At 33.9% G+C, this 56775-nt stretch carries 59 protein-coding genes, 5 tRNA genes and 1 pseudogene (1 of these 65 only partly in view); 32 read left to right on the top strand and 33 right to left on the bottom strand.

Going from position 1 to position 56775, the window contains the following annotated elements; translation table 11 throughout:
• The 3 genes in view from O9307_RS03145 to O9307_RS03135 are tightly spaced (at most 34 nt apart) and all read right to left on the bottom strand, a layout consistent with a single transcriptional unit that may run on beyond the window.
• Positions 1 to 61, bottom strand: partial view of a thioredoxin domain-containing protein gene (locus O9307_RS03145; protein ID WP_298295240.1) — the beginning only. The gene continues 638 nt to the left of window position 1, outside the view; 61 of the gene's 699 nt are visible here — the first part of the coding sequence; the start codon lies at positions 59 to 61; its stop codon lies off the left edge, out of view.
• Between the two features lie 34 nt (positions 62 to 95).
• Positions 96 to 2219 carry a hybrid sensor histidine kinase/response regulator gene (locus O9307_RS03140; protein ID WP_298295238.1) on the bottom strand — a complete coding sequence of 708 codons (2124 nt, stop codon included), beginning with the start codon at positions 2217 to 2219 and terminating at the stop codon, positions 96 to 98.
• A 10-nt stretch (positions 2220 to 2229) separates the two neighbouring features.
• Positions 2230 to 3309, bottom strand: coding sequence for a DNA replication/repair protein RecF (locus O9307_RS03135; protein WP_298295236.1), 1080 nt, complete (start codon positions 3307 to 3309; stop codon positions 2230 to 2232).
• Positions 3310 to 3510: 201 nt separating this feature from the next.
• On the opposite strand from O9307_RS03135, the gene O9307_RS03130 reads away from it, so the two are divergent.
• The 6 genes from O9307_RS03130 to O9307_RS03105 all read left to right on the top strand — a co-directional run bounded on the left by O9307_RS03130 (position 3511) and on the right by O9307_RS03105 (position 9988).
• Positions 3511 to 4284, top strand: coding sequence for a tetratricopeptide repeat protein (locus tag O9307_RS03130; protein ID WP_298295234.1), 774 nt, complete (start codon positions 3511 to 3513; stop codon positions 4282 to 4284).
• Positions 4285 to 4602: 318 nt separating this feature from the next.
• Positions 4603 to 5175 (top strand): 6,7-dimethyl-8-ribityllumazine synthase, encoded by a 573-nt coding sequence (gene ribH / locus O9307_RS03125; RefSeq protein ID WP_298295232.1) that lies wholly within the window; start codon positions 4603 to 4605, stop codon positions 5173 to 5175.
• A gap of 173 nt (positions 5176 to 5348) precedes the next feature.
• Complete coding sequence (mutL, locus tag O9307_RS03120) at positions 5349 to 7214, top strand: DNA mismatch repair endonuclease MutL (RefSeq protein ID WP_298295230.1); 1866 nt, start codon at positions 5349 to 5351, stop codon at positions 7212 to 7214.
• The gene (locus tag O9307_RS03115; RefSeq protein ID WP_298295228.1) at positions 7211 to 7969 is read left to right on the top strand and encodes a rhomboid family intramembrane serine protease; all 759 of its coding nucleotides are present in this window, start codon (positions 7211 to 7213) and stop codon (positions 7967 to 7969) included. Before mutL ends, O9307_RS03115 begins: the two co-directional genes overlap by 4 nt.
• A 57-nt stretch (positions 7970 to 8026) precedes the next feature.
• Positions 8027 to 8893: a rhomboid family intramembrane serine protease gene (locus tag O9307_RS03110; protein WP_298295226.1), complete on the top strand. Its 867-nt coding sequence runs from the start codon at positions 8027 to 8029 to the stop codon at positions 8891 to 8893.
• Between the two features lie 51 nt (positions 8894 to 8944).
• Positions 8945 to 9988 carry an endonuclease/exonuclease/phosphatase family protein gene (locus O9307_RS03105; RefSeq protein ID WP_298295224.1) on the top strand — a complete coding sequence of 348 codons (1044 nt, stop codon included), beginning with the start codon at positions 8945 to 8947 and terminating at the stop codon, positions 9986 to 9988.
• Between the two features lie 135 nt (positions 9989 to 10123).
• Here the strand turns inward: O9307_RS03105 and O9307_RS03100 are convergent, their stop codons facing one another.
• The 6 genes from O9307_RS03100 to O9307_RS03075 form a co-directional block, all read right to left on the bottom strand.
• On the bottom strand, positions 10124 to 10747 hold the full coding sequence (locus O9307_RS03100; RefSeq protein ID WP_298295223.1) for a WbqC family protein: 624 nt from the start codon (positions 10745 to 10747) through the stop codon (positions 10124 to 10126).
• A 78-nt stretch (positions 10748 to 10825) separates the two neighbouring features.
• A complete protein-coding gene (gene lepB, locus O9307_RS03095; protein WP_298295221.1) occupies positions 10826 to 12382 on the bottom strand; it encodes a signal peptidase I in 1557 nt (518 codons plus the stop codon).
• Between the two features lie 35 nt (positions 12383 to 12417).
• Complete coding sequence (gene dapB, locus O9307_RS03090) at positions 12418 to 13122, bottom strand: 4-hydroxy-tetrahydrodipicolinate reductase (RefSeq protein WP_298295220.1); 705 nt, start codon at positions 13120 to 13122, stop codon at positions 12418 to 12420.
• 26 nt (positions 13123 to 13148) lie between these two features.
• Positions 13149 to 13709, bottom strand: a complete 561-nt coding sequence (locus O9307_RS03085; protein ID WP_298295217.1) for a DUF5683 domain-containing protein — start codon at positions 13707 to 13709, stop codon at positions 13149 to 13151.
• Positions 13709 to 14608, bottom strand: a complete 900-nt coding sequence (locus O9307_RS03080) for a ParB/RepB/Spo0J family partition protein (protein WP_298295215.1) — start codon at positions 14606 to 14608, stop codon at positions 13709 to 13711. The genes O9307_RS03085 and O9307_RS03080 overlap by 1 nt, the downstream gene beginning before the upstream one ends.
• A 5-nt stretch (positions 14609 to 14613) precedes the next feature.
• On the bottom strand, positions 14614 to 15381 hold the full coding sequence (locus O9307_RS03075) for an AAA family ATPase (protein WP_064714378.1): 768 nt from the start codon (positions 15379 to 15381) through the stop codon (positions 14614 to 14616).
• A gap of 237 nt (positions 15382 to 15618) precedes the next feature.
• Here O9307_RS03075 and O9307_RS03070 point away from each other — a divergent pair.
• The 3 genes from O9307_RS03070 to O9307_RS03060 all read left to right on the top strand — a co-directional run bounded on the left by O9307_RS03070 (position 15619) and on the right by O9307_RS03060 (position 16348).
• Positions 15619 to 15693 (top strand) — tRNA-Pro (locus tag O9307_RS03070).
• 40 nt (positions 15694 to 15733) lie between these two features.
• Positions 15734 to 15979, top strand: coding sequence for a GIY-YIG nuclease family protein (locus O9307_RS03065; RefSeq protein WP_298295213.1), 246 nt, complete (start codon positions 15734 to 15736; stop codon positions 15977 to 15979).
• A 123-nt stretch (positions 15980 to 16102) separates the two neighbouring features.
• On the top strand, positions 16103 to 16348 hold the full coding sequence (locus tag O9307_RS03060; RefSeq protein ID WP_298295211.1) for a GIY-YIG nuclease family protein: 246 nt from the start codon (positions 16103 to 16105) through the stop codon (positions 16346 to 16348).
• A gap of 253 nt (positions 16349 to 16601) precedes the next feature.
• Here O9307_RS03060 and O9307_RS03055 read toward each other — a convergent pair.
• The 3 genes from O9307_RS03055 to O9307_RS03045 form a co-directional block, all read right to left on the bottom strand.
• Positions 16602 to 16684, bottom strand: a tRNA-Leu gene (locus O9307_RS03055).
• A 42-nt stretch (positions 16685 to 16726) separates the two neighbouring features.
• Positions 16727 to 16799: transfer RNA gene (locus tag O9307_RS03050), tRNA-Lys, on the bottom strand.
• Between the two features lie 38 nt (positions 16800 to 16837).
• Positions 16838 to 16910, bottom strand: a tRNA-Lys gene (locus tag O9307_RS03045).
• Positions 16911 to 17036: 126 nt separating this feature from the next.
• Here O9307_RS03045 and O9307_RS03040 point away from each other — a divergent pair.
• On the top strand, positions 17037 to 17555 hold the full coding sequence (locus O9307_RS03040; protein ID WP_298295209.1) for a shikimate kinase: 519 nt from the start codon (positions 17037 to 17039) through the stop codon (positions 17553 to 17555).
• On the opposite strand, the gene O9307_RS03035 is transcribed toward O9307_RS03040, so the two are convergent.
• Together O9307_RS03035 and O9307_RS03030 are read right to left on the bottom strand one after the other, a co-directional pair.
• Positions 17547 to 18047, bottom strand: coding sequence for a phosphoribosyltransferase domain-containing protein (locus O9307_RS03035; RefSeq protein WP_298295207.1), 501 nt, complete (start codon positions 18045 to 18047; stop codon positions 17547 to 17549). The genes O9307_RS03040 and O9307_RS03035 overlap by 9 nt on opposite strands.
• Before the next feature lie 76 nt (positions 18048 to 18123).
• On the bottom strand, positions 18124 to 18522 hold the full coding sequence (locus O9307_RS03030) for a S4 domain-containing protein (RefSeq protein ID WP_298295205.1): 399 nt from the start codon (positions 18520 to 18522) through the stop codon (positions 18124 to 18126).
• 78 nt (positions 18523 to 18600) lie between these two features.
• Between O9307_RS03030 and O9307_RS03025 the strand changes: the two genes are divergently transcribed.
• Complete coding sequence (locus O9307_RS03025; protein ID WP_298295203.1) at positions 18601 to 19581, top strand: FKBP-type peptidylprolyl isomerase; 981 nt, start codon at positions 18601 to 18603, stop codon at positions 19579 to 19581.
• 382 nt (positions 19582 to 19963) lie between these two features.
• On the opposite strand, the gene O9307_RS03020 is transcribed toward O9307_RS03025, so the two are convergent.
• From O9307_RS03020 to O9307_RS03000, 5 genes and pseudogenes are all read right to left on the bottom strand, one after another.
• A complete protein-coding gene (locus O9307_RS03020; RefSeq protein ID WP_159682438.1) occupies positions 19964 to 20917 on the bottom strand; it encodes a transketolase C-terminal domain-containing protein in 954 nt (317 codons plus the stop codon).
• Entirely contained in the window at positions 20918 to 21538 is a 621-nt protein-coding gene (locus O9307_RS03015; protein WP_298295197.1) for a hypothetical protein, read from the bottom strand.
• Position 21539: 1 nt separating this feature from the next.
• Positions 21540 to 22388, bottom strand: coding sequence for a transketolase (locus O9307_RS03010; protein ID WP_298295196.1), 849 nt, complete (start codon positions 22386 to 22388; stop codon positions 21540 to 21542).
• A 288-nt stretch (positions 22389 to 22676) separates the two neighbouring features.
• Positions 22677 to 22990 (bottom strand): annotated as a pseudogene (locus tag O9307_RS03005) (rhodanese-like domain-containing protein).
• 1 nt (position 22991) lies between these two features.
• The gene (locus tag O9307_RS03000; RefSeq protein ID WP_298295194.1) at positions 22992 to 23285 is read right to left on the bottom strand and encodes a rhodanese-like domain-containing protein; all 294 of its coding nucleotides are present in this window, start codon (positions 23283 to 23285) and stop codon (positions 22992 to 22994) included.
• A gap of 234 nt (positions 23286 to 23519) precedes the next feature.
• On the opposite strand from O9307_RS03000, the gene tgt reads away from it, so the two are divergent.
• The 3 genes from tgt (at position 23520) to O9307_RS02985 (ending at position 26709) form a co-directional block, all read left to right on the top strand.
• On the top strand, positions 23520 to 24650 hold the full coding sequence (tgt, locus tag O9307_RS02995; RefSeq protein WP_298295192.1) for a tRNA guanosine(34) transglycosylase Tgt: 1131 nt from the start codon (positions 23520 to 23522) through the stop codon (positions 24648 to 24650).
• A 96-nt stretch (positions 24651 to 24746) separates the two neighbouring features.
• Positions 24747 to 25838 carry an LptF/LptG family permease gene (locus tag O9307_RS02990; RefSeq protein ID WP_298295190.1) on the top strand — a complete coding sequence of 364 codons (1092 nt, stop codon included), beginning with the start codon at positions 24747 to 24749 and terminating at the stop codon, positions 25836 to 25838.
• Positions 25825 to 26709 (top strand): DMT family transporter, encoded by an 885-nt coding sequence (locus O9307_RS02985; RefSeq protein WP_298295188.1) that lies wholly within the window; start codon positions 25825 to 25827, stop codon positions 26707 to 26709. The genes O9307_RS02990 and O9307_RS02985 overlap by 14 nt, the downstream gene beginning before the upstream one ends.
• A gap of 94 nt (positions 26710 to 26803) precedes the next feature.
• Here the strand turns inward: O9307_RS02985 and O9307_RS02980 are convergent, their stop codons facing one another.
• Genes O9307_RS02980 through O9307_RS02970 form a run of 3 tightly spaced genes read right to left on the bottom strand, consistent with a single transcriptional unit; the run spans position 26804 to position 29831 of the window.
• Positions 26804 to 27880 (bottom strand): iron-containing alcohol dehydrogenase family protein, encoded by a 1077-nt coding sequence (locus tag O9307_RS02980; protein ID WP_298295186.1) that lies wholly within the window; start codon positions 27878 to 27880, stop codon positions 26804 to 26806.
• 7 nt (positions 27881 to 27887) lie between these two features.
• Positions 27888 to 28622 carry a 3-deoxy-manno-octulosonate cytidylyltransferase gene (kdsB, locus tag O9307_RS02975; RefSeq protein WP_298295184.1) on the bottom strand — a complete coding sequence of 245 codons (735 nt, stop codon included), beginning with the start codon at positions 28620 to 28622 and terminating at the stop codon, positions 27888 to 27890.
• A 12-nt stretch (positions 28623 to 28634) separates the two neighbouring features.
• Complete coding sequence (locus O9307_RS02970) at positions 28635 to 29831, bottom strand: DegT/DnrJ/EryC1/StrS family aminotransferase (protein WP_298295183.1); 1197 nt, start codon at positions 29829 to 29831, stop codon at positions 28635 to 28637.
• A gap of 575 nt (positions 29832 to 30406) precedes the next feature.
• Here O9307_RS02970 and O9307_RS02965 point away from each other — a divergent pair.
• The 11 genes from O9307_RS02965 (at position 30407) to trxB (ending at position 42152) form a co-directional block, all read left to right on the top strand.
• The gene (locus O9307_RS02965; RefSeq protein ID WP_298295181.1) at positions 30407 to 32338 is read left to right on the top strand and encodes an alkaline phosphatase family protein; all 1932 of its coding nucleotides are present in this window, start codon (positions 30407 to 30409) and stop codon (positions 32336 to 32338) included.
• Between the two features lie 20 nt (positions 32339 to 32358).
• Positions 32359 to 32958 carry a dual specificity protein phosphatase family protein gene (locus O9307_RS02960; RefSeq protein ID WP_298295179.1) on the top strand — a complete coding sequence of 200 codons (600 nt, stop codon included), beginning with the start codon at positions 32359 to 32361 and terminating at the stop codon, positions 32956 to 32958.
• Positions 32959 to 33095: 137 nt separating this feature from the next.
• A complete protein-coding gene (locus O9307_RS02955) occupies positions 33096 to 34049 on the top strand; it encodes an acetyl-CoA carboxylase carboxyltransferase subunit alpha (protein ID WP_298295177.1) in 954 nt (317 codons plus the stop codon).
• Positions 34050 to 34190: 141 nt separating this feature from the next.
• Positions 34191 to 35729: a replicative DNA helicase gene (dnaB, locus tag O9307_RS02950; protein ID WP_064714393.1), complete on the top strand. Its 1539-nt coding sequence runs from the start codon at positions 34191 to 34193 to the stop codon at positions 35727 to 35729.
• Positions 35730 to 35849: 120 nt separating this feature from the next.
• Positions 35850 to 36224 carry a hypothetical protein gene (locus tag O9307_RS02945; RefSeq protein ID WP_298295173.1) on the top strand — a complete coding sequence of 125 codons (375 nt, stop codon included), beginning with the start codon at positions 35850 to 35852 and terminating at the stop codon, positions 36222 to 36224.
• Between the two features lie 143 nt (positions 36225 to 36367).
• Positions 36368 to 36871 (top strand): hypothetical protein, encoded by a 504-nt coding sequence (locus tag O9307_RS02940; protein WP_298295171.1) that lies wholly within the window; start codon positions 36368 to 36370, stop codon positions 36869 to 36871.
• 47 nt (positions 36872 to 36918) lie between these two features.
• The gene (locus O9307_RS02935; RefSeq protein WP_298295169.1) at positions 36919 to 37689 is read left to right on the top strand and encodes a hypothetical protein; all 771 of its coding nucleotides are present in this window, start codon (positions 36919 to 36921) and stop codon (positions 37687 to 37689) included.
• Positions 37690 to 37889: 200 nt separating this feature from the next.
• Positions 37890 to 38681 carry an ATP-binding protein gene (locus tag O9307_RS02930; protein ID WP_298295167.1) on the top strand — a complete coding sequence of 264 codons (792 nt, stop codon included), beginning with the start codon at positions 37890 to 37892 and terminating at the stop codon, positions 38679 to 38681.
• A gap of 2 nt (positions 38682 to 38683) precedes the next feature.
• The gene (locus O9307_RS02925; RefSeq protein ID WP_298295165.1) at positions 38684 to 39346 is read left to right on the top strand and encodes a response regulator transcription factor; all 663 of its coding nucleotides are present in this window, start codon (positions 38684 to 38686) and stop codon (positions 39344 to 39346) included.
• Positions 39347 to 39738: 392 nt separating this feature from the next.
• Positions 39739 to 41001 carry an asparagine synthetase B gene (locus O9307_RS02920; RefSeq protein WP_298295164.1) on the top strand — a complete coding sequence of 421 codons (1263 nt, stop codon included), beginning with the start codon at positions 39739 to 39741 and terminating at the stop codon, positions 40999 to 41001.
• Between the two features lie 203 nt (positions 41002 to 41204).
• Positions 41205 to 42152: a thioredoxin-disulfide reductase gene (gene trxB, locus O9307_RS02915; protein WP_298295162.1), complete on the top strand. Its 948-nt coding sequence runs from the start codon at positions 41205 to 41207 to the stop codon at positions 42150 to 42152.
• Positions 42153 to 42357: 205 nt separating this feature from the next.
• Here the strand turns inward: trxB and O9307_RS02910 are convergent, their stop codons facing one another.
• From O9307_RS02910 to O9307_RS02895, 4 genes are all read right to left on the bottom strand, one after another.
• Positions 42358 to 43098: a head GIN domain-containing protein gene (locus O9307_RS02910; RefSeq protein ID WP_298295159.1), complete on the bottom strand. Its 741-nt coding sequence runs from the start codon at positions 43096 to 43098 to the stop codon at positions 42358 to 42360.
• A gap of 2 nt (positions 43099 to 43100) precedes the next feature.
• Entirely contained in the window at positions 43101 to 44825 is a 1725-nt protein-coding gene (locus tag O9307_RS02905; protein ID WP_298295157.1) for a PspC domain-containing protein, read from the bottom strand.
• 2 nt (positions 44826 to 44827) lie between these two features.
• Complete coding sequence (locus tag O9307_RS02900) at positions 44828 to 45160, bottom strand: PadR family transcriptional regulator (protein WP_078212445.1); 333 nt, start codon at positions 45158 to 45160, stop codon at positions 44828 to 44830.
• A 122-nt stretch (positions 45161 to 45282) separates the two neighbouring features.
• Positions 45283 to 45738, bottom strand: coding sequence for a DUF4870 domain-containing protein (locus O9307_RS02895; protein ID WP_078212444.1), 456 nt, complete (start codon positions 45736 to 45738; stop codon positions 45283 to 45285).
• A 255-nt stretch (positions 45739 to 45993) separates the two neighbouring features.
• Here O9307_RS02895 and O9307_RS02890 point away from each other — a divergent pair, with 255 nt between their 5' ends.
• On the top strand, positions 45994 to 46446 hold the full coding sequence (locus O9307_RS02890) for a DUF4442 domain-containing protein (RefSeq protein WP_298295153.1): 453 nt from the start codon (positions 45994 to 45996) through the stop codon (positions 46444 to 46446).
• A 53-nt stretch (positions 46447 to 46499) separates the two neighbouring features.
• Here the strand turns inward: O9307_RS02890 and O9307_RS02885 are convergent, their stop codons facing one another.
• Positions 46500 to 46682 carry a hypothetical protein gene (locus tag O9307_RS02885; RefSeq protein ID WP_298295151.1) on the bottom strand — a complete coding sequence of 61 codons (183 nt, stop codon included), beginning with the start codon at positions 46680 to 46682 and terminating at the stop codon, positions 46500 to 46502.
• Between the two features lie 202 nt (positions 46683 to 46884).
• Positions 46885 to 46958: transfer RNA gene (locus tag O9307_RS02880), tRNA-Met, on the bottom strand.
• Positions 46959 to 47109: 151 nt separating this feature from the next.
• On the opposite strand from O9307_RS02880, the gene O9307_RS02875 reads away from it, so the two are divergent.
• Together O9307_RS02875 and O9307_RS02870 are read left to right on the top strand one after the other, a co-directional pair.
• A complete protein-coding gene (locus tag O9307_RS02875; RefSeq protein WP_298295149.1) occupies positions 47110 to 47502 on the top strand; it encodes an START-like domain-containing protein in 393 nt (130 codons plus the stop codon).
• Positions 47503 to 47557: 55 nt separating this feature from the next.
• Entirely contained in the window at positions 47558 to 48397 is an 840-nt protein-coding gene (locus tag O9307_RS02870; RefSeq protein WP_298295147.1) for an aminotransferase class IV, read from the top strand.
• Here the strand turns inward: O9307_RS02870 and O9307_RS02865 are convergent.
• The 5 genes from O9307_RS02865 to O9307_RS02845 form a co-directional block, all read right to left on the bottom strand.
• Entirely contained in the window at positions 48394 to 48954 is a 561-nt protein-coding gene (locus O9307_RS02865) for a YqgE/AlgH family protein (RefSeq protein ID WP_064714442.1), read from the bottom strand. The two genes, O9307_RS02870 and O9307_RS02865, sit on opposite strands and share 4 nt — an antisense overlap.
• Positions 48955 to 49074: 120 nt before the next feature.
• The gene (locus O9307_RS02860; protein WP_064714443.1) at positions 49075 to 49347 is read right to left on the bottom strand and encodes an HU family DNA-binding protein; all 273 of its coding nucleotides are present in this window, start codon (positions 49345 to 49347) and stop codon (positions 49075 to 49077) included.
• Positions 49348 to 49522: 175 nt separating this feature from the next.
• A complete protein-coding gene (gene fmt, locus O9307_RS02855; RefSeq protein ID WP_298295142.1) occupies positions 49523 to 50470 on the bottom strand; it encodes a methionyl-tRNA formyltransferase in 948 nt (315 codons plus the stop codon).
• Position 50471: 1 nt separating this feature from the next.
• Positions 50472 to 52364 carry an ATP-dependent DNA helicase RecQ gene (locus O9307_RS02850; protein WP_298295140.1) on the bottom strand — a complete coding sequence of 631 codons (1893 nt, stop codon included), beginning with the start codon at positions 52362 to 52364 and terminating at the stop codon, positions 50472 to 50474.
• A 46-nt stretch (positions 52365 to 52410) separates the two neighbouring features.
• Positions 52411 to 52953, bottom strand: a complete 543-nt coding sequence (locus tag O9307_RS02845) for an ATP-binding protein (protein WP_298295138.1) — start codon at positions 52951 to 52953, stop codon at positions 52411 to 52413.
• A gap of 298 nt (positions 52954 to 53251) precedes the next feature.
• On the opposite strand from O9307_RS02845, the gene O9307_RS02840 reads away from it, so the two are divergent.
• The 4 genes from O9307_RS02840 (at position 53252) to O9307_RS02825 (ending at position 56577) form a co-directional block, all read left to right on the top strand.
• Positions 53252 to 53548, top strand: a complete 297-nt coding sequence (locus O9307_RS02840; protein WP_298295274.1) for a DUF493 family protein — start codon at positions 53252 to 53254, stop codon at positions 53546 to 53548.
• 2 nt (positions 53549 to 53550) lie between these two features.
• A complete protein-coding gene (locus O9307_RS02835; RefSeq protein WP_298295136.1) occupies positions 53551 to 54270 on the top strand; it encodes a DUF4290 domain-containing protein in 720 nt (239 codons plus the stop codon).
• A 44-nt stretch (positions 54271 to 54314) separates the two neighbouring features.
• The gene (gene murA / locus O9307_RS02830; protein WP_298295134.1) at positions 54315 to 55625 is read left to right on the top strand and encodes a UDP-N-acetylglucosamine 1-carboxyvinyltransferase; all 1311 of its coding nucleotides are present in this window, start codon (positions 54315 to 54317) and stop codon (positions 55623 to 55625) included.
• 85 nt (positions 55626 to 55710) lie between these two features.
• A complete protein-coding gene (locus O9307_RS02825; RefSeq protein WP_298295132.1) occupies positions 55711 to 56577 on the top strand; it encodes a cation diffusion facilitator family transporter in 867 nt (288 codons plus the stop codon).
• The last annotated feature ends 198 nt before the right edge of the window (positions 56578 to 56775 follow it).

Raw genomic sequence — 56775 nt, 5'->3', positions numbered from 1 at the left:
GTGCTTGGCACGAACTAAGAATTATGCTTAGGTATATAAAAGTTATAAAAAAGGGCTTCATTTTTTTTAATTTTTAAGGTAAATAAAATTACGGTTTATTTTTGGAGTTGGTTATATAGTTTTTGATAAAGTTCCTCTTTATTTATGGGTTTTATTAGAATTTCATCAAAGCCAAAACTTTTAATCTCTACAGTGTCAAGATAGGTGTCTCCTGATAAAGCAATTATTGGTTTGTTTTTGTTTTCATTTGTTAACGCTTTAATCTCTTTTGCTAAATCTATACCAGAGTAATCAAAAATCTGAATGTCAGTCAGTATTAGGTCTACAATGTTATTTTTTAGATATTCTTTTGCTTCAGGTCCTCGCCCAAAAGTTACTATTTCAAAGCCTGTATTGGTCATTAATTTTTTTGCAATTTGAATAATCACAGGGTCGTCATCAACAATTACGGCTTTAATAGTGCTGTTTTTGGTTTGATTTTTCAATTTTGTCTCAAATGTTTCTTGAGTTTCGTTTGGTTTATCAAGAAAGAGCGTAAATGAAATTTCTGTTCCAATGCCTATTTTACTTTTGATATCAATATTTCCATTGTATAAGCCGACAATACTCTTGCAAAGATTGAGTCCTAATCCTGCGCCATAGCTCATTTGTTTTTGATGACTTTTACTTTGGTAAAATTTATTAAACACTTTTTTCAAGTCCTCTTCTGGAATCCCAATACCTGTGTCTATGACTGAAACATTAAGTTGGTAGTTATTTATTTGTTTTTTTAAATCAACATTTACGGTTATTGTTCCTTTGTTGGTGAACTTTATTGCATTGATGATAGTGTTGTAAAAAAGCTGATGAATTTTTATATTATCTGCCCAAACCAGCGTATCGACATTTTTGTTGATATTACTAATAATTGTGATGTTTTTAGTTTCAGAAATGGTTTGTAGTGTATCTAATAAAGGGATTATTTCTTTTTTTAAATTCACATTAGTATTGAATAATTTAAGAGTAGCGTTTTCGTTTTTTAAGAAATCTAAAATCTGATTTACAGTATTTTGTAGTGAATTTGAGGTAAAATACAGTGAATTAATATCCTTTGTTAACTCGGTATTTGAGTTTTGCGTTTTAATTTTTTCAGAGTATTTCGAAATAATGTTTAAAGGCGCTCTCATTTCATGTGATAACATTCCGATGAGTTGGTTTTTTATATCAAGATTTTTCTCTGCAGTAGCTTTTGCTTTTTCCAATTTACTTTCATTTATATAAGTATAAATGGTGTAAAGAATCAAAATCACAGTTGCGCCACTCATTAAAATAAGTAGATAAAAGATGCTTTTTTTATGCCTAATGTTTTCGTTACTATAGTCTTGAATTGCTTGATTGAATTTATTTCGGCTAGCTTCTTGAGCCGATTTTGAATAAGCCAGTATGAGTTTTTGGCTTTTATTTTGAATGTTTTTATTTATGAGTAATAATTCTTGGTCTTTGTTCTTTAATGAATTGTAAGTGGCTTTTATTCTATTGAAATTGTTTAAATAGTATTTCTCTGTAAGTACAAAAGTATTTCGGAGTTGCTCTTCAAAAGTGCCTGATTTTTCCTTGTTATTAAAAACCATTTTTATAATGGATTGCACTTCTTGTTTGTCTACATCTGACTTTCCTTTTAGAGCATTTCCAATTCTTCCAAAAAAGGATTTTTTCTTGGTTTCGGTTACTTTTTTAATGGTGTCATAAGTGATTGAACTTAAGATTTTTTCGTAATTGAATTTTTTTATGGATAAATCTGGGTTGATATTACTTTTATCTTTATCATATTTTTGATTGATGAGTATTTCTAATTGATTTTTCAAAGAAACCACTTCTAATTCAATTTGTTTTTTATTGTTGATCACCACCGAAAAATCTTTGTTAGTTCTATTTAAATAGTTTAAGCTATCCAAATAGACAGTCATGCTATCCAATGAAAGTTGGTATTTTTTCAAAGAAATAGGTTTGTGATATTGTATGTATTCATTAAAATGGTTACCCGCTTCAAGATAATTTTTTGTAGCTAGGTTTGAAAAAACCAAAGATTTATTTGGTTTTAATAAAGAATAGGCATTTTGGTTGATGTTGTCTTGTAAGTAGTTATCAGAACTCCATATTTTGTAGATGAAATACTGGGTTAATAGGGTTAATAGAAAAAGAAGAAGTAAGCCTATTTTTTTTATTGTAATGTTATTCATGTGTTTTTAATTATAATTTAATTACTGAATAGCTTTGGTAGGTGGACTGAATAATCGCTTCGGTCCGCTCAGGATGCGTGTCCGAAATAAAGAGTTGTCCAAACGAATCGTCTTTTACCATTTCAACAATTTTAGCTACCCGAAATTCATCTAGCTTATCAAAAATATCATCAAAAAGCAGGATGGGTTTTACCCCGCTTTGTTGCTTTAAAAAATCAAATTGGGCGAGTTTTAGCGCAATCAAAAATGATTTTTGTTGCCCTTGCGATCCGAATTTTTTGATAGGAAACGAATCAATTTCAAACGACAAATCATCTTTGTGAATGCCAACACTGGTGTATTGCAACGCTCGGTCTTTGGTTAAATTTTCATTTAGTAAGTTCATCAGCGAGTTCTCATAAAGATGACTCTCGTAAACCAATTGCACTTTCTCTGCATTTCCAGTAATCGCTTGATGGTGTTTGTTGAAGATCGGTAAAAAAGCAGCAATAAACGCTTTTCTTTTTTCGAAAAGCAACGAAGCAAAACCATCCAGTTGTTCGTTATAAATAGACAATGTATCGTTGTCAAAAACATGATTCAAAGCAAAATACTTCAACAAGGCGTTGCGTTGATTGATGGTTTTTTGATACTGAATCAATAGTTGCAAGTAGTTGGCGTCCAGTTGCGAAATCACACTGTCCATAAATTTTCTTCGGGTTTCACTTCCTTCAATAATAAGGTCACGATCGGCAGGCGAAATAATCACTAACGGTATGAAACCAATATGTTCCGAGAATTTATCGTAAGCTTTGCCATTCCTTTTTAAGATTTTTTTCTGTCCTTTTTTGATGCTGCAAACGATTTGCTCTGTGCGATCATTTTTTTCAAATAAGGCATCAATTACAAAAAAATCCTCGCCATGTTTGATGTTCTGTATAGCCAGCGGATTGAAATAACTTTTGCCGTAAGCCAAATGATAGATAGCGTCAAGGACATTTGTTTTTCCAATTCCGTTTTTGCCAACAAAGCAATTAATCTTGTGATCAAACTCAAAATTAGCTTCGGCAAAATTTTTATAATTGAATAAAGAAATTTTTTTTAGATACATGTGTTAAGTGTCTCGTTTTTTGGCATAAATTTCCATTATGAGGGCGAGTTTTTGAGGGTGCAAATTTATCTAAAATTATTGAGATAAAACGCTTTTCGATAATTGAAACAATAAAATGTAAGATACTGAATATAAAATTCATTTTTTTTGTGTGGGTTTCAATAAAAATTTTATTTTTGCGGCACACTAAATTAATTTTAAATGGCTACTTACAGTAAACGAGGATATAAAACACCAAAAGAGAAAGAAGTTAAAGAACCTATCGAAGAAGTTCAAGTTAATGAAAAAGACAGCGCCACTGCTGAGGTTTTCTCTAAGTTAGATGAAACCGCTTCAAAAACGGAAGATTTTGTAGCTAAAAATCAAAAAATCATTATTGGTATCGTAGCAGGTATTGCTTTGATAACTGTAGGATATTTAGCCTATCAAAAATTTATTGCTACTCCAAAACAAGAAGAGGCTGCCAACGAAATGTTCGTAGCGCAACAAAACTTCCAAAAAGCAACCGATGGTATAGCTAGTGATTCTTTATATAAACTATCATTAAACGGGTCTGAAGGTAAATTCGGATTTATCAAAATCGCTGACGAATATTCAGGAACAGATGCAGGAAACTTAGCCAATTACTATGCAGGTATGGCCTACCTAAATACAGGAAAATATGCTGAGGCAATTTCTTATTTAGAGAAATTCAAATCAGAAGATATTCTTTTGGGTGCGTTGGCCAAAGGGGCAATTGGTGATGCGTATGCACAAACCAACAAGCCACAAGAAGCACTTGATTTTTATGTAAAAGCTGCTGAATCGAACAAAAACGATTTCACTACACCACGTTTCTTGATGAAAGCGGGTAAAACAGCTTTAAACTTAGGCAAAAAAGAAGAAGCTTTGAAATATTTTACAGATATCAAAGAAAATTATGACGCCACTCCAGAAGCCGCTTCTGTAGATGGTTTGATAGGACTAGCGCAATAAAAAGCTCATTTTTCCAAAAAAATTGAGGTTAGAAACCAAAGGAATTCGAATTAATTTTTGAATACTTTCATTTCTAACCTCTTTTTTTATGCCTATATTTACTACTGCTTTTTAGGAGCAGAAAAATGGGGCTTCTTTGTAAACATCGTCCCGCTGTCCTTCCTATCTTTTTTTAAACCTGTCTGGTTTTAAAAACCAGACAGGTTTAAAAAAAGGATATTCCCTCCCATCGGGGCTAGGAGTAATGTTTTTGCTTTTTTGGAAACATTTTAAAAGGCAATAAAATAGACAAGAGTTTAATTTAAATAATAAAATACAATGGCAACCGTAAATAAAAATTTATCGGATTATAATAAAAACGAAGTTCCAGACGCCAAAGATTTCCGTTTCGGAATTGTAGTAGCAGAATGGAATGAGAATATAACAGAAGGGCTTTTTAATGGCGCTTACCAAGCCTTGATAGAAAATCAAGTGCCCGCTCAACAAATTATCCGTTGGAACGTTCCGGGTAGTTTTGAGCTAATTTATGGCGCAAAAAAAATGTTGCAAACGCAAAACGTAGATGCGGTTATCGTAATTGGATGCGTTATTCAAGGCGATACCAAACATTTCGATTTTGTTTGCGAAGGCGTTACACAAGGCATCAAAGACCTAAACGTACAAACCGATATTCCAGTTATCTTTTGCGTGCTAACCGATAATACGATGCAACAATCTATAGATAGAAGCGGAGGAATTCACGGTAATAAAGGAACCGAAGCCGCTATCGCTGCTATTAAAATGGCATACATTCGTCATCAAGCTACGCTAACGCACCAATTTCAGCATCAAAATTTTTTAGGAGCTGGTGCTTTGCAAATTGAAGACAAGCCATTACAGCTTGAAGAATAGCGTTATAATTTCTTAATTTATACAACCTATACTTCGAATTTTAAAGTATAGGTTTTTTGTTTTTTTTATGAGTGCGACCCTAGCAAAACCCAATAGTTTTTGCTTAAATTTGTCCTCCTCGTTTTTTGATTTTTTTAATCATAAATCCTTAATCTCTAAATCTAATTTTTTTAATGTCGAGTATTATTCAATTGCTGCCAGATCACGTCGCTAACCAAATTGCTGCTGGAGAAGTAGTGCAAAGACCTGCATCTGTAGTCAAAGAATTGCTAGAGAATGCAGTCGATGCCAAAGCAACCGATATTAAATTAATCATAAAAGATGCAGGAAAATCTTTAGTTCAAGTCATTGATAATGGCGTTGGAATGAGTGTGACGGACGCGCGTTTGTGTTTTGAACGCCACGCTACTTCCAAAATTCGTTTGGCCGAAGATTTATTTTCATTAAATACCAAAGGGTTTCGTGGAGAAGCATTGGCTTCTATCGCTGCGATTGCCCACGTAGAAATGAAAACCAATCAGGACCAAGACGAATTGGGTACTCACATTATTATCGAAGGAAGTAAATTTGTTTCCCAAGAAGTAGCTGTTTTGCCTAAAGGAACTTCTTTTGCGGTAAAAAATCTTTTCTTTAATATTCCTGCCCGACGTAATTTCCTAAAATCGGATACAGTTGAATTTCGTCACGTGGTCGATGAGTTTCAACGTGTGGTTATGGCGCATCCCAAAATACATTTCACTTTTTATCACAACGGAAATGAAATGTTCAATTTGCCTCCAGCCACTTTGCGTCAACGAATAGTTGGAATTTTTGCTGGTAAAACCAATGAAAAGTTAGTTCCAGTTAGTGAAGAAACGGAGATAGTAAGCATTCAAGGTTTTGTTAGTAAACCCGAATTTGCCAAAAAGAGTAGAGGAGAGCAGTTTTTCTTTGTCAATGACCGATTCATAAAAAGTGGCTATTTGCATCACGCAGTGATGGCGGCTTTTGATGGTATTTTGAAAGATGGTTTGCAACCTAGTTACTTTTTGTACCTCACCGTTGAACCCAATACTATTGATATCAATATTCATCCTACAAAAACTGAAATTAAATTTGACGATGAACACGCTTTGTATGCTATTCTAAGAGCTTCAATCAAGCACAGTCTTGGGCAATTTAATGTAGCTCCTGTATTGGATTTTGATAGAGACGCCAATTTGGATACGCCTTACCATTACAAAGATTTAGAAGGTTCTTTTCCAACTATTGAGGTGGATGGGAATTTCAACCCTTTTGCCGAAGCGGCTCCAACACCTCAAAAATCCTATTCAAGTTATAAGAAACCAGTAGCTACGGCAAGTTGGGAAAGTTTGTATGTTGGGCTAGAACCAGAGATAGAACGTGACCCAGAACCAGAGCAATTTTCTAGTATGGCTTTTGAAACAGATGCGATTTCTTCCTCATTGTTTTCGGATAATGAAATAGAACAAGCGGTTCAAAAAACATATCAAATACATAAAAAATATATTGTTTCGCCGATAAAGTCAGGAATGGTTATAGTCGACCAACAGCGCGCTCATCAAAGAGTTTTGTACGAGCAATTTCTCGCTAATATGACCATGCACCAAGCGGCTAGTCAGCAGTTGTTGTTTCCCTTGAATTTGTTCTTTTCTACAGATGAAATGGCGTTGATTACGGAGTTGCAAAGTACATTGACTGCTACAGGCTTTGTTTTTGATACTTCGGCTACAGACCATGTGGTGATTTCGGGTATTCCTGTTACGATTTCCGAAAGTGAAGTGGCTTTGGTTATCGAACAATTATTAGCCGATTTACACGATGGGATTCCAGAAAACAGTTTTAGTCAAAGCGATACTATTGCCAAATCAATGGCCAAAAGTTTAGCAGTAAAAACAGGTACCTATTTAACCGAAAAAGAGCAAGAAAATGTGGTAAATGGACTTTTTGCTTGCAAAGAACCCAATATTTCTCCTTTTAATAAACCTACTTTCATTACCATGCGTGTGGAAGATTTAGATAAAAAATTTGCTGTATGATGAATATCACACCTACCGTTAAGCAATTGTTGATTATTAACGTGCTGTTTTATATTGGTTCTATGATTGTGGGCGAACCCGCATATCGCTTATTGTCTATGTATTATTTTGACAATCCAGATTTTCATAGTTGGCAAATTTTTACGCATATGTTTATGCATGCTCCATTACCAAATGTCATGCATATCTTGTTTAATATGTTTGCTTTGTATTCTTTTGGTTCTGCCTTAGAGCACTTTTGGGGCGGCAAAAAGTTTTTGTTTTTTTACATTTCATGTGGATTAGGAGCGGCTTTATTGCATACAGGGGTGAATTACTATTTCTTTGAAAATGGCTTGAATACTTTAATTTCAAATGGTTTTACCAAAGCTGATATTTTGCAAGTTTTGAATGAAGGAAAAATAAATACTAGATGGCAAGAGTTGCTTACAGTTACTGAGTTCAATGAGTTTGTAGGAGCTTATTTTGGGACAGTAGTTGGTGCTTCAGGAGCCATTTACGGCCTGTTGGTTGCCTTTGCTTTTATGTTTCCTAATGCAGAGTTAGCTTTGATGTTTATCCCAATTCCAATCAAAGCAAAATACTTTGTGCCAGGATTATTATTAATCGATTTGTATTCTGGTGTAACAGGAGGTTCTGTTTTTGGAGGTTCTTCGGGAATTGCACACTTTGCGCATTTGGGAGGTGCTCTGTTAGGTTTCTTGATGATGTGGTATTGGAAAAAAAATCAATTCAATAACAATCGTTGGAATTAAAAAAGCTAGTTCTTTTTTATAGCTTTGCTTATATTTGAGTTATTAATGCATCACTTTATGAATATATTCGATGATTTAAAATCGCGTTACCGTTTGGGAGATGTTGCATTGCAATTCATTTTCTGGAATGTAGGCATCTTTTTAGTCTCTATACCCCTTTTTTACCAATTTAAGTTTGGTCAATTTGTTTTTCCAGATTGGATTGCTTTATCATCAGACCCACTGGTTTCTTTACGACATCCTTGGACGTATCTCTCGTATGCTTTTTTTCACGACGGAATTGGTCATTTGTTCTTCAATATGTTGGTTTTGCATTTTTGTAGTCAATTGTTTTTGACCTTTTTTACTACCAAGCAGTTTGTGGGACTCTATGTGCTAAGTTCTATTTTTTCGGGGATAGTGTTTGTGGTTTCTTATTATTTTTTGCAATATACTTCGTTAATAGTTGGCGCATCAGCAGCCATTTACGCTATTCTAATGGCGACAACTTCTTATCAACCACTGATGGAAGTCCACTTATTTCTTTTCGGAAGGGTGAAGTTGTGGTACATCACCGCTGTAATTCTTTTGTTAGATGTGCTTCAATTTCGTTTAGAGAATATGGGCGGGCACATCGCTCACTTTGCTGGTGCTTTTTTTGGTTTTTTATTTATAAAACTATTGGTTAATGGTTTGGATTTGAGTAAATTGGTTTCTGGAATAACTGATTTTTTTAGGAGTTTGTTTCAAAAGAAAGAGAAAAAACCATTCAAAAAAGTACACGTTAATTACGCAAGAAAAGAACCAACAAGAACGACTTCTAGAATTGTTACTAAAGACAAAACCCAACAACAAATTGATGAAATTTTAGATAAAATTAGTCAGTCGGGGTATGATTGTCTGACCAAAGAAGAAAAAGAATTTTTGTTTAAAGCCGGAAAATAATGTCGTTTTAGATGCAGTACATCTAAATCTTCAACCTGAAACTAATAAAAAATGAAAAACCTATCTTGGTTCAATAAAATAATGTTTTTCTTGAATATAGTGCTAACTGTATTCACCTTTACGGCTTACATTTTTCCTTTTTTGTCGCCTAAAGTGTTTCCGTTGTTTGCGGTTTTTACACTTTTTATGCCTGTCTTTTTTGTGCTTAACGGTCTGTTTTTCATTTATTGGGGGATTCAATTCAAAAAGCGAATGATTCTATCGGGTTTGGTTTTGCTGATGGGAATTACTTTTATCAATAAATTTTACAAGTTTTCACAAAAAGTCCACCCTGAGTCCCCAAAGGACTTTAAAATAATGAGTTACAATGTTCGTCTTTTTAACGTATTCAAATGGATTGACAGAGACGATATACCGCAAGTAATCTTGGCTTTCATCAATCAAAATAATCCCGATATTCTTTGCATTCAGGAATATTCCAACCACGGAAATATTGATTTAAAAGTCTATCCCTATCGTTATATTTTTATCGAAGGCGACAAAATTCGTACCGGTCAAGCCATTTTTTCAAAATTCCCTATAATTAATCAAGGCAATATTGTTTTTCCTCATTCCAATAATAACGCCATTTTTGCTGATATAAAGCGAGGAAAAGACATTATTCGCGTATACAATATCCATTTCCAATCCATAAAAATTTCGCCAGACGTTCACGAAATTTCCGAAAATATCGAAGTTATCAATCAACAAAAATCACAGAAATTATACAACCGAATCAGCAAAGCTTTCAGGCAACAACAAGAACAAGCCGAAATATTTATCGCTCACAAAAAAGAATGCAACTATCCGTTAATCATTTGTGGCGATTTGAATAACAGTGCTTTCTCATATGTGTACCGCAATGTAAAAGGCAAATTGAGAGATACTTTCGAAGAAGCAGGAAAAGGTTTCGGGCAAACCTATACGTTTCGTTATTACCCCGCAAGAATCGATTATATTTTTGCCGATAACCAAATGGAAGTTAAAGATTTTCAAAGTTTCCCCGAATTTCAAAACTCAGACCATTATCCCATCATAGCCAAATTGAGTTTTTAAAAGTAGTTTTAGTAGCGAAACAAAAGGCTTTTTTGGAGTTATGGTTTTCCGCTTTTCGCTATAATCTTTTGTGCCGAACCCCGGCACAAAAGGATTTTCGCTTCAATCGGGGCTAAAGGACCGTCAATAGGTCATTTATTTCACAATAATCTTTTGATTTTTCAGATAATCCAAAGCAAATTTTCCTTCATTAAAAATCAAATCCAACACACTTAAGTTGTTAATGAAGCCGTGTTTGTCATCAAAAACTTGAGTGTAGGTTTCAAAAACATTTGGGTCTTTTTTACCATTTACTAGGCTTCTAGCATCAAAAATGTCATTTGCTACTTCGTGAAAGTATTCATCGGTTTTTTTGAATTCTAGCGAATATCGAAGGCATTTCTCCACCAAAGCGATGGTTTCAAAATTCAAATCCATCAAAAAGTGATGTTTTTTTTCAAAGAAAGGCATAAAATCATCTTCAAAAAACTCAAAGAAAGGAGAGCTTCTGTAACCCGCTTCAAGCGATTTAAAGTGCTGCTTTTGCCAATCAAAATCATTTTCAATCGTGATGTCTTTTGTTTTTTGATGTCCTTTGTTGGCGTGCTTTATAGGAATATTTAGCATTTGAATCCCATTTGGGCTATAAATGTAAGTTCTATTTCTATTCGTCTGTTTTTGAAAATTATCTTCAACTTCAAAGGTCACCACTTCCGACTGCACCATAGCCGCAAACTGACTGATAGAAGGGAAATACGAAGGGTGTAATAAGGTATTCATACTGCTTTTTTTAAAGTCAAAAGTCATATCTATCCGACAAGGAAAAATATGACTTTTGAATAGACGTTGTACATTGGGTTAAATCTCAGTTTTAGCTTTTCTTTTTTTCCAAAAATATTCTCCAATAAAGAAAGCAACTAAAGCAAACAAGAAATACTTGAAATAAGATTGTGGTTGGCCTTCACCGCTAACCGTTGTGAAAACGCGGTCCCAACGAATTTTGTTGATGCCTTTTCCGTTAGTATCCCAGCTTAACCAAATAAAAATAGGTTTACCCACAATATGGTTTTCTGGAACAAATCCCCAATAACGACTGTCTTCAGAGTTATGGCGATTGTCTCCCATCATCCAGTAATAATTTTGAGCAAAAGTATAGTTTGTAGCTACTTTACCGTCAATTCTGATTTCGGTTCCGTTTACTTCTAATTTTTTATTTTCATAATCGGTTATGATATTTTTGTAAAAAGGAAGGGTTTCTAAATTCAAAGCCACTGTTTTTCCTTTTTGCGGAATATAAATTGGACCGTAGTTATCTTGATTCCAGTTTTTGGTATGAGGAAAGACACTTTTTTCTGCACCTTTAGAGATTATTCTAGTAACCGAAGTAATACCTGGTACTTGTTTAAAGCGTTCAGCTCCAGCAGCCGTTAGAGCACTAATAAATAAAGTATCTCTTTTTTGGTCATCCAAGAAGAACGCTGGGTCTGTAATATCTAGTTCTTTGAACAAAGTTTCAAAATCAATTGGCGTTTTGCCATCCAAAGCCAATTTGTACGAATATTGCGGTTTGGCTCTTTCGGGTAAGATAAGCTCTTTTCCGTCAATGTAAATTAAACCGTCTTTTATAGATAAATTATCACCAGGTAAACCTACGCAACGTTTTACATAATTTGATTTTTTATCGATAGGTTTGTCAACACGCAATCCAGATTTGTCTCTAAATTTATATACTGTATCTACTGGCCAGTTGAATACTACGATATCATTTCGCTTGATGTCTTCGATAGAAGGAAATCGCATATATGGCAATTGTGGCCAATTTAAATACGATTTTTTCTTAGTTAGCGGAATAGTATCGTGAACCATCGGCATCGCTACAGTTGTCATTGGGACTCTTGCGCCATAGTTCATTTTGCTTACAAACAAAAAGTCGCCCACCAATAATGATTTCTCTAAAGATGAAGTCGGAATGGTAAAAGGTTGAATGAAATAGGTGTGAACAATAGTGGCAACAATAACCGCAAACAATAATGAACTAACAGTATCGGCCGCTTTATGGTCAGGTGCTGTATCTCTATCAGCTATATAATTCAACGGTTGTGTATAATTGATGTAGTACAAATAAAAACCAAAGGTTAGAATCACCAAGATGGTATCTACTGTAGAACGTCTTCCAAAACTGCGCAAGGTTTCTACCCAAACTACAGGAAACATAATTAGGTTGATTACTGGAATGAACAATAAAATGGTCCACCAAGTTGGTCTTCCAATTATTTTCATCAATACAATAGCATTGTAAATAGGAATCGCCGCTTGCCAGCGTTTTCTTCCAGCGCTTTCGTACATTTTCCACGTACCCAAAAAATGGATTATTTGAACAACTAAAAAGAATACAAACCAAGAATATAGTGTCATAGAATTCGGTTTTTAAAGCTAAAGTAGCGCTATGATTATTTAAAATTTAAAACATCTTTCATTGTGAAAACGCCTTGTTTTCCTGCCAACCATTCTGCTGCAATAACAGCACCTAAGGCAAATCCTTCTCTGTTGTGAGCAGTATGCTTAATTTCGATAGAGTCGATAGGAGAGTTGTAAGTTACGGTATGAGTTCCAGGAACTTCTCCTGTTCTTATGGCTTCAATAGGAAGTTCGTTTTCTTTTGGACTAGCGTCCATTGTCCATTTAGAATAGTTACTATGTTCTATAACTCCTTCGGCTAGGGTAATAGCAGTTCCGCTTGGTGCATCTAATTTGTGGATATGGTGAATTTCTTCCATAGCTACTTTGTAAGAATCATAAGGAGCCATTATTTTGGACAAATAAGAATTCAATTCAAAAAAAAGATTTACACCTAAACTGAAATTAGAGCTGGAAATAAAACCGCCCTTTTTTTCTTTACATAACGCAATCATTTCGTCATAGTGTTCCAACCATCCAGTTGTACCCGAAACGACAGGGACATTGTTATTAAAACTAGCTGAAATATTGGCAACTGCTGCTGCTGGGACACTAAAATCTATGGCAACATCGGCTTTTTCTAGTCCTTCGTAAGTATTGAATTCGTCTTTTTTCAAAACGATTTCGTGGCCTCTTTCAAGTGCAATTCTTTCAATTACTTGGCCCATTTTTCCGTATCCTAAAAGCGCAATTTTCATTTTTTTTGATTTAAAATAAGTACTTCTTAAAAAGTATAATTAAAAGTTAGTCCGACATTGGGACGAAACGTTACATCGTTGGGGTAAATTTCAGGTCTTAATGATAGATTTTCATTTACATTAAATTGTATTAAAGCCGCATCAACATTGGCGTCAATGATATTTAAAACATAAAAACCAACCGTTACTAATGCCGATAAATCTCTGTTACGTTGGTAGAATTTTTGACCTGCAATGAGTCGGCTATTGTCTAAATAAGAGAATTTATCATCGGTGTAGCCTTCTAATCTTCTTTTGTAAGCGTCTCTGTATTGATTGTATTTTCTATTATTATCAATATAAAAATACAAGCTTGTGCCTATTCCAGCATAAACTAATGGAATTTTCCAATACTTTTTATTGTAGGCTTGACCTAAACCTGGCAAAATTGCCGAATAAAAGGCAGCTTTTGCAGGTGTTAATGGGTCAATATCATTTGATCGCACAGTGTCTTTTGCAACTAAACCTTCAGTTTTTTTATCTTGTGCAAAAACAAAACCATTCCCGAGAAAAAAAGAGAGGATACATGTGGTTAGGAATTTAGTCACTACCCTTTGATTAATTTAATAATTCTGTTTAAATCTTCTTGAGAGTGAAAGGGAATCGTTATTTTTCCTTTCCCGTTATTGGCTACTTTCAAGTCTACTTTGGTTCCAAAATAAGAGTTAAAACTGTGTTGTTGTTCGTCATCTATTTCAAAAGCTGCAGATTTTGAAGGAGTATTTGATTTTGGCAACAAGCTTTCGTGATAGTTTTTTACCAAAGTTTCTGTTTCACGCACCGATAGATTCTGGCTAACAATTTTCTGATACATTTGGGCTTGCACCTCTAAATCCTCAACATTGATGATGGCACGACCATGTCCCATACTGATGAAACCGTCTCTAATCCCTGTTTGAATAATTGGGTCTAGTTTTAAAAGACGTAAATAGTTGGCAATGGTAGAACGTTTTTTACCCACTCTTTCACTCATTTGTTCTTGAGTCAGTTGGATTTCATCCATTAAACGTTGGTAGGAAAGGGCAATCTCAATTGGGTCTAAGTCATGACGTTGAATATTTTCAACCAAAGCCATAACCAATGATTCATTATCATTTGCAATACGAATGTAAGCAGGTACTGTCGGAAGTCCTACTAAAACAGAAGCACGCAAACGACGTTCTCCAGAAATTAATTGGTATTTATTAAAATCTAATTTACGAACCGTAATAGGTTGAATCACGCCTAATTCTTTGATAGAAGTGGCTAGTTCACGCAGTGATTCTTCATTGAAATTAGTCCTAGGTTGAAATGGATTAATTTCAATAGCATCAATTTCAAGCTCAATAATATTACCAACAACTTTGTCTGCATTTTTGTCCTCAACCGATTTAATGTCGTTTTCAGGGTCTTTTAATAATGCGGATAATCCTCTACCGAGTGCTTGTTTTTTTACTGCTTTTGTCATAAAACCTATTTGCTATTTTTCTTTATTATTTCTTGAGCTAAGTGAATGTAATTAACGGCTCCTTTACTAGTCGCGTCATAGTTAATGATGCTTTCACCAAAACTAGGCGCTTCACTCAATTTTACATTGCGTTGGATTACTGTTTCAAAAACCATATCATTGAAGTGTTTTTGAACTTCTTCCAAAACTTGATTAGACAAACGTAATCTAGAATCATACATAGTTAGTAATAATCCTTCGATGTCTAAATCTGGGTTGTGAATTTTTTGAATACTTTTTACGGTGTTCAATAATTTTCCTAATCCTTCAAGTGCAAAATATTCACACTGAATTGGAATAATTACAGAATCCGCGGCGGTAAGTGCATTCAAAGTTAGTAAACCCAAAGACGGAGCACAGTCAATTAAGATGTAATCGTATTCATCTTTGATGCTGTCTAGTGATTTTTTGAGCATGTACTCACGGTTTTCTTTGTCGACCAATTCGATTTCGATAGCCACAAGGTCGATATGGGAAGGAATCACGTCTACGTTTGGAGCGGTGCATTTCAGCAATGCTTCATGTGGCGTATGACTGTGTTCTAATATTTGATAGGTGCCAATTTCAACTGTCTCGACATCAATTCCTAATCCTGATGTGGCATTGGCCTGAGGATCAGCGTCAATTAATAAAACTTTTTTTTCTAAAACACCTAATGATGCTGCAAGATTAACGGATGTTGTGGTTTTTCCAACTCCTCCTTTTTGATTAGCAATCGCAATGATTTTGCCCATTTGTTTTTGAATTTTGAGCGGTAAAAATACAATTTTTTATGGTTATTGAAAATCTATTTTATAACATTTGTGTTTGTTTTTTGAAACCATTTTTGAGGGGTCTTTGTTTTAACTTCTAAATGCTTTTGGAATAAGGTTTTTTGTAATTCATTTTCTGGTTTTCTGTTTTTTTTAAAATACTTTCTTAAAAATAGCTTGTGAAACAAATAAAACTACACTATATTTGCACCCGCGTTACGGGGTGTAGCGTAGCCCGGTTATCGCGCCTGCTTTGGGAGCAGGAGGTCGCAGGTTCGAATCCTGCCACCCCGACTAAATCCTTTCTGAGTTTCAGAAGGGATTTTTTGTATATATGGAATTTACAGTTTATATATTATATTCAAAATCAGCTGACAAGTTTTATGTTGGTTATACTTCTATGAGTATTGATGAACGACTAAGACGTCATTTGAGTAGTCATAAAGGCTTTACAGGAAGAGTTAAGGATTGGGGGTTATTTTATTCTGAGAAATTTTCAGAAAAGAGTGAGGCTATTAAAAGAGAAAAAGAAATAAAAAGTTGGAAGAGTAAAGTTAAGATTCAGCTCTTAATAAAGTAATGAACGGTTATCGCGTCCCGATGGTAATCTGGAAGGTCGCAGGTTCGAATTTCCGTTAAACGGAATAAACACTGCCACCCCGACAAAATCCTTTCTGAGTTTCAGAAGGGATTTTTTGTATATATGGAATTTACAGTTTACATATTATATTCAAAATCAGCTGACAAGTTTTATGTTGGTTATACTTCTATGAGTATTGATGAACGACTAAGACGTCATTTGAGTAATCATAATGGTTTTACAGTAAGAATTAAGGATTGGGAGTTATTTTATTCTGAGAAATTTTCAGAAAAGAGTGAGGCTATTAGAAGAGAAAAAGAAATAAAAAGTTGGAAGAGTAAAGTTAAGGTTCAGTTGTTAATAAAGTAATTAGCGGTTATCGCGTCCCGATGGTAATCGGGAAGGTCGCAGGTTCGAATTTCCGTTAAATGGAATAAACACTGCCATCCCGACAAAATCCTTTCTGAATTTCAGAAGGGATTTTTTTTTTATTGGGTAGTTAGAGTTTGTTTCTTTTTTTTTTTTTTTGAATAAGTTGAACTTGATCTGTTGCAGATTTTAAACTTAATCTTTAATCAATAGAAAAAGGGACAAAGAAAAATATCTTTATCCCTTTTTTTTGTGACCATGGAGGGATTTGAACCCTCACGCCCTTGCGAGCACCACCCCCTCAAGATGGCGAGTCTACCGTTTCTCCACATGGCCGTCAAATAAAAAAAGGTCATTCGCTGTAGCGAATAACCTTTGTGACCCGACTGGGGCTCGAACCCAGGACCCCATCATTAAAAGTGATGTGCTCTACCGACTGAGCTATCGAGTCAATCATTCAAGAAACTAATGCGTAGTTCACAGTATTTGTGACCCGACTGGGGCTCGAACCCAGGACCCCATCATTAAAAGTGATGTGCTCTACCGACTGAGCTATCGAGTCATTTCGTTTCTTGAATGCGGGTGCAAATATACGTACTTTTTTTTCAAGTTTCAAAGCAATTTTATTATAAATTTGTCTTTTTTAATCAAAAAGTTACAATGCCTTAATTAGTAAGGTTTTATTACCATGAAAAAAATTATATTATTAGGGTATATGGGCTGCGGTAAGTCGACTATTGCTCATAAACTGTCTGAGAAAACCACTATTCCTTTTTTGGATTTAGATCAATATATAGAAGAAAAAGCCAATTTGACCATCAAAGAACTCTTTGAAAAACACGGAGAGATCTATTTTCGTAAACTCGAGCATGAAGCTTTTGTTTCGCTTTTGGAACAAAAGGAAACTATAATTCTTGGGCTTGGTGGAGGCACTCCTTGTTATGCGAATAATCATGAGTTATTACAACGTCCTGATGTGGTCTCTATTTATTTGAAGGCTTCGGTTACTACTTTGTTCGAAAGATTATCTAGAAACAAGAGCAAACGGCCTTTAATTGCCAATTTAAACGATACAGAATTAAATGAGTTTATTGCCAAACATTTATTCGATAGAAGTTATTATTACAATCAAGCACAATATAAGGTTACTGTTGATGATAAAACAGTAGCGGAAACGGTAGAAAGTATCGTGGCGTTGTTAACTTAAATAAGCATAACTATTCCCCGCCTCTTCAAAAACGACTTGCACGTGTTCAAACAGGGAAGTTGATAATGAAATTCCTTTAAAATCTGCTTTGACAGGATATTTTTTGTGATTTCTGTCAATGAGTACCGCTGTTTTGAATTTTTTTAAGGGAACTTCTAAAAAATGACGAACGGCATAAATTAATGTCGTTCCAGAATTTAACACATCATCTACTAAAACCAAGCCTTTGTTGGTGTAGTTTTCTTTGGCCAAAGAAGTGCGAATAGCTAAATCAGGTTGGTGTTTGTTGAGTTCGACTTCGCAAAGCGAAACTTTAATAGGAGCAATCAAGGCCAAAGCAGCCGCGATTTTTTGAGCAAACACAAAACCGTTTTTGGTAATACCAGCCAGTACAATTTCTTCTTCGTCTACAAAGGTTTCGTAGATTTGGTAGGCAATTCGTTTGATTTTGTGTTCTATTTCTTGATGGGTTAAAATGATATTTTGGCTCATGGTTTTTTATTTTGAAAGGTACAAAAGGAATAATTTGAGTTTGAATTTGAGATGATTTTTTTAGAAGTTTGGCTCTTTACAAATGAGAATCTTCATCTTGATCTTCTATGATGACATTGCCAAACTCATCAATGTCGCGGCGATCTTTTTTGGTAGGACGACCCGTTCCATTTTTTCGATAATGTTCTTTTGAAAGTTTTAATAATTCTAAATGTTGATAGACTTCTGCAGGAGTGTCATTGCGGCGATACATGTCGACTAATTTCGTGCCTACACGACTTTCTGGGATGTTTAAAACCGTGATGATTTGGGTAATTTGATCTTTGCGAAAGGTAATTTTGTCAGTTGGAAAAACTTCTTTCGAGGCTTTGGCAACTTGACCATTTACGGTTACTTGGTTTTTTTTACAAGCCTCGGTAACCATATTTCTGGTTTTGTAATAACGAACGCACCATAAATATTTATCTATTCGCATAAATTTTCAAAAATCAAAGTTAAATAGTTTATCAAAATCAATCTAAATTGTATCTTGCGCACTCAAAAATTAGTACTAATGAACAAAATTAAGTTTTATTTTATTTTATCAATGCTATCCTTGGCATTATTTTCATGTTCCAAAGACAAAGAGGCGGAGTTAGCGCCACCAAGAGAATATAGTGTACAATATGCTACTGACATCAAAGACATTGAAGAATACTTGAAAACTTATTATATTGAGGAAGTTACTACAGACTTCGATATTAAGATTTCTAAAATACCTACAGGAGGAACTCAAAAGTCGGTTTGGGAGCAAACGACTTATCCGCTTAAATTCAGAGAGGTGGACTTGCACGGAGTAAAGTATAAGTTGTATTATTTAGCTTTGAATCAGGGTGTTGGTGAGTCTCCGTGTAATGTTGATGCTGTGTTTGCGGCTTATAAAGGAGATTATTTACAACAAGTAACTAAAGATGGTGTAACTACACTTACTGTAACTGAATTTGAAAGATTAAGTAATCCACAACAATTTTTTCAATTAACAGGGGTAATAAAAGGATGGTCTGAAATATTTCCTTTGTTCAAAAAAGGCACCTATGTTTCCAATTCAGATGGGACAATATCTTATAAAAATTTTGGAGCTGGAGTGGTGTTTATTCCTTCGGGCTTAGCGTATTATAATAGTGGTAAAGGAACGATTCCTTCCTATTCCCCGCTAGTTTTTAATTTTAAATTATATGAAATTCAACGTAATGACCAAGATGGTGATGGTATTGCTTCTTATTTAGAAGATTTGGATGGCGATGGTTATATGTATAGTTTTACCAATACTACTTTGTATCCTACCAAACCTACTGTTAATCCAGATGATACAGATGGTGACGGAGTACCTGATTTTATAGATGTAGATGATGATGGAGATAACTACACTACCAAATTAGAGCGTTCTTATAAAGATGCTAACGGAGTGATCAAATACTATGATTTTGCAAATATTCCTTTGTGTTCTGGAGGTAACGGTAAGAAAAGACACTTGGATCCAAAATGTCATGATTAAACCAATCACTTTAAATATTTTTAACCGTTCCTAAATTTGGAGCGGTTTTTTTTGGACTCAACTTATTTTTAAATAGTGTTATCTAACACAAGCAACTTCTATTTTTGAACCATTTAAGGCATTTAAGGTCATATAAGTTTGATAAACATACTGCTCTAATTTCTTACAAAAACCTTGCTATCCCTACATTTATAAATAGGTAATGGTACATTTTCTCAATTCTTATATGACCTTACATATTATATGGTTGTTTTTTGCTTGTGTGTTTACCCACACAGTTGTGGGTAGAACCCTAATTTAGAAGTAATGATTTTTGCAAAATGTCAGACAAAAAAATCCCGCCAAGTATTACTTGACGGGATTAATATAAAAGTACTAAATATTATTTTCTAGCTAATACGCGCTCAACAGCAGCTTCGATCGCTTGATGATTCAATTGGTATTTTTCCATTAATTGTTCTGGTGTTCCAGATTCTCCAAAACTATCATTTACCGCTACGAATTCTTGCGGAGCAGGAGTGTTTAAAGCTAAAACTCTAGAAACACTTTCGCCTAAACCTCCTAAGATGTTATGTTCTTCAGCTGTTACCACACATTTAGTTTTGGCAACCGATTTCAAAATAGCTTCTTCATCCAAAGGTTTGATGGTGTGGATGTTGATTACTTCGGCAGAAATTCCTTTGGCTTCCAATGCTTCAGCAGCGATTAAGGCTTCCCAAACTAAGTGACCTGTGGCAACAATCGTAACATCTGTTCCTTCGTTCAATAAAATAGCTTTTCCTATTACGAATGGCTCGTCTGCTGGCATAAAGTTAGGCACCACAGGACGACCAAAACGCAAGTAAGCAGGACCATGGTGATCTGCCAAGGCAATAGTGGCTGCTTTGGTTTGGTTGTAATCACAAGTGTTGATTACCGTCATGCCTGGTAACATTTTCATTAATCCAATATCTTCTAGGATTTGGTGTGTAGCTCCGTCTTCTCCAAGCGTTAATCCTGCGTGTGAGGCACAAATTTTTACATTTTTATCAGAGTAAGCTACCGATTGACGAATTTGATCGTAAACACGACCTGTAGAAAAGTTAGCAAATGTTCCTGTAAATGGAATTTTTCCTCCAATAGTTAATCCAGCTGCGATTCCAATCATATTAGCTTCTGCAATTCCGATTTGGAAAAAACGCTCTGGGTGATTTTTTTTGAAATCATCAAATTTCAATGACCCAATTAAATCCGCACAAAGTGCTACTACATTCTCGTTCTTCTGACCCAATTCAGTCATTCCCGCTCCAAAACCTGAACGAGTATCTTTACTACCTGTATTTGTATATTTTTTCATTTATTGAGGTATGTTTAGTTGTGTTTTGATGTTTTTTTTGTTTGTCATGGAGTATTTAAGAATTACTCCATTTGTATAATCTACAGAAAAGTAAATTAAAATACCTTTTGGTATCGCTATAGGTTTGTCAGTAAAAGTGCCATGCGTAAGATGATTAAATATTTCAAAAGGCATTTTAAGTTCACAATTTTCAAATGTGGCTTCAATTTTTCTCGAATGTTTTTTTCTTATTTTTTTATAATAAGCAAAAGCAGTGAGGTTGGTATTTAAGCTATCCTTTTTGTCTGTATTGCTTTGTATTACATATGGATTTACATAGTTGCTTTTCTTCACTTTTATAGACTCTAAGTATGTAAATTGAACTGAATTGTTGTGGTTCTTATAAGCAATTTTATAACTCGAATCGCTGTTGTCGTCATGTATAAATCCAATTCTTTTTTCAAAATAGTTATTGTATCCCCAATAGTAATAACTAGGGTCTTTAGAATTTATTAGAATAAAAAATTTATCCCCTGTTTTTTTTTCTTCATACTCTAAAAAATAATCGAAGAGATATGTTTTTTTTACTGTCTGATGATTAATAAATAAAACAAAAAAAAGAGAGGTGAAAATTAATTTCATCTTAATAATCTGCTAAAGTTGAACTATTTTGTGCTAGACCATTTTCTAATTGAGCGTCATTTGGAGCTTTTCCGTGCCAAGCATGCGTATGCATCATAAAATCCACACCATTACCCATTTCAGTATACAACAAAACACAAACAGGTTTTCCTTTTCCAGTTTTAGCCTTAGCTTCAGTCATTCCAGCAATAATTGCATCGATGTTATTTCCTTCTTTGATTTCAAGAACTTCCCAGTCAAAAGCTTCAAATTTTGCTTTCAAGCTGCCCATGTTCAATACTTCGTCAGTAGTACCATCAATTTGTTTTCCGTTTACGTCAACAGTTGCAATAAGGTTGTCTACATTTTTAGCAGAAGCATACATAATGGCTTCCCAGTTTTGTCCTTCTTGCAATTCGCCGTCTCCGTGTAAAGTATAAACGATATGTGCGTCTCCATTTAATTTTTTTGCTTGAGCAGCACCCAAAGCAACAGATAATCCTTGTCCTAAAGACCCAGAAGCCATTCTAACACCCGGTAAACCTTCGTGAGTAGTTGGGTGTCCTTGTAAACGAGAATTTAATAATCGGAACGTAGCCAGTTCTGCTACAGGAAAATAACCACTTCTAGCCAATACGCTATAGAATACTGGAGAAATATGACCATTAGACAAGAAGAAAACATCTTCTCCAATACCGTCCATATCAAATCCTTCTTTGCGATCCATTAAATATTGATAAAGAGTAACTAGAAATTCTGTACATCCTAGAGAACCACCTGGGTGTCCAGAATTAACAGCGTGTACCATACGAAGAATATCTCTTCTAACTTGGATAGTTAAATCGTTTAATTGTTGTGTGTTAGGCTTCATTTTGTTTGTAAAAGTTAAACTGCTGCAAAAGTAAATTTTATTTTCGGGAAGACCAATGATTTTGGAAGCAATTTCTAGAGAATGATAAGTGGGCTTTCATTTTTCAAAAAGACGTAGGAATAATAGTAGAAAAGACCAGCGAGAGCCAATCTTAAATTAATTAAAGTCATGTGTTGATGAAATGTAAAGTCAAGAGCAGCCTTGTTCTGTAGCGTTTGTCTAGCTATGTTTTAGGTTAATGAGCCGCAAACTATAAACCATCAACTACAAACTCATAAATTTAAAGGTTTACAATTTGCTTTTCAGACTACTCCAGCCACCACCATTGTACACTTCGGTGTAGCCACTTGCTTTTAAGATGCTTTTGGCAGAGGCACTTCGCATGCCTGAGGCACAGCAAGTAATAATGACTTGGTTTTTATTTTTTAATTGGTTTAAATTTTGACGTAATACATCAACAGGAATATTAAGGGAACCTTGAATGTGACCTCCCTGGAATTCACTTTGCTGCGTACATCTACGATTATGGCTCCTTGTTGAAGTAATGATTTGTAATTAATGGCATGACCAAGGCCAAAAAGACGTTTTAAAAAAGTAAACATATTAATCGATTTTGTTTTGAAGGGATTGATGAAAATTCACGTTTAACCATGAACCGCCATTTAGGCATTCTATACCTTGCTGTGAAAGATAATATTCGGCTTGACCGCTGCGACCACCAGAAGCGCAACATAATATTAGCGGGCTAGCCAAAGATTTGATTTCTTCCATACGTTCCGGAATTTCATTTAGCGGAATATTGATAGAAGTAGCAACATGTCCGCCCATAAATTCCTCTCTGGTTCTTACGTCTACAATGGTACCGCGTTTTTCTTTAATGAAATGTTCTACTGTCATAAGAATTCAATTTTGTTTTTTTTGTTTGACTAAGGCAAAAGTAAAGGTATAAAATGGTTTTTTGTGTAACAATTGTTACACTGTCGGGACAGGTCGTGACTTGTCCGAACAGTTGCCTGTCCTTGCTGTTGACTTGCCTATATGCATCAGCAATTCGTTCGTGTTAAATAAAATCGTAAATAGCAATTCGTAAATCTTAAATAAATTATCTTTGCACTCTGAAAAAAGAGAGCCATGAAATTTGATTTATTACAAAAAGATCCACAATCTAAAGCAAGAGCTGGAAGTATCACCACTGATCATGGGGTGATTGAAACCCCTATTTTTATGCCTGTGGGTACCGCTGGAACGGTAAAAGGAGTACATCAACGCGAATTGAAAGACGATATTAATCCGGATATTATTTTAGGAAATACCTACCATTTGTATTTGCGTCCACAAACCGATATTTTGGAAAAAGCAGGAGGTTTGCACAAATTCATGAATTGGGATCGCAATATTTTGACCGATTCTGGAGGATATCAAGTGTATTCTTTATCGGCCAATCGTAAAATTAAAGAAGAAGGAGTAAAGTTCAAGTCGCATATTGATGGTTCCTATCATTTTTTTACGCCTGAAAATGTAATGGAAATTCAGCGCACGATTGGAGCAGATATTATCATGGCTTTTGATGAATGTACGCCTTATCCTTGTGATTATCGTTATGCACAGCGTTCTATGCACATGACGCACCGTTGGTTGAATCGTTGCATCAATCATTTAGAAAAAGTGCCTTACAAATATGGATATGAGCAAACGTTTTTCCCTATTGTACAAGGGAGTACTTATAAAGATTTGCGTCGCCAATCGGCAGAATACATTGCCAATGCGGGACAACAAGGAAACGCGATTGGTGGGCTTTCTGTTGGTGAACCAGCCGAAGAAATGTATGCCATGACAGAGGTGGTTTGCGAAATCTTACCGGAAGACAAACCCCGTTATTTGATGGGAGTGGGAACGCCAATTAATATTTTGGAAAACATAGCTTTAGGAATTGATATGTTTGATTGCGTGATGCCTACTCGTAACGCTAGAAACGGCATGTTGTTTACCGCTAATGGGGCAATCAATATTAAAAATAAAAAATGGGAAGCTGATTTTTCGCCAATTGATGAAATGGGAATTACTTATGTAGATACTTTTTATACCAAAGCCTATTTACGTCATTTGTTTGCTTCTAATGAAATGCTTGGAAAGCAAATTGCTACTATTCATAATTTAGGGTTTTATATGTGGTTGGTTCGTGAAGCTAGAAAACATATCTTAGCGGGCGATTTTAGACCTTGGAAAGAAATGATGGTCAAAAACATGAGCCAAAGATTGTAAAAAAAACAGGAAATTAGATGTTAGAGATTAGAAGTCTTTGTGAGACATACAATTTCTAACCTCTAATTTCTAACCTCTAACCTCTAACTTTAAGAAATGAAGCTGACCATAATTGACAAATACATTTTGAAGCGCTACTTGGCTACTTTTGGTGTAATGTTATTGTTGTTTGTTCCGATTGGAATTGTAATTGATGTTTCAGAGAAAATTGATAAAATGTTAGAGAATAAGATCCCTTTTCTAGACATTGCATTTTATTACTACAATTTTACTATCTATTTTGCCAATTCACTGTTTCCCATATTTTTATTCTTATCTATTATTTGGTTTACTTCCAAATTGGCCAATAATACTGAGATTATTGCTATTTTGGGTTCAGGGATTTCGTTTGGTCGATTTTTACGACCGTATATTATTGGTGCTTCAATTGTTTCTATTTTGGTGTTGTTGATGGGATTTTTTCTCGTGCCTTCCGCCAGTGAGGAGTTCAATAATTTTAGGTACACCTATCTAAAAGGAGGAGGGAAAGAGGCCATGCATGGTGACAATACCGATGTGTATCGACAAATCAATGACCATGAATTCATTTATGTGAATAGTTTTAACCCAGAAAACAAAATGGCTTTTAATTTTTCGCTAGAGAAGTTCGAGAAAGAACAATTGATGTCTAAAATGACTGCAAGTAGAATCAAATGGAATCCCGAAGACAGCACCTATACGCTTTATGATTATACCAAACGAACCGTTGGTGCAATGGGTGATAAAATTGAGAAAGCTCCTGAAAAAAAATTTCGTTTTGCTTTTGATTTAGAAGATTTAACGCCTTTGGTATATATTGCAGAAACCCTTAGTCTTACGGAACTCAATGCCTTTATCGAGAAAGAACGCAAGAGGGGTTCTTCAAATATCAATGTCTATTTAGTAGTTTTATATAAAAAATACAGTGTTCCCGTTTCGGCATTTATACTAACAATAATTGCAGTTTCGGTTTCTGCCATGAAGCGAAGAGGAGGGATGGGAACGAATCTTGCCATTGGAATTGCGATCGCATTTGCATTTGTTTTTTTTGATAAAATCTTTAGCACTATAGCAGAAATGTCTTCTTTCTCGCCACTTTTAGCGGTGTGGTTGCCCAATATCTTTTTCGGAATATTAGCCATTTATTTATTACGTAATGCCAAACGATAATTTAAAGAGTTACCTTAATCTTCATTTGATTGTTTTTATTTGGGGATTTACAGCCATTTTGGGTGCTTTAATTACTATTGATGCTGATTTTTTGGTGTGGTATCGCATGTTATTTGCGGCGATTTTTTTAGGGTGTTTCCTCTTGTTGAAGAAGATTCCTTTCCAGGTTTCTTTTAGTGCAGTGTTAAAACTAGTTTTTGTTGGATTGCTTATTGCGCTGCATTGGATTACCTTTTTTGAATCTATTAAGGTGGCTACTGTTTCTATCACTCTGTCTGTTTTTTCTTTAGGTGCTTTTATTGCTTCTATTTTGGAACCTATCTTTTACGGACGAAAAGTATTGTGGTATGAAGTGTTTTTCGGATTGGTAATCATAGCGGGATTAGCATTGATTCTTCATGTAGAAATCAATTACTTACACGGAATGCTTTTGGCTTTGATCTCCATTATTTTAGGAGTTGTGTTTACATTATTCAACGGAAAATTAATTGAACACCATGAGCCTTCGGTAATCGCTTTTTATGAATTTTTGGCTGGTTTTGTATTTATTACCATTTACTTTGTTTGCAATGGTTCTTTTTCGGCAGATTTTTTTGTTTTAACGCCAAAAAACTGGGCGCTAATTTTGCTTTTATCTTCCATTTGTACCGCTTATGCTTTTACGGCTTCGGTAAAAGTAATGCGTCGTTTATCACCATATACCGTTATGCTAACCACAAATTTAGAACCTGTTTATGGTATCATCTTGGCTTATTTTATCATTGGAGGAAAAGAAAAAATGAGTACAGAATTTTATATTGGGGCATTCATAATAGTGGTTACAGTAATTTTAAATGGGGTTTTTAAACATTATAAGGATAAGGTTTCTTAGTTTAAATTGTACTGTAAAAATTTGCTGCAAATAAATTATTTAGACTTACAATCAAACCCCAAAAAAAATATTTTAAAGTCTTGAATCCAAAAAATCACATTTTCTCATATAAAGCTCTTATTTTTTCTTTTGTCATACTATTTTTCCAATCAGGACCTAAAGCATTTTGCCAAAGAGGTTCCATGCCGTACGCTACGTTAATCATTGTTTCCCATTGTTCTTCAGTAAGACCTTTTGTTATCCCTTTTGGTAGATCAATAGCATGCTTTTTTACCATTTCTTTAAATTCTCTTACTCCTTCAGGATAGTATTCTTCTAAATGATCAAATACGATACAGTTTCCAATTCCGTGTTTTGTGCCTAACATAAAAGAAAGCCCGTAAGACAGTGCATGAGCAATTCCTACTTGAGAATAGGCAATACTCATACCACCATGCCACGATGCCATCATCAATTTTTCATCAGAATCATTGTCCCAAACATCTTTTTTAAGATAGATGTCTTGGCAAAGTTCCAAAGCTTTTTCGCCATAACTTCTGCTAAATGCATTTAAAAAATGCCCCGTAAGAGATTCTATGCAATGTATATAACAATCCATGGCGGTGTAAAATCTTTGATTTACAGGGACGTCTTTAATCAAATTAGGGTCTAAAACAACTTGGTCAAAGGGAGTGAAATCTGAATTAAGGCCCAGTTTTTTGGTCGGTCCTGTAAGTACCGCTGTTCTGCTTACTTCAGCACCTGTTCCAGAAAGAGTAGGAATACCAACGTGATAAACGCCGGCATTTTTAATAAGATCCCATCCTTGGTAATCGCTAGAAGATCCTTCATTAGTGATCATTAGTGCAACTGCTTTGGCCATGTCAAGAACACTGCCACCACCTATGCCAATTACTCCATCAATAGTTCCTTTTTTCACAAGAGTATCTCTTATCTCATCTACATAAGAAGTTTTTGGTTCATGAGTTACATCTATAAATTCTAAAATATCATTCGCTTTAATTGGAATTTGTTTAAGAAATTCTGTGTTATTTTCAAAAAAATAATCTACTAAAAAAACCATTTTTCCATCATCAGTTCTTTTTGCTGAAATAATAGTATCAAGCTGTGAAATTGATTCTCTTCCATAAATTATTCTAGGAACCATTGGGAAATTTCTGTAATTTGTCATATTAGGTTTAATTATTTTTAAAATAAGTTATCGCGTTTACTAAATCCTTATTCGTATCTATTTCAAGAGTAAATTCATCGGTATAAACCATTTTTATCTTTTTACCAATTTCAAGATATCGTAAACATTCAATTGATTCTACTTTTTCTAAAGGGGTTTGAGGTGAGTTATAAAAATTTAAAAGTGCTTCTTTTCTAAATACGTAAACGCCAATGTGTTTATAATAATTTATATCAACTTCATTGTTTTTACTAAATGGAATAGGTGATCGAGAAAAATAAAGTGCAAAATCGTTATTATCTACAACTACTTTTACAATATTGGAGTCATTTGCATTTTCTGTTTCATCTAATTTGGTCATTAAAGATGCTAAATCTACTCGTCTTGTGGAGTTATTTCTAAAACAATCTAAAAGTTTTATCATTGATTCTTTATAAATCAAAGGAGTGTCTCCTTGCACATTTACTATAACATCAGCTTCTATAGCTTCTGCAGCCTCAGCAATTCTATCCGATCCAGAATTGTGCGGCTTGGTACTATAAAAAACTTTTCCATTTAAATCTTCTATCGCTTTGCCTATTTCTTTGTTTTCTGTTACCACCCAAATATCATCAAATAAATTTAGTTTTTTTGCTGCCAAATAAGTTTGAACTATTACTGGATATTCGCCTATTTTTTTCAACATTTTTCCAGGTAATCTTGTTGATTCTAATCTTGCGGGTATTAAACAAACTATTTTCATTTATTGATTATATTAATTAAATACGGCTTTTAACGATTGAATGATTTTAGACTTTCTGTTTTCTATCTCTTCCTCTGACCAATTTAGTTTTATTAAAAAAGAAATTGTTCTGCACATTATTTGATCAGATATTGGAAAACCCGAATCTGTCCAAGTAGTAAATCCATTTTTTATTTCATTACTATAAGAAAATGGTGATTTTAAACCTTTTAAATGATCCCATTTTTTATAGTAGTGCCAATTGTTTATATACCAATAAAAATAAGCATCCAATTCTTCTTTTTTAAGTGCTTCAACCAGTTTTTGAGCGGTATCTTGATCAGGTGTAAATATGGTTAAAAAAGATGCGTTTTCGCCTTCTGTATCTCCAATGTTTCTAAAACTTATTTGAGGAAAGTTTCCAAATGCTTCCTTAATTTGTTTTTTATGTTTTCTTTGAGTCTCCAAAATTTTATCAAGCTTAGCTATTTGCGCAACTCCTACTGCAGCATTAAGTTCTGAAATTCTGAAATTAAATCCTATGTATGGATGATTTTCTGCTCCTCTATCGTTCCCAATATGGTCATGTCCATGGTCTGTAAAAGCCTGAATTATCTCATGTGTTTTTGAATTATTTGTAAAAACAGCACCTCCTTCTCCGCAAGTTATTGTTTTTACATAGTCTAAAGAATAAGTACCTACATCTCCAAATGTACCAAGTGCTTTACCTTGAAAGGTAGCTCCTATAGATTGACAAGCATCTTCTACCAAAAACAAATTATTGGCTTTGCAATATTCAGCTATTTTTTCAACTTCTCCCATAGCACCACACATGTGAACCAGCATAACCGCTTTGGTTTTTGGGGTAATAGCTTTTTTAATATTTTCAACATTTAATGACAAGCTTTGATCTATATCTGCAAGTACGGGTATTGCTCCCACTGACAAAATAGCTTCAAAAGTTGCAACAAATGTAAATGTAGGCATGATGACCTCGTCACCACTACCAATACCCAAAGCTGCTAAACCTATTTGTAAGGCTGCAGTACCGCTTGAACATAAGTGTGTATGCTTTACATTCAGTTTTTTTGAAATTTCACTTTCCAATTCTAATGCTTTCCAATGGCCATTTCTAGCTCCATCAAAATTATAACGCATCAAAACTCCAGACTCAAGTACATCATTTACTTGCTTTTTTTCTTCAATTGAAAACCATTCAAATCCAGGCATTTTTGTGTTTTTTTATTTTTTTTTTTTTCAAAAATATATATTTTTTTTAATTTTATTCATAAAATAAAAATGTATTATTAAAATTAATACAAAAAAAACTTCTAAATCTCTTTTTTTGAAAAATGAGTTTTTTTCAGATTGAAAGCCTACCAAGTGGGTCTTTGTTTAAAATAGTTTATTGGGTTAATAGTAATTATTTATTCAAAAATAGGAAAGAATAAAATTGATTCAGGATTAGTTTTGATAACTGAAAGCGTTGCAAAATCGATATAAATTCAGATTTGGCATTAGAATTCAACTGCAGCATAATTTTTTTTTAAAACCAATAGCTTACTCCTTTTTTTATTATAAATACTAAAATATTAGCTCATTATTTTATATTTTGTGTAGCTGTGTGCCGAACGTTGTTGCTTTTTTTAAAAAATAGCCCATAATCTCTTGTTTTTTTGAGTAATTCAATAGCACTACGAATTCTGATGTAGATTTTGGGAATAACTGAATTGTTATTCATGTTTTTCAAACCATAAAATGCAATATATTTGCAATTATTTTTTTTATTAATTTTCATTGATGCTATGTATAAACACTTACGTATAAACGAGTATAAAGTATTGCTCTATCGAATTTTGTTGGCCTATTTTTTTTATTTTATTGCTAGAATACTTTTCTATTCATTTAATAGTGATCTATTAAAACAAGATTCTTTTTTGGATTTTTTGGATTTATGCTACTATGGTTTAGCATTTGATACTACAGCAATTTTGTATGTAAATCTTTTGTTTATAGTGTTTTCTATTGTACCGATGATTAAAAATACGAATCCGAGCTATCAAAAATTTATTTTTTACCTCTATTTTTCAACCAATTTGATTGCTTATGCCACGAATTTTGTAGATTTTATTTATTATAAATATACTTTTTCAAGGACTACGATAGCTGTTATAAATGTTTTGGAACACGAGACCAATAAAACAACGCTTTTTTTTAGTTTTGCACTTCGTTATTGGTACGTTTTCCTATTATTTGTTTTGTTGGCTGCTTTGTGGGTGTATTTGTATAAAAAGGTTAGGATAAAACAGACTGTTCCATTAGAGAGATCAAAATATTTTATTTTTTCAATACTTAGTTTTTTACTTGTAATACTTCTTGTTATAGGAGGAATTCGAGGAGGTGATTTTAATAAATCGACTCGGCCAATTAATATTTTGGATGCGAGCCGACATGTAAAAAATATTGTGCATTCGGATATAGTTTTAAACACTCCTTTCGCTATTATTAGGACTATGTTTAGTAATTATTTTTTGAAAACAAATTATCCAGATGTTACGGAAAAATTGATTTTAGAAAAAGTACAACCTATAAAGCAATATCATAATAATCCCCAAACAAAACCCAATGTTGTGGTTTTTATTCTAGAAAGCTACGGACGTGAATATATTGGTGCATTCAATAAAAAATCTGGAATACCAAATTACAAAAGTCATGCTCCATTTTTAGATTCACTATCTCAGCATAGTTTAATTTTTACTAATGCTTATGCCAATGGTAGGCAATCAATTCATGGAATGTCGTCAGTTTTGGCGGGAATACCTTCATTTAAAGAAGCTTTCACTTCATCTCCATTTCCCAAACAAAAAATAGAATCTCTAGTTTCTACGCTTGAAAGTCAGGGCTACAACACTTCTTTTTTTCATGGTGCTGCCAATGGATCCATGGGGTTTCTTGGTTTCTCAAATATTTTGGGAGTAGATAATTATTATGGAAGAACAGAATTTAATGATGACTCACAATTCGATGGAGTTTGGGGTATTTGGGACGAACCCTTTTTTCAATTTATGAAAAAAACCTTAGATAAAAAAAGCACTCCTTTTTTCGCTTCTATTTTTACAGTTTCGTCTCATGAGCCTTACATCATACCCAAAAAATACGAAAAGACTTTTGCAGAAGGTAATGTTCCTATACACAAGTGTGTTGAATATACTGATTTTGCCTTAAAACGTTTCTTTAATGAAGCTAAAAAAGAGCCTTGGTTTTCCAATACTATTTTTGTTCTTGTGGCCGATCATTGCAATCAAATTTATTATGAGGAATATGAAAAACCAATCAACCGATTTGCAGTTCCAATTATTATCTATAAACCGAACAGCAAATATGTAGGAGTAGATACTGATTTGGCGCAACAAATAGATATTTATCCAACAATATTAGATATGATTGGATATCCTAAACCTTTTAGAAGCTGGGGAAGAAGTTTATTGGATAAAAAATCAAGTGAACCTTTTGTTATTAATTCAACAGGCAATATTTATCAGTTTTCTAAGGGGAATTATATTTGTACCTTTGACGGTAAGACGGCTATTGGTTTTTATGACAAAAATGATAAAGCTTTAAAAACAAATTTAATTAAAAATAGAAATGCCGAAATGAATGAAATCGAGCTAAATTGCAAGGCTTTTATTCAAGATTATATGAATAGAATCGTAGAAAAAAAGATGTATTACAAATAGATTTTAATTACTAAATAAAAATGAATAAAAATAAAAAAATACTATTCCTTTCCCTGCTTGTTATCGTAATCATAGCTGTTGGAAAATATGTCTATGATATGAATATTAATCATAATTTTGAAACTATTACCGAAGGAAAGGTCTATAAATCAGGTGTAATTCCGCCAGATGAAATAGAAAGTTATGTGAAAAAATATAAAATAAAGTCAATCATTGACCTTAGATTTCCTGGTACAAACGATTTAGTTAATAATCCAGAAAATCCCCAAGAGCTCATTGATGAAATTAAAGCGGTAAGACAAATTCCAAATACAAATTATTTTAATGTTGGTACAGATCAGGTTCCTAAGCAACAAAATTTGGATGCTTTTTTTAAAATCATGGATGATAAATCAAATTATCCCGTTCTTATTCATTGCTATCACGGCGTTGGGCGTGCAGAAATGTATTCTGCATTGTATAGAATTGAATATGAAAACTTTACTAATGAAGCCGCTAGAAAAGGAACTCGATTTATTGTGAAATTTGGATCTTTTGATGATGGAACTCCAAAAGGTGAATACCTAAAAAAATACAAATCAAGAAGAGAATTAGCTGCTGAAAAAAATAAAAAACCCTAAACAGCCTAAATTTTAAATTTCAGACATAAGCGTTATGCTTTCCTATACAATCCAGGAAAATGTAAGGCTTAAACAAATTAAATTTTTACATTTGCACACCTTAAGAATTGCAAAATAATACAAACGCAAAAAGTCCTATGGAATATTTAGATTTTGAACTTCCCATCAAAGAATTAGAGGAGCAGTTAGAAAAATGCGTCATTATCGGAAAAGAATCAGATGTTGATGTTACCCCGACCTGTAAAGAAATTAACAAGAAGTTGGTAGAAACAAAAAAAAGCATCTATAAAAATCTTACTGCTTGGCAACGTGTTCAGTTATCCAGACATCCCAATCGCCCTTATACCTTAGATCATGTTAAAGCACTATGTGGCGATACATTTTTAGAATTGCACGGAGATCGTAGTTTCAAAGATGATAAGGCCATGATTGGTGGTTTAGGGAAAATTGGTGGGCAATCTTTTATGATTGTAGGACAACAAAAAGGATACAATACCAAAACCCGTCAATACCGAAACTTTGGTATGGCCAATCCAGAAGGCTACAGAAAAGCTTTACGTTTGATGAAAATGGCTGAAAAATTTGGTATTCCAGTGTTGACTCTAGTAGATACTCCAGGTGCTTATCCTGGTTTAGAAGCTGAAGAAAGAGGACAAGGAGAGGCAATTGCAAGAAATATTTTTGAAATGGTACGCTTAAAAGTACCTATCATTACCGTAATTGTTGGGGAAGGAGCTTCTGGAGGAGCTTTAGGAATTGGAGTAGGAGATCGCGTGTATATGCTCGAAAATACTTGGTATTCTGTAATTTCGCCAGAATCATGTTCTTCAATTTTATGGAAAAGTTGGGAGTACAAAGAGCAAGCGGCAGAAGCGTTAAAATTGACTTCAGCCGATATGAAAAAGCAAAAATTAGTCGATGATATCATTCCTGAACCACTTGGTGGAGCACATTATGATAGAGAAACGACTTTCAAAACGGTTGAACATTATATTTTGAAAGGATTTAATGAGTTGAAAGACTTATCAACAGCAGAATTAATCGCTCAAAGGATGGATAAATACAGCAAAATGGGGCATTTTAAAGAATAAATTCCTACAAAATATTTTGAAGTCCGAAGCCGTTTGGTTTCGGACTTTTTTTATGGTTATCAACAAAAAAACTTTAGTTATAAACATTTTTATGTAATAACTCAATAGCATAAACCTTCTATTTTTTTTTAAATTCGTTCTATGGAAAATTTTAAATCAATAAGCCCAATCAAAGTGGATCGCTCCACTATTATTAACCTAGAAAAAGGAAAGTTACCTCCACAGGTCCTAGAATTAGAAGAGGCTGTACTAGGTGCTATGATGATTGACAAAAAGGGGGTAGATGAGGTAATTGATATTTTACAACCCGATGCATTCTACAAAGAAGCACACAAACATATCTTTGAGGCTATTGTTCAATTGTTTACCGAGTCACAACCTATTGACTTATTAACAGTTTCTGCCCAGCTAAGAAAGAATGCCAAATTAGACCTTTCAGGTGGCGATTTTTACCTGATTCAGTTAACGCAAAAGATATCTTCCTCTGCGCATATCGAATTTCACTCTAGAATTATTTTACAAAAGTATATTCAAAGAAGTTTGATCAGGATTTCTTCTGAAATAATCGAAGAATCGTATGACGAAACTACCGATGTTTTTGATTTGTTAGACAAAGCCGAATCCAAGTTATACGAGGTGACCCAAGGGAACGTAAAACGTAGTTCGGAAACCGCACAAAGTTTAGTACTTCAAGCCAAAAAACGTATCGAAGAAATCGCTGGCCAAGAAGGTTTGAGTGGAGTGGCTACTGGTTTTGAAAAGCTTGACAAAGTTACTTCGGGTTGGCAACCTTCTGATTTGATTATTATTGCAGCTCGTCCTGGTATGGGTAAGACAGCCTTTGTATTATCGATGGCAAGAAATATAGCTATTGATTTTCAAAAACCTGTAGCTGTTTTTTCGTTGGAGATGTCCTCGGTACAGCTGATTACTCGTTTGATCTCTTCCGAAACTGGTTTGTCTTCTGAAAAGTTACGTACAGGAAAGTTAGAAAAACACGAGTGGGAACAATTGAGTACCAAAGTGAAAAATCTAGAGAAAGCACCCTTGTTTATTGATGATTCTCCCTCTCTTTCCATTTTTGATTTGCGTGCCAAATGCCGTCGTTTAGCATCACAACACGGGATTAAATTAATTATTGTAGATTATTTGCAGCTGATGACTGCCGGAGGAAACGGAAAAGGAGGTGGAAACCGTGAACAAGAAATATCTACCATCTCTCGAAACCTAAAAGCTTTGGCAAAAGAACTCAATGTGCCAGTTATTGCACTTTCACAATTATCGCGTGCGGTAGAAACCCGTGGTTCTAGTAAGCGACCTTTGCTTTCGGATCTTCGTGAATCGGGTGCGATTGAGCAAGATGCGGATATTGTATCGTTTATCTATCGTCCGGAGTATTATAAAATTGAAGAATGGGATGATGATGAGCAGTCACCAACCGCAGGTCAAGCAGAATTCATCATCGCAAAGCACAGAAACGGTGGTCTGGAAAATGTTCGATTAAAATTCGTTGGAAGCTTAGGTAAGTTTGATAATTTAGAGGATTACAGCAGTGGCTATGACGATTTACCTTCGAGTATGAATCAAGAGGATTTTACTAGAAATTTGCCTTCAGCCAATGAAGCTTTTGGTAGCACGTTTAACAATGATGCCGACGATGATAGCGATGTTCCCTTTTAGTGTTTTATAAATCAGGAAGTCATGATCTAGAAAGAGATTTCTTCCTTAATTTTTTGTTTTTGTAATAAAAAAATGTCTAGCTTAGCATCAACTATTATTAACTAATTTACTAATATTATCATGACTGAAGAAAAATTTCCAGGAAAAATTGAAATCACTTTACCAACAGCTCAAGAATGGGTTAAAAAGTACAAAGCGCCCAAAGAAGCAGCTAAATCTAAAAAAATAGACGCCTATTTGATCCCGTTAGAATCCTTGCAATTGGTAATGAATCAAAAAATAGATGCAGTTCGTGCCTACAAAGGAATTAATACAGCTGGCGAAGAAACCTTGATGTTGGTAGGAACAGTGTTGAATGCTAAAACAGGAATTTATGAAGATGTTTTTCCAGAAAATGCAGGAGTAGCTAAAACTTTAGGAGATGAGCCAGTTGTTTTCGATGCAAGTCGACCATGTCCTCCTTATGGAGATCCTAATAGTCCAATGAATACTTAATAATGAATGTTTTTTTAATATATTTATCTTATAGTATTTTAGTACTAAATTTGAGTTTATATGCCATTAGCTTTTTCAAAAAAGAAAAGGTTAATGGCTTTTTTTTGATATTCTTGCTTTTTGTAACCATTATACAACTAAGTATGGAAGCATTGTACCATTTGCATAAGAATAATTTATTTTTAATGAATTTGTATTTTATTGGGCAGATGTTTTTAATGGGGCTTTTTTATGGTTCTTTAACTTGTATGAAAGTGCAAAAACGGATAATTTATAGCACAACAGCTTTGGTTTTAACTGGTATAGGAATACAGAGTTGGTTCGATTATGAACAATTTTTTCAATACAATTTGTTCGTTATAGTGATTACTAATTTGAGTGTCATTGTGTTTGCTATTTTTCATTTGTATAATATGCTAAGTTCAGAAAAAAAATATTATTACGTTACTATTGGACTACTCATGTATTTGTTGGCCACAACAATGGTTTTTGTAGTTGGCAACATAAATGCTAAATTAAATAATGAAGTGAAATTTATGCTTTGGACATTTAATTCTATTTTAGTGGTTTTGTATTATTTGTTTATTTTATACGAATGGAAAGTCAGTTTTTTGTTTAAAAAAAAGGATAAGCCTAGTTTTTTTTGATTTTAAGTCCTTGATTTTGTTAATTATAAACCTTTAAATTTAATTTTATGAAAAAAAACATTGTTAATTTATTATTTGCAGCTATCATTTTAGTCGGATCTTCGTGTCAAAAAGATGCTCCTCTGGAGAATGATTTAACCACAAAGTCGCCAGAGGAAAATTGGTTAGGCACAAATTTAGATTCAAAATTTGCCGATTCACAAAAAGAAGTAGCCGCTTATTTGTTTTCCACAAATGAAGTGTTGAAGGTGGTTACTACTCCAAATGTAAAAAAAGTACACTTTGTTTTGGGGTACGATGAAAGTACAATTACCATCAAAATGTTAGGTACAACGGATAAAGGAAGCGAATTAATTGCTATTAATTCGGAGATACTAAAAGATGCTTCTTATATTCAAAAATTAGAACAATTTAAAACTGCTAGTTTCAATAAAAATGGTGTAAAAACAGATTTGCTTAGAACTCATTTATATTCGCCACAAGTTGCTTATAATGGTATTAATGAATGGCATAAAAAGTTGAATGCTGCTAAAGACATAGAAGAAGTTACTTCGTACGATGGAAAGCGAATTCAACGTTTTATTATAGAAGTTGAAATAATTAATGAAATCGTTCGAAAAGGAGATGTTGCCAATGTAGGTTTGTTTTTAGGACTTAACGATAAAGGTAAAGTAACTACTTATTTTATGGGTATGGACTTAAATAATACTATAAAACGACAACTTACTAGTAAAGGGGAAAGTACCACTACAGATGTTTATGACGGAACTCTACCATGTCCGCCTTATGGTACTAATGGTGTTTTAATTAATCAGTAATCTAATTGATTGTAAATGAATATAAATCCCTGTTTAATCAATAATTCAACAGGGATTTGTTTTTACGAATGGAAAGTGAGTTTCTTTAAAAATAAATCAAGAAAGAAGATGTTTTTTTAAGTTTATTTTAGGATTATTCAATAAAAAAAGCTATTTTTGGTTATAGAATAGTTTCTATTTTTTAAATACCACTTAATTACATGGAAAGTACTGCCATTTCAGAAAAAGAAATTGTGCTCGTAATTCTGTACACTTCCTTTTTCTTTATCATTTTGGCAGTAGTACTAATTGTATTCTTCTACTTTTCTAGAAAAAAAATTATCCAAAAAGAAATTGAAAAAAAGGATAGCGAAATTGAGCATCAAAAAGAGCTTTTAAAAGCTGTAATCGAAACGCAAGAAACAGAACGTAAACGTATTGCGCAAGATTTACACGATGATATTAGCTCAAAGTTAAATGTTGTGGCTTTGAATGCTCACTTGTTAACTACACCCAATCTTTCAATTCAAGAATTAGAGGGAATCAAATCCAATGTGATTGCGTTGACAGGTAAAGCACTTGAAAACTCACGGAAAATAGCACATGACTTATTGCCACCTGTATTAGAAAAATTTGGATTAGATGCCGGTGTAGAAGAGTTATGCATGGAGTTTAGCTCTGCCAAAGGGGTAGAAGTGATTTATCATAATGAAGTCACATTCGATGAAACTGAAACACGAAGACATTTGCATGTTTTTAGGATTTTGCAAGAGTTGTTAAATAATTCTTTGCGACACGGGAAAGCGACAAAGATGACCGTTAGTTTTGTTTCCAATGGTGCTTATGTCAAATGTTTATATACAGATAATGGAATTGGTTTTGATGAAGCCAATTGCGCACAAAAAAAAGGTTTAGGATTAAAAAATATTGAGAGTAGAATTTCTTTTTTAAAAGGGAGTCTGTCTTTTCAATCAGAAGTAAATAAAGGAGTAAACGTTGAATTTATTTTTTAAAAATGGATAAAAAAATTAAAATTGTTCTAGTCGACGATGAAGCACTGTTCAGAAAGGGATTGACCTTCATATTAGAAAGAGAGCCTAATTTTACAATTCTCCACGAAGACTCAAATGGTCAAGAGTTACTTAACTTTCTAAGAAGTACGAATGAATTACCAGATATAGTACTGATCGATTTAAAAATGCCAGTTATTAATGGGGTAGAAGCTACCAAAATTATTCATAAAGAATTTCCTAGTATAAAAATTATTGCGCTAACCAGTTATGATTCAAAATCATTTGTCGCTAATATGATTGATGTAGGAGCGGTTTCTTATTTGTTGAAAAATGCATCACCTACTGAATTAATCCATACAATTAATGAAGTTGCTATTAAAGGATTTTATTATTCAGATTATGTTCTCAAAGTAATCAAAGATGTAGTGCTCTCTGGAAATAAACTAAAGAGTTGTTTAGACAGAAATTTACTTTCAGAACGCGAAATAGAAGTTTTGAAATTGATTTGTAAACAAAAAAATGCCGCAGAAATAGGGGAGCAATTATTTATTAGTCCAAGAACTGCCGAAGGTCATCGCACCAATTTACTCCTTAAAACTAATTCAAGAAATATTGCTGGATTAGTGGTGTATGCCCTACAAAACGAACTAGTCCAATTAGACTAAAATAGCTTTTTTGAATTTTTTTTAATGATTCAATAAATATTGGAACGATAAAATGTAAAAAGTAGCTAATAAAACAGCTAATAGACAAGCGCCTATTTTTTTTGAAGTTCTATAATTTATTTCATTTTTTGAGATTGGGCTGGTGTAATTAACAGTGTTTTTCATAAGTTGTTTTTATTTTGGTTCAAATATATTGTCTTTCAGTAAATTGAAAAAGAGTAGTATTACGCATTTTTATTTCAATTCAAAAGAAATGATAAAAGTAAGCCAAGTGTTTTTGAGGGATGATTCTTTCGATAAATGATCAGTAGCGTTTTTTTCAAAGTATTTTTTAGTAAAAGGATGAAGTTTTTATTTGTATCGTTTTATCTTTGAGAAACAAATAGCACCTGATGAAATCAAATTTTCTTTTTATACTATGCTTCATAGTATTATCTCATACTGCCAATGCGGGGTTTATATTGTTGCCGATGGATGAAACGGCACAACAAAATCATCTAAAAGCTTATGGTATTACCTATTGGTGTTTAGATAAAAATTACAAAGCCAGTTGGTTACTCAATTATAGAGGAGGGTCTTTTTTGTTGCCCGATGCACCCGAAATTCGTAAAGAATGCCAAATTCGTGGGGTAAGTTTTGAAATACTATCCGATAGTGAAGAAACTGATTTGCTGAACCAAATTGCTAGTCCTTCCCAGAACATGGAATCGGTTTTATTAGAGAAAGCTCCAAAAATAGCGGTTTATACTCCCAAAGGAAAACAGCCTTGGGATGATGCAGTAACGCTCGTCTTAACCTATGCCGAGATTCCATTTACAGCAGTTTATGATGAAGAAGTTTTATCAGATCAGTTACTGCTTTACGATTGGTTGCACTTGCATCATGAAGATTTTACGGGGCAATACGGGAAATTTTATAGCGCCTATAAAAATACCCCTTGGTACATTGATCAAAAAAAGGAAGCAGAAGCTTTAGCAAAGAAGTTAGGCTATACAAAAGTAGCAGAGGAGAAAGGAGCTGTAGCGCAAAAAATAAGTCATTTTGTAATTGGTGGTGGATTTATGTTTGCTATGTGTTCTGCAACCGATAGTTTCGACATTGCTTTGGCTGCCGAAGGGATAGATATTTGCGAAACCATGTTCGATGGGGATGCAAGTACCCCCAATTATCAATCTTTATTAAACTTTGATCGCTCTTTTGCTTTCAAAAATTTCACCTTGGAGCGACGCCCAGAACAATATGAATTTTCAAATATTGACATGACTGGTAGACGAAAAATCCCAATGGAAAAAGATTATTTTACCTTAATGGAATTCTCCGCCAAGTGGGATCCAATTCCTAGTATGTTGTGTCAGAATCATACTCAATTGATCAAAGGGTTTATGGGACAAACTACTGCCTTTGATGCCGAATTGGTAAAATCAAATATCCTTGTATTAGGGAGTTGTGAACTCAATGGCGAAGCACGATATATTCATGGACAAAAAGGTAAGGGTATGTTCACCTTTTATGGAGGTCATGATCCCGAAGATTTTCAACACCAAGTTGGTGATCCTGCCACGGTACTAGACTTACATCCTAATTCTCCAGGTTATCGATTAATTTTAAATAATGTGTTATTCCCCGCGGCAAAAAAGAAAAAGCTAAAGACATGATAGTTTTTGTTTTTTTGTTTTCGAGAAGAATCAAAAACAAATGATTAAATAAGTGGAAACAATTCATGCTATCCTTGTAAAAATCTTTTTGTTATCCAAAAAGGTATTTTTTTATCACTTCATAATCAAAACAAATACTTCTAAGCCAGTTATTATTTTTTAAAATCCTATTTTTGCGTGTATTTTAAAAAACTCAAAACACAATGTCAAATACTATCGAAAAAATAAAATGCCTAATTATAGGTTCAGGTCCTGCGGGTTATACCGCGGCTATTTATGCTGCTAGAGCCAATATGAATCCAGTTTTGTACCAAGGAATGCAACCTGGTGGACAGTTGACAACGACCAATGAAGTTGAAAATTTCCCAGGTTATGTAGACGGTGTAACTGGACCAGAAATGATGATTCAGTTGCAACAACAAGCACAACGTTTTGGCGCTGATGTGCGTGACGGTTGGGCTACAAAAGTTGATTTCTCTGGCGATATCCACAAAGTTTGGATTAATGATACTATCGAATTACACTGCGAAACCGTGATTGTTTCTACAGGAGCTTCTGCAAAATATTTAGGTTTACCCTCAGAACAACATTATTTAAAAATGGGTGGCGGAGTTTCAGCTTGTGCCGTTTGTGATGGATTTTTCTATAGAAACCAAGAAGTAGTAATCGTTGGAGCAGGTGATTCTGCTTGCGAAGAAGCACACTACTTATCTAAGTTATGCAAAAAAGTAACGATGTTGGTTAGAAGTGAAAAATTCAGAGCTTCCAAAATTATGGAAGAAAGAGTACGCAAAACCGAAAACATCGAAATCCTTTTAAACCACGATACCGTTGAAGTTTTAGGAGACAAACAAGTGGTTTCGGCTATCAAAGTAAAAAACAAAATTACCGATGAAGTGTATGACATTCCAGCAACTGGATTTTTCGTAGCCATTGGTCATAAACCCAACACCGATATCTTCAAAGATTACTTGACCTTAGACGAAACGGGTTATATCGTTAACGTTCCAGGAAGTTCAAAAACGAATGTAGCAGGAGTTTTCGTAGCAGGAGACGCCGCCGATCACGTGTACCGCCAAGCCATTACCGCTGCAGGTACAGGTTGTATGGCAGCATTGGATGCCGAGCGTTATTTGGCAGCCAAAGAGTAATTTTTTTAGGAGCAGTAGTCAAAGCGCTTTTTTGTATTCAAAGTCCCGCTCTCCGTTATAATCTTTGTTGCCGAACCCCGGCAACAAAGGATTTCCACTGCGATCGGGGCTAAAGAGCGGCAATAAGAATTTTGGGTTACATCTTAATTTTAGTCATAAAAAAAGTCCTTCACAGCGAAGGACTTTTTTTTGTTTCAACTAAAAACTATTCTTGGCTTATCGAACCGCCAGAGCTTTCGCTTTTCTTTAGTCTTTTAGGTTTGTTTTTATAGGAGATGTTTGCTCCGCTCGACGCTTCGGCATCAAGACTCACCAACGGATGTAGCGATTGAATACTTCCTGATGAAGCCTCTGATTTGATATCGTTTGCCAACAACTCGCCAATATTAATAGAACTTCCGCTGGAAGAACTTGTTTGCAAACTAATAGCTTTTCCTTTCAATACTATGCTACTTCCACTTCCAGAATCGCAAATTATTTTTTCAGATTCTATGTTCAAATCCAAAGAAGCCGCGCTCGAAGCATCAATCTTAAATTCAGAAGCTTTAAGGGTTGATTTACTATTTACAGTCGAAGCGCTATTGGCTTCAATGCCTTCAATAATAGGAGCTCGAACAATTACTTTTTTCGAAGTGATATTCAAGAAAGAACTGTATTTGCATCCAATAATAAGCTTACCGTCTTCTACTTTGGTAGTGATTTCTTTTTGCAAATTGTCATCGGCTTCTACAATGATTTCAACTTTATCGGATTGTTCGATTACCAAGTCGATAGCGTTTCCTACTTCAATACTTTTAAAATCGCCATTTACAATTCTCTTTTCGGTAGTCACATTTCCACTTCCTGTGATGGAATTGAAATTTGCAGACAAATTACAAGAGGCAAACAGTAAAGCGGTCAGCGTAACAATAATGAATTTTGTTACTAGTGTGATTATTTTTACCATAACTATTCGGTTTTGATGATTATTCCGTCTTTATTGATTTTTAATTCTTTTATATCCTTATTGGATTTAATTAAAGTATCCTTTTTAATAGAAATGCCATTTTCATTGATGGTAACATTAGTAGCGGTTGAATCATTTTCTACATCATTCCACTCGTCCTCATCATCAGGGCAATTTAAACATTTTATTTGAGAATCAGTTACTTTGTAAACGTAATTGTCTGAGCTATAGTGTAAATTGAAGAAATCATTATCTGAACGATCATAGTTTTGTACTGATGCATCTGGTTTCAATAAAGTACCTTCTGGCAAATACAAATACAATTCTACTTCTTGATCACGGAATTTGTTTTTTACATCGGTCAATAAATAATTGTCTAAGTACAAATGATTTCCTTCTACTTTTATACCATATTGAATTTTTTCAGCTCTGAATTTAGCGTCTTGAAACGATTTTCCTTTGGCTGTTCTTTCAATTTGAATGTAAGGTGTTTTTTCATCGGTGTATAAAATTCTCAAGCTTACATTATTAGAATAGATCAATTTGTTGTTCGCAGAATCTTGTACAAATTCAAATTCAGTATGATCGTCGATATCTTTAGTGTAATAATCATTATATCTGAATTTCACGAACAAAGTATCGTTTGCATTCAAAGGGATATTTTGTTTGGCTACTGTTTTTCCGTCATACGCTACTTGAGTGGCTGTTTTTACTCCTATAGAGATTAAGATGGCAATAGAGATTAACCACAAAGCCAACAAACTATATTTAGCAATGTTTCCAATTGATCCAATAGTTGGTGATAATAACTTGAATCCTAATATAGTTAGGAAAAAGAAAGGGATTCCGATAGCAAAAAACATCAATAATCCAAAGCTCCAAACTGGATAGTCAGCAAAGTTCCCAGCTTCAACGAAGTTTTGCCAAGGAAAATCGATAAATGCTGAAGAGCCTAATGTAAATACCCCAATAAATAAGCTAACTAGTGTAAAAAGTCCTGTCAAGATTATAAATACACCTAAAATTTTAGAGAAAACTTTAAAAAGAGTCATAATAAAATCACCTAAAGAGTTTCCCAATTTTTCAGCTCCAGATTTTACTTGGTTTCCCATTTTGTCATAATCGGCATTTTTGAATTTACCAGATACATTTTCAAATTCTTCACGAACTTTTTTCTCGATATTAGAGATGGTTACGGGTTCACCAGTCATTTCAAGTTTTTCTGAAGTGGTGATGGCTTCTGGAGTTACAATCCAAAGGATGATATACGCTAATATACCTGAGCCAAATCCAGCAAAAACAAAGATTAAGAACATAATTTTTAACCAAACCGCATCGATTCCAAAGTAATGTCCAAGACCTGTAGCTACACCACCAATCATTCCTTTTTCTTTATCTCGGTATAATTTTTTGGTAGCTCTTGTGCTATAATCATTAAATTTTCCTGAAGCGTTTGTTTCTTCTTCAATGATGTAATCTTCAGGTTGCCCCATTACAGCAATTACTTCATCTACATCTTTCAGTCCTACTACGTGTTTTTCGCTTTTTTGTTTTTCATTTAATAATTCTGAAACACGCATTTCGATATCTTTAATGATTTCTTCTTGTCCAGATGATTTAGACAAAGAACGTCTTATTGCTTCAAAATAACGAGTTAATTTTTGGTATGCATCTTCATCAATATGGAAGAACATTCCTCCTAGGTTTATATTTACAGTTTTGTTCATGACTATTGTTTTTGGTTGGTTATTAGACTTACGGCTTCGGATAATTCATTCCAAGTGCCGCTTAATTCAGTTAAAAAGGTTTGACCTATTTCAGTTAGACCATAATACTTTCTTGGTGGTCCTGAGGTTGATTCTTCCCAACGATAGTTGAGTAATCCGTCATTTTTTAATCGTGTTAGCAAAGGATAAATGGTTCCCTCAACTACTAACAATTTTGCGTCTTTTAAAGTGTCTAATATTTCAGAAGTGTAGGCATCTTTTTCTTTTAAAACTGATAAGATGCAAAACTCGAGAACACCTTTACGCATCTGGGCTTTTGTGTTTTCAATGTTCATAATTTTCGTTTTGATTTTTTGTTTGATTTGAACTGTTCGTTTTTTGATTACTTTCCATTACAGGTGATAGTTGAGATGATTTATAGCGTTGATTAGACTACTATATACTACTTTATAATTGATTACTTTATAAAGGGAATAGTGAATGGATATTGGTATTTTTCTCCATTTGATGTTTTCACAGCTGCAATAATTATTAAGAAGAATTCTGCTATTTTAAATCCAACAAAGGCAAGCGCAGCGATGATTCCAACTGTAATAAGTCCAATGTGGTCTTCAAAATTAAAATTTCTTATCACTAATCCTTGATTGTGATAGAATTCATCAAAGGTCATATTATTAAAAACAGTAAAAATTAATATCGGTAATGCAATTGCTGCCATAACCAGTGAGTAAATAAGGATGCTCAATTGAAAGTTAATAGCTTGTTTTCCGTGATGGTCTACAAATTCTGATTGATCCTTTTTTGAAGTCCAAATCAAAATAGGGAAGATATAATTTCCAAACGGAATTATATACTGGCTCAATGTACTCAAATGAGTAAAGGTTGCGATGTTTTTTTCTGATGATGTTTCCATGATTTAAAGTATATAGTAATTTCTTATGCAAATATATGTCTAAAAGAAAGTATCTTGTATCGCATAGTAGTAAATATTAACAAAATATTAACAAAACTAATTTTTTTATAGTTGCTGCTTATTTAGTCACTTTCTATTGATTAATTGTACTTTGAGTGTATTATTAGTTGATGTGTATACAGTTTAGGGTTGATATTGTAATTTTATATGTATGCATAGTATTTTTTTGTACTTTTACCCAAAAACCAATATATAATGGAAATAAACGTATCAAAATTGAATCAATTCTTATTTTTTAAATTGCCTTCGGCTTTTTTGTGTGGAGTAAGAGTAAAAGCTATTAACGAAAAGCAATGTGTAGTAAGTGTAAAACACCGTTGGATCAATCAAAATCCGTTTAATTCTATGTATTTTGCTGTTCAAGCTATGGCTGCTGAGTTGTCTACTGGCGCTTTGGTAATGTATCAAATTCAAAAAAGTGGCAGAAAAATATCCATGTTAGTAGCTAACAACAAAGGGAATTTTACCAAGAAAGCCACAGGTAGAATTACATTTATCTGTAATGATGGACATTTGATAGAAGAAGCAATAAAACAAACTGTCGCAACAGGGGAGGGGCAAACCTTTTGGATGAAATCCATTGGAACCGATGAAAAAGGAGTTCAGGTTTCTGAAATGGATTTTGAATGGAGCGTTAGAGTAAAATAATAAGTTCTAGATTTAAGTAAACAATAAAAAAATGCCTCAATTGAGGCATTTTTTTATTTTGATTTTTTAGAAGAGCAACATTTTTTACCTTCTGCTTTGCATTCGGTCTTTGTTTTTGTTGCTTCTTTTTTTGTAGTTGTTGCTTCTTTTTTTGTTTTCTCTTTAGCTGGAGCTTCTTGTGCTTGAGTAGATAAAGCCAAGAATGAAAAAGCTAAAACTGCTGCTACTTTTTTCATTTTATAAGAATTTAGGTTTGATTAACTTTTATATCATCAAATATAATAAGAAAATCAATCATACAATTTTTGAAGCTTTCTTTTTGGTAAAAATTAACAAATGCCAATTTATGAGGATTTTAATCATGGATTAAAAGAAGAGGAAGGAAAGGTAGATAGTGTATAAAAAAAAGCCTCAAATTTACTATTTTGAGGCTTTTAGTAGCGAGACCGAGATTTGAACTCGGGACCTCAGGGTTATGAATCCTGCGCTCTAACCAACTGAGCTATCTCGCCATATTCTGGTTAATTGAATAACCCCTGAATGCGGGTGCAAATATAAAAATAAAATTAGAGTTGACAAGCATATTGGTGTAAAAAATATTTTTTTTTAAAATCGTTTTATTTTGGCTTTATATTCTTATATTTCCAAAAAAAAAAAACAAGTATGGATCAAAAGGTAAGATATGAGATTGAATTTCCTATAAACTCTTCTCCGCAATTGTTGTATCAATATATATCTACACCTTCGGGTTTGGCGGAATGGTTTGCAGATGATGTAAATTCAAGAGGGGAATTTTTTACTTTCATTTGGGATGACACGGAGGAAAAAGCGAGATTAGCTTCAAAAAAGTCAGGAGAAAAAGTTAAGTTTAGATGGGTGGATGATAAAAATAAGGATACGGAATATTTTTTTGAATTGCATATTCTTGAAGATGAACTGACTAAAGACGTTTCTTTGTTGGTAATCGATTTTGCTGAGAAAAACGAAATTCCTGAAGCGTCACAGTTGTGGGAAAATCAAATTTCTGATTTAAAACATCTCATCGGTTCCGTGTAGTAAAAGTCTATTTTAAACTATATCTTTGCCCTAAACTAATTTTAGGGCTTTTTTTATGATTAATTTTAACGGAACACTACTGGATTCAAATACAAATTTGTTAGAACAAAATCGAGGTTTTTTGTATGGTGATGGCGTATTTGAAACAATCAAAGTTATAGATGGTAAGATTTTATTTTTTGAGGATCATTATTTTAGATTAATGGCTGCGATGCGAATTGTCCGTATGGAAATCCCAATGACTTTTACCTTAGAATATATTGAAGAACAAATACTAACTTTAGCCAAAAGTAATAAATGTGAGCAATCCGCTCGTGTTAGAATTACAGTTTACAGAAACGATGGGGGATTTTATTTGCCTACTAATAATACAGTGTCTTTTTTGATTCAAGCTTCAGTTATAGAAAATCCGTTGTATAGCGTTAATGAGAATGAATATGAAGTAGATTTGTATAAGGATTTCTACATTTCAAAACAGTTGCTTTCTACTTTGAAAACTACTAATAAAATGATTCATATTACAGGTAGTATTTATGCTAATGAGAATGATTTAGACAATTGCATATTGCTAAATGATGGCAAAAATGTGGTGGAAGCTTTGCAGGGTAATTTGTTTATGAAAATGGGTAATAGGTTAATTACTCCACCAGTTAGTGAAGGGTGTTTGAATGGGATTATGAGAAAGCAAATTTTGAGATTAGCCAAAAAAGAAACCGATTTAGAAGTGGTTGAGCAGATTATTTCGCCTTTTGATCTTCAAAAAGCAGATGAATTATTTATAACCAATGTGATTAGGGGAATTCAGCCCATAACAAAATATAGAAAAAAAGAATTTGCAATAGGCACTGCCAAAGTATTGAATGAAATACTTCTACAACATTTAGGGATAAATTAGTTAGAGTATGGATTTTCTGGAGCATTAGACCAGATCAAATAATCGCCACCTAATTCCATTAATTGTTCTTTCCAAAAATGAGTTGGCGATTTTCCAATTATTTTATTTTCATAAGAGTTTTTTGTAATTATCCATGAATTGTCTTCCATTTCATTCTCTAATTGTTTTTCTTCCCAGCCAGTATAACCTAAGAAAAAACGGATATTGTTTTTTCCAATTAAACCAGTATTGATTAACTCTTTTGTCGATTCGAAATCACCTCCCCAATAAATTCCGTTTGAAATTTCAACACTATTTGGAATAAGATCTGGGATGTTGTGAATAAAATATAAATTATCTTGTTCTACTGGGCCGCCGTTGTATATTTTGAATCGGGCTTCAATTTCTGGAATCAAATCGTTGATAGTATATTTGAGAGGCTTGTTTATGATAAAACCTATCGATCCTTCTTTATTATGATCTGCTAATAATATTACAGATCTATTAAATGATAAATCACCAATTAGCGAAGGTTCTGCTATAAGCAAATGTCCTTTTTTTAATTTATCTGTTATCATGAAAATTTAATTTTTTCATTAAATTTAGCTAAAATTAATTTAGTTAGCCAAAAATAATCGTTCAAATGCAAAAAAAAACCTTCCATAGGGAAGGTTTTAATGTATTATAGTTAGAATGGATTAGTTTACTGCTCCTTCTAAATCTGCTCCAGCTTTAAATTTTACAACATTTTTTGCTGCAATTTGAATAGTTTTTCCAGTTTGTGGGTTTCTACCATCTCTAGCCGCTCTTGAAGAAACTGACCATGATCCAAAACCTACTAAAGATACTTTTCCTCCTTTTTTCAAGGTACCACTTACATTTCCTAAAAATGATTCTAATGCTAATTTCGCAGCTGCTTTTGTAATTCCTGCATCAGCAGCAATAGCGTCGATTAATTCTGATTTGTTCATAATAAATAGTTATTAATTGTTGGTTAAAATGTTATTAGAACAAATTTAGTAGGATTTACGTTCCACACAAGTGTTTTTGTGATTTTTAGTCAAATTTGTTAATAACTTATTTTTTTTGTTCATAAATGACTTGTTATAAAGTGATGAACTTTGCGAATGCCTGTTTTTACTGAGTTTAAGACACTATGAAATTCTCGGAAAAACTAATTCCATTTAATAGTTCTGCCGTCTTCATTCTTTTTTTTCCTGGGAATTGTAAACTTAAAATTTCTATATAACCATTTTGTACGGCTACTTTTAATTCTTTTTTAGTGCAAACGATGCTTCCAATAGGGCTGGAATGGGATGCTGTTTCTATTTTTGACTCATAAATCTTTACATTGTATTCAGTATTGTGGTCATTAAAATAACACCAAGCCGCTGGATAAGGACTTAAACCACGAATCAAATTGTGGATATTTTCTGCAGATTGATTCCAATCTATTTTGCAATTGTCTTTATTGAGCTTGTAGGCGGTTTTGATTTCTTCGTTATCTTCCTGAATTGTAGTAGTAGCTTTCTTGGATTCGATTAGCTTTAACGTTTCTATAACTGTTTCGCTTCCAATATGCATTAGTCGATCGTGAAGCATTCCTGCATTTTCTTCTTTTCCAATCATTGTTTCTTTGCTAAGAATCATAGCGCCAGTATCAATCTTGTCGTCAATAAAGAAAGTGGTAACTCCAGTTTTGGTTTCTCCATTGATGATGGCCCAATTGATAGGTGCGGCCCCACGATAATTTGGTAATAGCGAAGCATGCAAATTAAATGTGCCTAATTCTGGCATTTCCCAGACAACTTTTGGAAGCATTCGGAACGCCACAACAATTTGTAAATTGGCATTTAGAGCTTTTAATTCTGCTAAAAAGTTTTCGTCTTTTAAATTACTAGGTTGTAGAATTGTTAATCCTTTTTCTAATGCATATTCTTTTACTGCGGAATACCTGATCTTTTGTCCGCGTCCAGCAGGCTTGTCTGTTGCGGTAATTACCCCAACTACTTCAAAATTATTTTTGATTATTGTATCCAGAATTCCCACGGCAAACTCAGGAGTTCCCATAAAAACGATTCGTAATTTTTCCATTTTATTGTAAAGTGTATTTATTGTTGGGTAGTATTTTAATTTTGTCTTGCTCTAGCAAGGTTTGTAGTGCAAAGATAATAGCATCCGAGCCTTTTCGAGTCTTTTTTTCTAGTTCTCTTGAGTCTGAATCCTCTTTTTGCAAAAGCTCAAGAATAGTATTGGGGAGTTCTTTGTCAAACGGAAAAGGTTTTGAATTCGAGATGCAATAAGAACAAATGCCGCATTCGGGACTCGATTTTTCTCCAAAATAAGCAAGAAGCAACTGACTTTTGCATTGATTTTGGTTCTGTACGTAACCAATGACACTGGCAAGGTGTTCTTTTTTTAATTGATTTTGCTGGTCCAAATGTTTAATCACTCGATTGATGGTTCGTTCGTCTTCTCTAACTTCATTGAAAAGAATAGTAGCATCATTGTTTTTTGCGTGGTACTCAATGATTTCTTTTTCAGTTAATTTTTTCAAAACCAAATGAACGGCTTCTTCCTTAACGCTTGCTTTTTTGGCGATTAATGAAAGATTGAATGAAGTTTGCATTTCGTATATTCCAGGATAGGTTCTTAGGATAGCCAGAATGATCTCTTCGTCGTTTGGATTAAGACTAATGTATCGAATAACTTCTTTAGACGGAATTAGAAATTGCAGGGTTATTTTTTCTGAAAACTCTTGTGATAAATTAATTATACCCTGTTGGTCCAGAAATTGCAATGCTTGATACGTTTTTAGAATAGGAAAGCTATATTTTGAACAAAAATGGTTTAAATTAAAGGTGAATTGCTCATTTATGCCTTCACCATAAGCGATTTGAAAATAATTACAAAGTTTGACATAAGTTATATTCAAGAATGGGCGATCCGGTAGGTTATTGGTGAATTGTGACTCCGCTTGAAGACTATCCGATGGGCTATTCAATAAAATTGCATACGCTTTATTACCATCTCTTCCTGCTCTTCCTGCTTCTTGGTAATAATTTTCTAAATTTTCGGGTAATTGAATATGAATAACAGTTTTTACATTTGCTTTGTCAATTCCCATTCCAAAAGCATTGGTGGCAACAATAACTTGTGTTTCTTCAGTCATCCAGCGTTGCATGTTTTTTTCTTTCTCTTTATATGATAAGCCACCGTGATAATAGGTTGCTTTAAAGCCTAAAATGTTCAATTGTGAGGCAATGTCTAAGCAAGACTTTCTATTTCTTACATATATAATAGAAGGAGCAGGGTTTTTAATCAATATTTGTTGTATACGATATAATTTGTCTTCGACTTCAAAAACCATATACGCTAAATTTTCTCTAGCAAATGATTTTTGAAAAACAGCGGGTTGCTGTAAATTAAGATCTTTAATGATGTCTTCTTTGACTTTTGGTGTAGCTGTTGCGGTCAAAGCCAAAAAAGGGATTTTTGGGAAATGTGTTTTTAAATCACTAATTTTTAAATATGCAGGTCTAAAATCATGACCCCATTGCGATACACAATGCGCTTCATCAATTGCAATTAAGTTGATAGGGAGGTTTTTGATTCTATCCATAATCCAATCTCCTTGAAGACGCTCAGGAGATAGATATAGAAATTTGTAATTGCCATATTGACAATTGTCTAGTAAATCAATGACTTCTTCTGTTGGTATTCCACCAGTTAGTGCAATTGCTTTGATGTTGCGTTGCTGTAGGTTGGCAACTTGGTCTTTCATCAAAGCGACAAGAGGCGATATGACAAGACATATGCCTTCTTTCATCAAAGCGGGGACTTGAAAACATATTGATTTTCCTCCACCCGTTGGGAGAATTGCCAAGGTATCCTTACCGCTATGAATCGATTCGATAATTTCCTTTTGAAGGGAGCGGAAGCTATCGTGTTTCCAGTATTTATTTAGAATTTGTAAGGCTTCTTGCATGGATTTCAGTTTCGTTCGAACTAGAAATCTATTTCCGATTTCTTGATTATTTGCTAGAAATTCGGTCTAAGATAAAAAGAATTCTGTTATCAACCGTATCTTTTGGAACTTCGATTAATTCGTAGCCGTAGTTTTGATAGGTTTCTTTCAGATGCAGGTATATTTGTTGTGCTTGTTCATAATTTTCGTACCGTTCCCCATCGCTTTCGTAAATTTCTTCCCACGGAGGGAGCATGAATATTTTAGAATAAGTACAAATCTTGCAAGCTTCTTCAAAATGTGAGGGATATGCATCACCTATAAAATCCATATAAGCAACTACATCTGGCACACCTCTATCTATAAAAACTACCGTATGAGATTCGTTTTGTGCATCGTTAAATTGTTTAACTCTTCCCTCGAGTAGTTTTTGACTAAACAATATTGGGTCTTCTAGAAATAATTGGTCAATTCCTAGTTTTTTGGCTTCGGCAGTTACTTGTCTGGAAATTTCTGGATAGCAGCAATGCCCCATAGCTGAAAGCTGATTAATGATAGTTGATTTTCCCGTTCCTGGGCCGCCAATAATAACGATGATTTCTTTTTGCACGTTTTGTAAATAAGGGCGCAAATTTACCTAAACTTATTGGTTTTCAAAACATTTTTACGAGGATTATTTATGATATAAATATCTACTGCCATTGATTGAGGTTTTGAAAATAGGCTAGACACAAATGTATTGGTAGTGAGTGTTTTATTTTTGATATTTTTTTCAAGCCACAAAAAATAGTTTTTGCAATAGTGATACATTGTCTCAATTGTGTATTCTAAAAAAAAAGCTAAATCCTAGTTGTAAATTCTTAAATCTGCCCTCAAAAATGTATATTTGCGTTTATTTTAAATTAGTAATGGATAAAGACAAAGAAAAAGAGACCGCTGCTTTTTATGAAAGATTGCAAGTAGAATTAGATAACAGTAATACTTGGCCAGCAGAATATTTATTTAAATTCATTGTTCCATCGGTAGAAGGTAATGTGAAAAAAGTGCAAGATGCATTTGATTGTATGGGCGCCGTGATTAAAACTACACAATCGAAAACAGGCAAGTTTACAAGTGTTTCTGTTGATGTTACCATGAAAAACTCACAAGAAATTATTGAAAAATACCAAGAATTATCTACAATTGAAGGTATTGTTTCCCTATAAATATGATCGAAAAATATAAAAAAGAGAACGCCAATGATGTAGTGTATCATTTAGAATACAATTCTGAAAGAAAACATTTAATCATTCCTGAGTACGGTCGTCATTTGCAAAAATTGATTGAGCAAGCTACTGTTATAGAGAACGATGAAGAGCGTAACAAAGCTGCTAGATACATCATTCAAGTAATGGGAAGTTTAAATCCTCATTTGCGTGATGTGCCTGATTTTCAGCACAAGTTATGGGATCAGTTGTTTATTATGTCCGACTTTCGTTTGGCGGTAGACTCTCCATATCCTATTCCGTCTCGTGAAGTTTTGCAATTGAAACCTGAGGTTTTGCAATATCCTCAGAACTATCCTAAGTATAGATATTATGGTAATAATATCAAGTATATGATAGATGTGGCGAATAAATGGGAAGAAGGCGAAATGAAAAGTGCTTTGGTCAAGGTAATTGCCAATCACATGAAGAAATCGTATTTGAGTTGGAACAAAGACACCGTAAAAGACGATGTTATTTTTGAGCATTTGTATGAGCTCTCTGGTGGAAAATTGAATTTGTTGCAAAGCAAAGAAGAGCTTTTGGGAACCACAGATTTACTTCGAACAAACAAAAGAATGTCGAATAAAATTACGCCTTCCAATCAACAAAAGAATCAGAATAATAAAAATAAATCGGGCAAAACTCCGATGCACAAAAATCAAAACAGAAAACAGCAGTAATTATATTTTGTGTAATTATTGATTAATATAAATTGGTATAACAAATGGGAATTTTCAAGATCGAAGGTGGAATTCAATTAAAAGGAGAAATCACCCCACAAGGAGCAAAAAACGAGGCATTACAAATTTTATGCGCTGTATTGCTTACTCCAGAAAAAGTAACAATCAATAATATTCCGGATATTATTGACATCAACAAGTTAATCACTTTGTTGGGCAATCTAGGAGTTAAAATTCAAAAAAACGGCAATAGTTCCATTACTTTTCAATCGGATGAAGTAAATATGGGCTATTTAGAGACTGAAGCCTTTAAGAAAGAAGGTGGTTCTTTGCGTGGTTCGATTATGATTGTTGGTCCGTTATTAGCTCGTTTTGGTAAAGGTTATATTCCGAAACCAGGTGGAGATAAAATTGGAAGAAGAAGATTGGATACCCATTTTGAAGGATTTATCAATTTAGGTGCTAAGTTTAGATACAATAGAGAAGATCATTTCTATGGAGTAGAAGCTCCAGATGGACTTACAGGTACAGATATGTTATTGGACGAAGCCTCTGTTACAGGTACGGCAAATATCGTAATGGCTGCCGTTTTGGCTAAAGGTACAACTACAGTTTACAACGCTGCTTGTGAGCCTTATTTGCAACAATTATGCAAAATGCTGAATGCAATGGGAGCTAAAATTTCTGGTGTTGGGTCTAATTTGTTGACTATTGAAGGAGTAGAAGCATTAGGTGGATGTGAACACCGTATTCTTCCGGATATGATTGAGATTGGTTCTTGGATTGGATTGGCCGCTATGACTAAATCTGAGATTACTATAAAAAATGTAAGTTGGGAAAATCTTGGAGTTATTCCTAATGTATTCCGTAAACTAGGGGTTACACTAGAGAAAAAAGGAGATGATATCTTTATTCCTGCTCACGTGAATGGTTACGAAGTTAAAACGGACATTGATGGTTCTATTTTAACCATTGCAGATGCGCCTTGGCCTGGTTTTACTCCAGATTTATTGAGTATTATTTTGGTAGTAGCTACTCAAGCAAAAGGTGATGTATTGATACATCAAAAAATGTTCGAAAGCCGTTTGTTTTTCGTAGATAAATTAATAGATATGGGAGCAAAAATCATTTTGTGTGACCCTCATAGAGCGGTAGTTATTGGTCATGATTTTAAATCGCAATTGAAAGCAACTACAATGTCTTCACCAGATATTCGTGCGGGTATTTCGTTATTGATTGCTGCTTTGTCAGCGAAAGGAACGAGCACTATTCAAAATATTGAACAAATTGATAGAGGATACGAGCGCATTGATGAGCGTCTTAGAGCTATTGGAGCCAATATTGTAAGAGCTTAAAAAGAATAATAATTTCAATGAATCGTTTAAATTAGTTTTGTTTTTTTGTCAAAGCTAGTTTAAACGATTTTTTAATTACAAAACAATGACTAAAGAACAAACGGCGATAAAAGCCACCTACTTCAGTATTATTGGTAATACTTCTTTGGCTATTGTAAAAGGATTGGCTGGTTTTTTTGGCAATTCGTATGCATTAATCGCTGATGCGATTGAGTCAACAACCGATATTTTTGCGTCCTTTTTGGTGCTTTTTGGAATCAAATATTCTAATAAACCTGCCGATGATAATCATCCTTATGGTCATGGTCGTGCAGAACCTTTGATTACGTTTTTGGTAGTTGGTTTTTTGATTACTTCGGCTACGATTATTGCTTATGAGAGTATTCAAAACATTGGGACACCTCATGATTTGCCCAAATCTTGGACACTTTATATTTTGGGAGCCATTATTATTTGGAAAGAGTATTCGTTTCAGTTGGTGATGAAAAGAAGTAAAGAAACCAATAGCTCTTCTTTGAAAGCCGATGCTTGGCACCATAGAAGCGATGCTATTACTTCGGTAGCGGCTTTTTTGGGAATTTCTATTGCCCTTTATTTTGGGAAAGGATACGAGTCTGCCGATGATTGGGCGGCTCTTTTTGCCTCTGGTTTTATTTTATTCAATAGCTATAAAATATTTAGACCCGCTTTGAGCGAGATAATGGATGAGCATCTATATGATGAATTGGTTGAGGAAATTAGAGTTGTTTCCTTAACGGTTCCAGGAGTTATAGATACTGAGAAATGTTTTATAAGAAAAGCAGGAATGCAGTACCATGTTGATTTGCACGCAAGGGTAGAAGGTACGATTACAGTGAGAGAAGGACATGATATTGCGCATGACTTAAAAGATACCCTTCGAGCGCAAATCCCCTCTTTGGGACATGTTTTGATTCATGTAGAACCTAATTAATTTTAAGTCACTACGAAAGCAAAAAGGTAGGATGCTTCCTTTTAGCCCCGGTAGTAGCCTACCGTCTGGACACATCTTTTGATAGACCACAGATGACACAGATTGAACGGATTTAAACCAATAAATTTGTTGTCTTTTAAAAAAATGTGTTGAAAAAACATTAAGTTTATAAATAATATTTTTAATATACAACCAAAA

The organism is Flavobacterium sp., from assembly GCF_027531905.1.
In the GTDB taxonomy this organism is placed as follows: domain Bacteria; phylum Bacteroidota; class Bacteroidia; order Flavobacteriales; family Flavobacteriaceae; genus Flavobacterium.
Note: the sequence above shows the minus strand (reverse complement) of the source record. Positions and strands in the feature narration are given on the sequence as shown.

Excerpts from the sequence above, each read along its gene's own strand:
- O9307_RS02860 (WP_064714443.1), bottom strand. The coding sequence starts at position 49,347 with ATGAACAAATCAGAATTAATCGACGCTATTGCTGCTGATGCAGGAATT.
- mutL (WP_298295230.1), top strand. The coding sequence starts at position 5,349 with ATGTCGAGTATTATTCAATTGCTGCCAGATCACGTCGCTAACCAAATT.
- O9307_RS02875 (WP_298295149.1), top strand. The coding sequence starts at position 47,110 with ATGGATCAAAAGGTAAGATATGAGATTGAATTTCCTATAAACTCTTCT.
- O9307_RS02925 (WP_298295165.1), top strand. The coding sequence starts at position 38,684 with ATGGATAAAAAAATTAAAATTGTTCTAGTCGACGATGAAGCACTGTTC.
- O9307_RS03075 (WP_064714378.1), bottom strand. The coding sequence starts at position 15,381 with ATGGGCAAAATCATTGCGATTGCTAATCAAAAAGGAGGAGTTGGAAAA.
- O9307_RS02935 (WP_298295169.1), top strand. The coding sequence starts at position 36,919 with ATGAAAAAAAACATTGTTAATTTATTATTTGCAGCTATCATTTTAGTC.
- O9307_RS03065 (WP_298295213.1), top strand. The coding sequence starts at position 15,734 with ATGGAATTTACAGTTTATATATTATATTCAAAATCAGCTGACAAGTTT.
- O9307_RS03135 (WP_298295236.1), bottom strand. The coding sequence starts at position 3,309 with ATGTATCTAAAAAAAATTTCTTTATTCAATTATAAAAATTTTGCCGAA.
- O9307_RS03100 (WP_298295223.1), bottom strand. The coding sequence starts at position 10,747 with ATGAATACCTTATTACACCCTTCGTATTTCCCTTCTATCAGTCAGTTT.
- O9307_RS03000 (WP_298295194.1), bottom strand. The coding sequence starts at position 23,285 with ATGACAGTAGAACATTTCATTAAAGAAAAACGCGGTACCATTGTAGAC.
- O9307_RS03040 (WP_298295209.1), top strand. The coding sequence starts at position 17,037 with ATGAAAAAAATTATATTATTAGGGTATATGGGCTGCGGTAAGTCGACT.
- O9307_RS02910 (WP_298295159.1), bottom strand. The coding sequence starts at position 43,098 with ATGGTAAAAATAATCACACTAGTAACAAAATTCATTATTGTTACGCTG.
- O9307_RS02885 (WP_298295151.1), bottom strand. The coding sequence starts at position 46,682 with ATGAAAAAAGTAGCAGCAGTTTTAGCTTTTTCATTCTTGGCTTTATCT.
- O9307_RS02870 (WP_298295147.1), top strand. The coding sequence starts at position 47,558 with ATGATTAATTTTAACGGAACACTACTGGATTCAAATACAAATTTGTTA.
- trxB (WP_298295162.1), top strand. The coding sequence starts at position 41,205 with ATGTCAAATACTATCGAAAAAATAAAATGCCTAATTATAGGTTCAGGT.
- O9307_RS02835 (WP_298295136.1), top strand. The coding sequence starts at position 53,551 with ATGATCGAAAAATATAAAAAAGAGAACGCCAATGATGTAGTGTATCAT.
- O9307_RS02980 (WP_298295186.1), bottom strand. The coding sequence starts at position 27,880 with ATGACAAATTACAGAAATTTCCCAATGGTTCCTAGAATAATTTATGGA.
- O9307_RS03140 (WP_298295238.1), bottom strand. The coding sequence starts at position 2,219 with ATGAATAACATTACAATAAAAAAAATAGGCTTACTTCTTCTTTTTCTA.
- kdsB (WP_298295184.1), bottom strand. The coding sequence starts at position 28,622 with ATGAAAATAGTTTGTTTAATACCCGCAAGATTAGAATCAACAAGATTA.
- O9307_RS03105 (WP_298295224.1), top strand. The coding sequence starts at position 8,945 with ATGAAAAACCTATCTTGGTTCAATAAAATAATGTTTTTCTTGAATATA.
- fmt (WP_298295142.1), bottom strand. The coding sequence starts at position 50,470 with ATGGAAAAATTACGAATCGTTTTTATGGGAACTCCTGAGTTTGCCGTG.
- O9307_RS02850 (WP_298295140.1), bottom strand. The coding sequence starts at position 52,364 with ATGCAAGAAGCCTTACAAATTCTAAATAAATACTGGAAACACGATAGC.
- lepB (WP_298295221.1), bottom strand. The coding sequence starts at position 12,382 with ATGACACTATATTCTTGGTTTGTATTCTTTTTAGTTGTTCAAATAATC.
- O9307_RS02970 (WP_298295183.1), bottom strand. The coding sequence starts at position 29,831 with ATGCCTGGATTTGAATGGTTTTCAATTGAAGAAAAAAAGCAAGTAAAT.
- O9307_RS03025 (WP_298295203.1), top strand. The coding sequence starts at position 18,601 with ATGAACAAAATTAAGTTTTATTTTATTTTATCAATGCTATCCTTGGCA.
- murA (WP_298295134.1), top strand. The coding sequence starts at position 54,315 with ATGGGAATTTTCAAGATCGAAGGTGGAATTCAATTAAAAGGAGAAATC.
- dapB (WP_298295220.1), bottom strand. The coding sequence starts at position 13,122 with ATGAAAATTGCGCTTTTAGGATACGGAAAAATGGGCCAAGTAATTGAA.
- O9307_RS02930 (WP_298295167.1), top strand. The coding sequence starts at position 37,890 with ATGGAAAGTACTGCCATTTCAGAAAAAGAAATTGTGCTCGTAATTCTG.
- O9307_RS03130 (WP_298295234.1), top strand. The coding sequence starts at position 3,511 with ATGGCTACTTACAGTAAACGAGGATATAAAACACCAAAAGAGAAAGAA.
- ribH (WP_298295232.1), top strand. The coding sequence starts at position 4,603 with ATGGCAACCGTAAATAAAAATTTATCGGATTATAATAAAAACGAAGTT.
- O9307_RS02985 (WP_298295188.1), top strand. The coding sequence starts at position 25,825 with ATGCCAAACGATAATTTAAAGAGTTACCTTAATCTTCATTTGATTGTT.
- O9307_RS03010 (WP_298295196.1), bottom strand. The coding sequence starts at position 22,388 with ATGAAGCCTAACACACAACAATTAAACGATTTAACTATCCAAGTTAGA.
- dnaB (WP_064714393.1), top strand. The coding sequence starts at position 34,191 with ATGGAAAATTTTAAATCAATAAGCCCAATCAAAGTGGATCGCTCCACT.
- O9307_RS02825 (WP_298295132.1), top strand. The coding sequence starts at position 55,711 with ATGACTAAAGAACAAACGGCGATAAAAGCCACCTACTTCAGTATTATT.
- O9307_RS02955 (WP_298295177.1), top strand. The coding sequence starts at position 33,096 with ATGGAATATTTAGATTTTGAACTTCCCATCAAAGAATTAGAGGAGCAG.
- O9307_RS02990 (WP_298295190.1), top strand. The coding sequence starts at position 24,747 with ATGAAGCTGACCATAATTGACAAATACATTTTGAAGCGCTACTTGGCT.
- O9307_RS02895 (WP_078212444.1), bottom strand. The coding sequence starts at position 45,738 with ATGGAAACATCATCAGAAAAAAACATCGCAACCTTTACTCATTTGAGT.
- O9307_RS02840 (WP_298295274.1), top strand. The coding sequence starts at position 53,252 with ATGGATAAAGACAAAGAAAAAGAGACCGCTGCTTTTTATGAAAGATTG.
- O9307_RS03030 (WP_298295205.1), bottom strand. The coding sequence starts at position 18,522 with ATGCGAATAGATAAATATTTATGGTGCGTTCGTTATTACAAAACCAGA.
- O9307_RS02920 (WP_298295164.1), top strand. The coding sequence starts at position 39,739 with ATGAAATCAAATTTTCTTTTTATACTATGCTTCATAGTATTATCTCAT.
- O9307_RS03020 (WP_159682438.1), bottom strand. The coding sequence starts at position 20,917 with ATGAAAAAATATACAAATACAGGTAGTAAAGATACTCGTTCAGGTTTT.
- tgt (WP_298295192.1), top strand. The coding sequence starts at position 23,520 with ATGAAATTTGATTTATTACAAAAAGATCCACAATCTAAAGCAAGAGCT.
- O9307_RS02900 (WP_078212445.1), bottom strand. The coding sequence starts at position 45,160 with ATGAACATTGAAAACACAAAAGCCCAGATGCGTAAAGGTGTTCTCGAG.
- O9307_RS03080 (WP_298295215.1), bottom strand. The coding sequence starts at position 14,608 with ATGACAAAAGCAGTAAAAAAACAAGCACTCGGTAGAGGATTATCCGCA.
- O9307_RS03115 (WP_298295228.1), top strand. The coding sequence starts at position 7,211 with ATGATGAATATCACACCTACCGTTAAGCAATTGTTGATTATTAACGTG.
- O9307_RS02905 (WP_298295157.1), bottom strand. The coding sequence starts at position 44,825 with ATGAACAAAACTGTAAATATAAACCTAGGAGGAATGTTCTTCCATATT.
- O9307_RS03015 (WP_298295197.1), bottom strand. The coding sequence starts at position 21,538 with ATGAAATTAATTTTCACCTCTCTTTTTTTTGTTTTATTTATTAATCAT.
- O9307_RS02960 (WP_298295179.1), top strand. The coding sequence starts at position 32,359 with ATGAATAAAAATAAAAAAATACTATTCCTTTCCCTGCTTGTTATCGTA.
- O9307_RS02890 (WP_298295153.1), top strand. The coding sequence starts at position 45,994 with ATGGAAATAAACGTATCAAAATTGAATCAATTCTTATTTTTTAAATTG.
- O9307_RS02965 (WP_298295181.1), top strand. The coding sequence starts at position 30,407 with ATGTATAAACACTTACGTATAAACGAGTATAAAGTATTGCTCTATCGA.
- O9307_RS02945 (WP_298295173.1), top strand. The coding sequence starts at position 35,850 with ATGACTGAAGAAAAATTTCCAGGAAAAATTGAAATCACTTTACCAACA.
- O9307_RS02940 (WP_298295171.1), top strand. The coding sequence starts at position 36,368 with ATGGAAGCATTGTACCATTTGCATAAGAATAATTTATTTTTAATGAAT.
- O9307_RS02865 (WP_064714442.1), bottom strand. The coding sequence starts at position 48,954 with ATGATAACAGATAAATTAAAAAAAGGACATTTGCTTATAGCAGAACCT.
- O9307_RS03060 (WP_298295211.1), top strand. The coding sequence starts at position 16,103 with ATGGAATTTACAGTTTACATATTATATTCAAAATCAGCTGACAAGTTT.
- O9307_RS03035 (WP_298295207.1), bottom strand. The coding sequence starts at position 18,047 with ATGAGCCAAAATATCATTTTAACCCATCAAGAAATAGAACACAAAATC.
- O9307_RS03110 (WP_298295226.1), top strand. The coding sequence starts at position 8,027 with ATGAATATATTCGATGATTTAAAATCGCGTTACCGTTTGGGAGATGTT.